Annotated in this window: 48 protein-coding genes, 16 tRNA genes and 4 rRNA genes (2 of these 68 running past the window's edge); 60 read left to right on the top strand and 8 right to left on the bottom strand. The window is 37.6% G+C overall.

The genetic code is table 11. The features are described 5' to 3' along the window. From AC0L8O_RS19935 to AC0L8O_RS19925, 3 genes are all read left to right on the top strand, one after another. Nucleotides 1-754, top strand: partial view of an NAD(P)-dependent alcohol dehydrogenase gene (locus AC0L8O_RS19935; RefSeq protein ID WP_473449046.1) — the 3' portion only. It extends 215 nt beyond the left edge of the window; 754 of the gene's 969 nt are visible here — the last part of the coding sequence; its start codon lies beyond the left edge, outside the window; the stop codon is at nucleotides 752-754. Nucleotides 755-1,027: 273 nt separating this feature from the next. Next, on the top strand, nucleotides 1,028-1,558 hold the full coding sequence (ntdP, locus tag AC0L8O_RS19930; RefSeq protein ID WP_026562275.1) for a nucleoside tri-diphosphate phosphatase: 531 nt from the start codon (nucleotides 1,028-1,030) through the stop codon (nucleotides 1,556-1,558). A gap of 289 nt (nucleotides 1,559-1,847) precedes the next feature. Next, nucleotides 1,848-3,590 (top strand): ABC transporter ATP-binding protein, encoded by a 1,743-nt coding sequence (locus AC0L8O_RS19925; protein WP_473444801.1) that lies wholly within the window; start codon nucleotides 1,848-1,850, stop codon nucleotides 3,588-3,590. A gap of 43 nt (nucleotides 3,591-3,633) precedes the next feature. On the opposite strand, the gene AC0L8O_RS19920 is transcribed toward AC0L8O_RS19925, so the two are convergent. Together AC0L8O_RS19920 and AC0L8O_RS19915 are read right to left on the bottom strand one after the other, a co-directional pair. Continuing rightward, nucleotides 3,634-4,701 carry an FUSC family protein gene (locus AC0L8O_RS19920; RefSeq protein ID WP_026562277.1) on the bottom strand — a complete coding sequence of 356 codons (1,068 nt, stop codon included), beginning with the start codon at nucleotides 4,699-4,701 and terminating at the stop codon, nucleotides 3,634-3,636. A 322-nt stretch (nucleotides 4,702-5,023) separates the two neighbouring features. Then, entirely contained in the window at nucleotides 5,024-6,313 is a 1,290-nt protein-coding gene (locus AC0L8O_RS19915; protein WP_473444798.1) for a glutamate-1-semialdehyde 2,1-aminomutase, read from the bottom strand. A gap of 151 nt (nucleotides 6,314-6,464) precedes the next feature. Here AC0L8O_RS19915 and AC0L8O_RS19910 point away from each other — a divergent pair, with 151 nt between their 5' ends. The 8 genes from AC0L8O_RS19910 to perR all read left to right on the top strand — a co-directional run bounded on the left by AC0L8O_RS19910 (nucleotide 6,465) and on the right by perR (nucleotide 13,077). Continuing rightward, a complete protein-coding gene (locus AC0L8O_RS19910) occupies nucleotides 6,465-7,481 on the top strand; it encodes an ABC transporter ATP-binding protein (protein WP_473444796.1) in 1,017 nt (338 codons plus the stop codon). A 9-nt stretch (nucleotides 7,482-7,490) separates the two neighbouring features. Beyond that, nucleotides 7,491-8,282 (top strand): ABC transporter permease, encoded by a 792-nt coding sequence (locus tag AC0L8O_RS19905; protein ID WP_026562280.1) that lies wholly within the window; start codon nucleotides 7,491-7,493, stop codon nucleotides 8,280-8,282. Nucleotides 8,283-8,286: 4 nt separating this feature from the next. After that, a complete protein-coding gene (locus tag AC0L8O_RS19900) occupies nucleotides 8,287-9,072 on the top strand; it encodes an ABC transporter permease (protein WP_026562281.1) in 786 nt (261 codons plus the stop codon). A gap of 121 nt (nucleotides 9,073-9,193) precedes the next feature. Then, nucleotides 9,194-9,592 (top strand): ion channel, encoded by a 399-nt coding sequence (locus AC0L8O_RS19895; protein WP_078433398.1) that lies wholly within the window; start codon nucleotides 9,194-9,196, stop codon nucleotides 9,590-9,592. A gap of 68 nt (nucleotides 9,593-9,660) precedes the next feature. Beyond that, a complete protein-coding gene (gene bcp, locus AC0L8O_RS19890; RefSeq protein WP_473444794.1) occupies nucleotides 9,661-10,131 on the top strand; it encodes a thioredoxin-dependent thiol peroxidase in 471 nt (156 codons plus the stop codon). Between the two features lie 18 nt (nucleotides 10,132-10,149). Next, the gene (locus AC0L8O_RS19885) at nucleotides 10,150-11,259 is read left to right on the top strand and encodes an aminopeptidase (protein ID WP_473449044.1); all 1,110 of its coding nucleotides are present in this window, start codon (nucleotides 10,150-10,152) and stop codon (nucleotides 11,257-11,259) included. A gap of 289 nt (nucleotides 11,260-11,548) precedes the next feature. Beyond that, entirely contained in the window at nucleotides 11,549-12,505 is a 957-nt protein-coding gene (locus AC0L8O_RS19880) for a D-2-hydroxyacid dehydrogenase (RefSeq protein ID WP_473444793.1), read from the top strand. A gap of 134 nt (nucleotides 12,506-12,639) precedes the next feature. Next, nucleotides 12,640-13,077 (top strand): peroxide-responsive transcriptional repressor PerR, encoded by a 438-nt coding sequence (gene perR, locus AC0L8O_RS19875; protein ID WP_026562286.1) that lies wholly within the window; start codon nucleotides 12,640-12,642, stop codon nucleotides 13,075-13,077. A gap of 77 nt (nucleotides 13,078-13,154) precedes the next feature. Here perR and AC0L8O_RS19870 read toward each other — a convergent pair whose 3' ends face one another. Then, a complete protein-coding gene (locus tag AC0L8O_RS19870) occupies nucleotides 13,155-13,508 on the bottom strand; it encodes a YgzB family protein (protein WP_026562287.1) in 354 nt (117 codons plus the stop codon). Between the two features lie 334 nt (nucleotides 13,509-13,842). On the opposite strand from AC0L8O_RS19870, the gene AC0L8O_RS19865 reads away from it, so the two are divergent. The 21 genes from AC0L8O_RS19865 to AC0L8O_RS19765 all read left to right on the top strand — a co-directional run bounded on the left by AC0L8O_RS19865 (nucleotide 13,843) and on the right by AC0L8O_RS19765 (nucleotide 22,078). After that, nucleotides 13,843-14,715 carry a nucleotidyltransferase-like protein gene (locus AC0L8O_RS19865; protein WP_473444792.1) on the top strand — a complete coding sequence of 291 codons (873 nt, stop codon included), beginning with the start codon at nucleotides 13,843-13,845 and terminating at the stop codon, nucleotides 14,713-14,715. 268 nt (nucleotides 14,716-14,983) lie between these two features. Further along, nucleotides 14,984-16,534: ribosomal RNA gene (locus AC0L8O_RS19860) — 16S ribosomal RNA — on the top strand. A gap of 226 nt (nucleotides 16,535-16,760) precedes the next feature. Beyond that, nucleotides 16,761-19,689 (top strand): 23S ribosomal RNA (locus AC0L8O_RS19855). Nucleotides 19,690-19,811: 122 nt separating this feature from the next. Further along, nucleotides 19,812-19,927, top strand: a 5S ribosomal RNA gene (rrf, locus tag AC0L8O_RS19850). Together the 16S, 23S and 5S rRNA genes with 16 tRNA genes alongside form the textbook arrangement of a ribosomal RNA operon. 9 nt (nucleotides 19,928-19,936) lie before the next feature. After that, nucleotides 19,937-20,011, top strand: a tRNA-Asn gene (locus AC0L8O_RS19845). Nucleotides 20,012-20,015: 4 nt separating this feature from the next. Continuing rightward, a tRNA-Ser gene (locus AC0L8O_RS19840) sits at nucleotides 20,016-20,106 on the top strand. 19 nt (nucleotides 20,107-20,125) lie between these two features. Then, nucleotides 20,126-20,200 (top strand) — tRNA-Glu (locus tag AC0L8O_RS19835). 8 nt (nucleotides 20,201-20,208) lie between these two features. Beyond that, a tRNA-Val gene (locus AC0L8O_RS19830) sits at nucleotides 20,209-20,284 on the top strand. A gap of 10 nt (nucleotides 20,285-20,294) precedes the next feature. Then, nucleotides 20,295-20,371, top strand: a tRNA-Met gene (locus AC0L8O_RS19825). A 78-nt stretch (nucleotides 20,372-20,449) separates the two neighbouring features. Then, nucleotides 20,450-20,526, top strand: a tRNA-Asp gene (locus AC0L8O_RS19820). Nucleotides 20,527-20,698: 172 nt separating this feature from the next. Continuing rightward, a tRNA-Phe gene (locus AC0L8O_RS19815) sits at nucleotides 20,699-20,771 on the top strand. 20 nt (nucleotides 20,772-20,791) lie between these two features. Then, nucleotides 20,792-20,864, top strand: a tRNA-Thr gene (locus tag AC0L8O_RS19810). Between the two features lie 11 nt (nucleotides 20,865-20,875). Next, nucleotides 20,876-20,959 (top strand) — tRNA-Tyr (locus AC0L8O_RS19805). A gap of 27 nt (nucleotides 20,960-20,986) precedes the next feature. Next, nucleotides 20,987-21,060: transfer RNA gene (locus AC0L8O_RS19800), tRNA-Trp, on the top strand. Between the two features lie 15 nt (nucleotides 21,061-21,075). After that, nucleotides 21,076-21,151, top strand: a tRNA-His gene (locus tag AC0L8O_RS19795). A gap of 114 nt (nucleotides 21,152-21,265) precedes the next feature. Next, nucleotides 21,266-21,340: transfer RNA gene (locus AC0L8O_RS19790), tRNA-Gln, on the top strand. Nucleotides 21,341-21,399: 59 nt separating this feature from the next. Further along, nucleotides 21,400-21,474 (top strand) — tRNA-Gly (locus AC0L8O_RS19785). Nucleotides 21,475-21,482: 8 nt separating this feature from the next. Beyond that, a tRNA-Cys gene (locus AC0L8O_RS19780) sits at nucleotides 21,483-21,556 on the top strand. 13 nt (nucleotides 21,557-21,569) lie between these two features. Next, nucleotides 21,570-21,658, top strand: a tRNA-Leu gene (locus AC0L8O_RS19775). A gap of 17 nt (nucleotides 21,659-21,675) precedes the next feature. After that, nucleotides 21,676-21,757: transfer RNA gene (locus AC0L8O_RS19770), tRNA-Leu, on the top strand. A gap of 117 nt (nucleotides 21,758-21,874) precedes the next feature. Beyond that, nucleotides 21,875-22,078 (top strand): hypothetical protein, encoded by a 204-nt coding sequence (locus AC0L8O_RS19765; protein ID WP_473444790.1) that lies wholly within the window; start codon nucleotides 21,875-21,877, stop codon nucleotides 22,076-22,078. Between the two features lie 557 nt (nucleotides 22,079-22,635). Here AC0L8O_RS19765 and AC0L8O_RS19760 read toward each other — a convergent pair. Continuing rightward, complete coding sequence (locus AC0L8O_RS19760) at nucleotides 22,636-22,929, bottom strand: hypothetical protein (protein WP_473444788.1); 294 nt, start codon at nucleotides 22,927-22,929, stop codon at nucleotides 22,636-22,638. A gap of 632 nt (nucleotides 22,930-23,561) precedes the next feature. Between AC0L8O_RS19760 and AC0L8O_RS19755 the strand changes: the two genes are divergently transcribed. The 8 genes from AC0L8O_RS19755 to AC0L8O_RS19720 all read left to right on the top strand — a co-directional run bounded on the left by AC0L8O_RS19755 (nucleotide 23,562) and on the right by AC0L8O_RS19720 (nucleotide 31,852). Continuing rightward, nucleotides 23,562-23,948 (top strand): hypothetical protein, encoded by a 387-nt coding sequence (locus AC0L8O_RS19755; protein WP_473444786.1) that lies wholly within the window; start codon nucleotides 23,562-23,564, stop codon nucleotides 23,946-23,948. A gap of 15 nt (nucleotides 23,949-23,963) precedes the next feature. Continuing rightward, a complete protein-coding gene (locus AC0L8O_RS19750) occupies nucleotides 23,964-25,160 on the top strand; it encodes an acyl-CoA dehydrogenase family protein (RefSeq protein ID WP_473444784.1) in 1,197 nt (398 codons plus the stop codon). A 1-nt stretch (nucleotide 25,161) separates the two neighbouring features. Continuing rightward, entirely contained in the window at nucleotides 25,162-26,067 is a 906-nt protein-coding gene (locus tag AC0L8O_RS19745; protein ID WP_473444782.1) for a hypothetical protein, read from the top strand. Between the two features lie 22 nt (nucleotides 26,068-26,089). Continuing rightward, entirely contained in the window at nucleotides 26,090-26,971 is an 882-nt protein-coding gene (locus AC0L8O_RS19740) for a HesA/MoeB/ThiF family protein (protein ID WP_473444779.1), read from the top strand. A 24-nt stretch (nucleotides 26,972-26,995) separates the two neighbouring features. Continuing rightward, a complete protein-coding gene (locus tag AC0L8O_RS19735) occupies nucleotides 26,996-29,269 on the top strand; it encodes an MMPL family transporter (protein ID WP_473444776.1) in 2,274 nt (757 codons plus the stop codon). Nucleotides 29,270-29,433: 164 nt separating this feature from the next. Continuing rightward, nucleotides 29,434-29,766 (top strand): hypothetical protein, encoded by a 333-nt coding sequence (locus tag AC0L8O_RS19730; RefSeq protein ID WP_473444774.1) that lies wholly within the window; start codon nucleotides 29,434-29,436, stop codon nucleotides 29,764-29,766. Nucleotides 29,767-30,287: 521 nt separating this feature from the next. After that, nucleotides 30,288-30,809: a metallophosphoesterase gene (locus AC0L8O_RS19725; protein WP_473444772.1), complete on the top strand. Its 522-nt coding sequence runs from the start codon at nucleotides 30,288-30,290 to the stop codon at nucleotides 30,807-30,809. Then, nucleotides 30,806-31,852, top strand: coding sequence for a bifunctional metallophosphatase/5'-nucleotidase (locus AC0L8O_RS19720; protein ID WP_473444770.1), 1,047 nt, complete (start codon nucleotides 30,806-30,808; stop codon nucleotides 31,850-31,852). The genes AC0L8O_RS19725 and AC0L8O_RS19720 overlap by 4 nt, the downstream gene beginning before the upstream one ends. An 88-nt stretch (nucleotides 31,853-31,940) precedes the next feature. Here the strand turns inward: AC0L8O_RS19720 and AC0L8O_RS19715 are convergent, their stop codons facing one another. From AC0L8O_RS19715 to AC0L8O_RS19705, 3 genes are all read right to left on the bottom strand, one after another. Next, nucleotides 31,941-32,219 carry a YrhK family protein gene (locus AC0L8O_RS19715; protein WP_473444768.1) on the bottom strand — a complete coding sequence of 93 codons (279 nt, stop codon included), beginning with the start codon at nucleotides 32,217-32,219 and terminating at the stop codon, nucleotides 31,941-31,943. A gap of 313 nt (nucleotides 32,220-32,532) precedes the next feature. Then, nucleotides 32,533-33,108 (bottom strand): hypothetical protein, encoded by a 576-nt coding sequence (locus tag AC0L8O_RS19710; RefSeq protein ID WP_473444766.1) that lies wholly within the window; start codon nucleotides 33,106-33,108, stop codon nucleotides 32,533-32,535. 15 nt (nucleotides 33,109-33,123) lie between these two features. Further along, complete coding sequence (locus AC0L8O_RS19705) at nucleotides 33,124-33,783, bottom strand: hypothetical protein (protein ID WP_473444764.1); 660 nt, start codon at nucleotides 33,781-33,783, stop codon at nucleotides 33,124-33,126. 290 nt (nucleotides 33,784-34,073) lie between these two features. Between AC0L8O_RS19705 and AC0L8O_RS19700 the strand changes: the two genes are divergently transcribed. The 17 genes from AC0L8O_RS19700 (at nucleotide 34,074) to AC0L8O_RS19620 (ending at nucleotide 53,991) form a co-directional block, all read left to right on the top strand. Further along, nucleotides 34,074-34,646 (top strand): hypothetical protein, encoded by a 573-nt coding sequence (locus tag AC0L8O_RS19700; RefSeq protein ID WP_473444762.1) that lies wholly within the window; start codon nucleotides 34,074-34,076, stop codon nucleotides 34,644-34,646. Nucleotides 34,647-34,656: 10 nt separating this feature from the next. After that, the gene (locus AC0L8O_RS19695; RefSeq protein ID WP_473444760.1) at nucleotides 34,657-34,881 is read left to right on the top strand and encodes a DUF6792 domain-containing protein; all 225 of its coding nucleotides are present in this window, start codon (nucleotides 34,657-34,659) and stop codon (nucleotides 34,879-34,881) included. A 290-nt stretch (nucleotides 34,882-35,171) separates the two neighbouring features. After that, nucleotides 35,172-35,744 (top strand): hypothetical protein, encoded by a 573-nt coding sequence (locus AC0L8O_RS19690; RefSeq protein WP_473444758.1) that lies wholly within the window; start codon nucleotides 35,172-35,174, stop codon nucleotides 35,742-35,744. 10 nt (nucleotides 35,745-35,754) lie between these two features. Further along, nucleotides 35,755-35,964, top strand: coding sequence for a DUF6792 domain-containing protein (locus AC0L8O_RS19685; RefSeq protein WP_473444756.1), 210 nt, complete (start codon nucleotides 35,755-35,757; stop codon nucleotides 35,962-35,964). A gap of 275 nt (nucleotides 35,965-36,239) precedes the next feature. Further along, nucleotides 36,240-36,809 carry a hypothetical protein gene (locus AC0L8O_RS19680; RefSeq protein ID WP_473444754.1) on the top strand — a complete coding sequence of 190 codons (570 nt, stop codon included), beginning with the start codon at nucleotides 36,240-36,242 and terminating at the stop codon, nucleotides 36,807-36,809. Nucleotides 36,810-36,819: 10 nt separating this feature from the next. Then, nucleotides 36,820-36,945, top strand: a complete 126-nt coding sequence (locus tag AC0L8O_RS19675) for a hypothetical protein (protein WP_473444752.1) — start codon at nucleotides 36,820-36,822, stop codon at nucleotides 36,943-36,945. Nucleotides 36,946-37,334: 389 nt separating this feature from the next. Continuing rightward, complete coding sequence (locus AC0L8O_RS19670) at nucleotides 37,335-37,907, top strand: hypothetical protein (RefSeq protein ID WP_226530778.1); 573 nt, start codon at nucleotides 37,335-37,337, stop codon at nucleotides 37,905-37,907. 11 nt (nucleotides 37,908-37,918) lie between these two features. Further along, nucleotides 37,919-40,051 (top strand): DUF6792 domain-containing protein, encoded by a 2,133-nt coding sequence (locus AC0L8O_RS19665; RefSeq protein ID WP_473444750.1) that lies wholly within the window; start codon nucleotides 37,919-37,921, stop codon nucleotides 40,049-40,051. 7 nt (nucleotides 40,052-40,058) lie between these two features. Continuing rightward, complete coding sequence (locus AC0L8O_RS19660) at nucleotides 40,059-40,388, top strand: hypothetical protein (protein ID WP_473444747.1); 330 nt, start codon at nucleotides 40,059-40,061, stop codon at nucleotides 40,386-40,388. Nucleotides 40,389-40,519: 131 nt separating this feature from the next. After that, nucleotides 40,520-40,843: a hypothetical protein gene (locus AC0L8O_RS19655; protein ID WP_026562862.1), complete on the top strand. Its 324-nt coding sequence runs from the start codon at nucleotides 40,520-40,522 to the stop codon at nucleotides 40,841-40,843. Nucleotides 40,844-40,933: 90 nt separating this feature from the next. Further along, a complete protein-coding gene (locus AC0L8O_RS19650) occupies nucleotides 40,934-41,509 on the top strand; it encodes a LysE family translocator (RefSeq protein WP_473444744.1) in 576 nt (191 codons plus the stop codon). A 25-nt stretch (nucleotides 41,510-41,534) separates the two neighbouring features. Continuing rightward, nucleotides 41,535-42,314 (top strand): helix-turn-helix domain-containing protein, encoded by a 780-nt coding sequence (locus AC0L8O_RS19645; protein WP_473444741.1) that lies wholly within the window; start codon nucleotides 41,535-41,537, stop codon nucleotides 42,312-42,314. A gap of 99 nt (nucleotides 42,315-42,413) precedes the next feature. Further along, entirely contained in the window at nucleotides 42,414-42,887 is a 474-nt protein-coding gene (locus AC0L8O_RS19640; protein WP_473444738.1) for a hypothetical protein, read from the top strand. Next, nucleotides 42,888-43,391 (top strand): hypothetical protein, encoded by a 504-nt coding sequence (locus AC0L8O_RS19635; protein ID WP_473444735.1) that lies wholly within the window; start codon nucleotides 42,888-42,890, stop codon nucleotides 43,389-43,391. Nucleotides 43,392-44,552: 1,161 nt separating this feature from the next. Next, on the top strand, nucleotides 44,553-45,191 hold the full coding sequence (locus AC0L8O_RS19630) for an NAD(P)-dependent oxidoreductase (protein ID WP_473444733.1): 639 nt from the start codon (nucleotides 44,553-44,555) through the stop codon (nucleotides 45,189-45,191). Nucleotides 45,192-45,270: 79 nt separating this feature from the next. Then, on the top strand, nucleotides 45,271-46,272 hold the full coding sequence (locus AC0L8O_RS19625; protein ID WP_473444730.1) for a DUF3231 family protein: 1,002 nt from the start codon (nucleotides 45,271-45,273) through the stop codon (nucleotides 46,270-46,272). Between the two features lie 576 nt (nucleotides 46,273-46,848). Then, nucleotides 46,849-53,991, top strand: a complete 7,143-nt coding sequence (locus tag AC0L8O_RS19620; protein WP_473444728.1) for a 5'-nucleotidase C-terminal domain-containing protein — start codon at nucleotides 46,849-46,851, stop codon at nucleotides 53,989-53,991. Between the two features lie 107 nt (nucleotides 53,992-54,098). Here AC0L8O_RS19620 and AC0L8O_RS19615 read toward each other — a convergent pair whose 3' ends face one another. Next, nucleotides 54,099-54,692 carry a TetR/AcrR family transcriptional regulator gene (locus tag AC0L8O_RS19615; protein WP_473444726.1) on the bottom strand — a complete coding sequence of 198 codons (594 nt, stop codon included), beginning with the start codon at nucleotides 54,690-54,692 and terminating at the stop codon, nucleotides 54,099-54,101. 149 nt (nucleotides 54,693-54,841) lie between these two features. Between AC0L8O_RS19615 and AC0L8O_RS19610 the strand changes: the two genes are divergently transcribed. The 3 genes from AC0L8O_RS19610 to AC0L8O_RS19600 form a co-directional block, all read left to right on the top strand. Further along, the gene (locus tag AC0L8O_RS19610) at nucleotides 54,842-55,579 is read left to right on the top strand and encodes an SDR family NAD(P)-dependent oxidoreductase (RefSeq protein ID WP_473444724.1); all 738 of its coding nucleotides are present in this window, start codon (nucleotides 54,842-54,844) and stop codon (nucleotides 55,577-55,579) included. Between the two features lie 101 nt (nucleotides 55,580-55,680). Continuing rightward, nucleotides 55,681-56,466: an SDR family oxidoreductase gene (locus tag AC0L8O_RS19605; RefSeq protein WP_473444722.1), complete on the top strand. Its 786-nt coding sequence runs from the start codon at nucleotides 55,681-55,683 to the stop codon at nucleotides 56,464-56,466. 328 nt (nucleotides 56,467-56,794) lie between these two features. Beyond that, nucleotides 56,795-57,671, top strand: a 16S ribosomal RNA gene (locus AC0L8O_RS19600); it runs 673 nt beyond the window's last position.

The following is a 57,671-nucleotide window of genomic DNA, read 5'->3' as shown; positions in this document are numbered from 1 at the left end:
AGCTGGTACAGTTGAAGCTGTTGGTAAGAATGTTTTGCAATTTCAGATAGGTGATGAAGTATTTGGCGACCTCTCTGGTTGTGGCTGGGGTGGTTTTGCTGAATATGTAACTGTCCCCGAATATGCTTTAGCCTTAAAGCCAGCCAATATCTCCTTCGAGGAAGCAGCTGCGACTCCTATGGCAGGTGTGACTGCCCTACAGGGACTTCGTGATAAAGGTAAGATTAAACCGGGACATAAAGTATTAATTTATGGGGCATCTGGCGGAGTCGGTACGTTCGCGGTACAAATTGCCAAATCATTTGGAGCTGAAGTAACAGGTGTATGTAGCACGAGAAATCTAGAGATATTACGTTCAATTGGAGCCGACCATATCATTGATTATACAAAAGAGGATTTCACCCAACATGAGAAGTGTTACGATTTAATTCTTGGTGTAAACGGTTCTAATTCCATTTCAGCTTATAAACGTGTATTAAAACCAAATGGGATTTTCGTTCATGTAGGAGGCTCCGAATCCCAGTTTTTTCAATCATTATTTCTTGGACCATTTATTTCAATGACTGGAAACAAGAAAATAAGAAACCTGTTACAGAGAGCCAACCAAAAAGACTTAAATGATGTAAAAGAAATACTTGAGACTGGCAAAGCAAAACCAATAATTGATAAACAGTATAAATTAAGTGAAGTAATTGAAGCTTTCAACTATTTTCAGGAAGGTCACGCTCAAGGTAAAGTAGTAATTACTGTATAACAGGATGCTTTAATTAAGATCTTTCCGCATTAAAGTAAAAAGCTTGAGGTTGAAAATTTTTCTCAAGCTTTTTTGTGTGCTAATTATACTGTTATGAATGTTGCTGATTCATTTTGGATTTTCTCTACGTTATCGGAACTACTTATTCTTCGGGAAATGACTCTTTTATTTTCCTTTTCTATTCACAAACGTTATAATAAGAACAACTATATTAGGTGAATACGTTTGTGAAAGAGGTTTCACGAAGCAACCGACTGAAAGAAGGGGAGAAAAGTGGGCTTTCCCAGGGAAGGAGACAAAATACAAATTCATAGTTATAAGCATAATGGCTACATCCATAGAGTCTGGGAAGAATCAACTGTTTTAAAAGGGTCTCAGCATTGTATTATTGGTGGGAATGACCGAACAATTGTAACTGAATCGGACGGAAGAACATGGGTGACAAGAGAGCCGGCAATATGCTATTTTCATGCCAGACACTGGTTTAATATAATTGGTATGCTAAGAGAAGATGGAGTTTATTACTACTGCAATATCAGTTCACCATTTGTTTGGGATGACGAAGCTTTAAAATATATTGACTATGACCTTGATGTAAAAGTATACCCTGATATGACGTTTACCATATTAGATGAAGATGAATATGAACTTCATAGCAAGATGATGAACTATCCTGAAGTCATTGATCTTATTTTAAGGAAAAATTTGGACACGCTACTCCGATGGATTCGACAAAAGAAAGGACCGTTTGCACCTGAATTTATCGATGAGTGGTATGAACGCTATTTAACATACGTAAAATAAATATACAGTGGCAAGGGTGACTCTCGTGCTTACTCAAGGTTTGAGTAAATGATGAGTCAGCCTTTTTCACATTATTAAAGGGAGAAACCGACCAAGGCGCTTGCGCTTATAGCGGATAAAACACAGTAAAGAGGTTTTGTCTTAGTGTTGGTGTCTAGCTTCAGCGCCTAGGCCCTCGAGGTCATAAGTCAATTTGGAATTGAAGGCAAAGAACGCCTTCTATTCCAAATCGCCTTATGCTTGTCGGGCCTGACCAAGGCGCTTACGCATTTCGAAAAGGGGGATCTATTTGGGGGCTGTAAGACGATATATGGCTTTTGTAAAGCCTTATCGCCTACAAATTGTAGGAACAATTATTATTGGTGTCATCAAGTTTTCGATTCCATTGCTAATGCCTTTGTTAATTAGGCATGTGGTGGATAACATTATTGGCGGCACTGGGACAGATGCTGAAAAGACAAAAGAATTATTGACCATTATGGGGATCATGTTTGTATTATTTGTCGTGATTCGTCCACCTGTGGAATATTACCGGCAATATTTTGCACAATGGACTGCAAGTAAAATCTTATATGATATTCGAGATCAATTATTTACTCATTTACAGAAATTAAGCTTGCGTTATTATGCAAATACGCGGGCTGGAGAAATTATATCTCGTGTGATAAATGATGTTGAGCAAACAAAGAATTTTGTTATTACAGGTTTAATGAATGTTTGGTTAGATATTGTTACGATCATCATTGCTGTAGGAATTATGATGTCTATGAACGTGAAATTAACGCTCGTATCCATTATTCTTTTTCCGTTTTATGGATTGTCGGTGAAGTATTTCTACGGGAAATTAAGACATTTAACAAGAGTGCGGTCACAGGCTCTTGCTGAAGTACAAGGTCATTTACATGAAAGAGTGCAGGGAATGCCTGTTATTCGAAGTTTTGCGACTGAAGAGTTTGAACAAGGACAATTTGCGAAGGAAAATTCTAATTTTCTTGGAAAAGCACTCGACCATACAAGCTGGAATGCAAAAACATTTGCGATTGTTAATACGTTAACAGATATTGCTCCGTTGATTGTCATTAGCTTTGCTGGTTATCAAGTCATTCATGGAGATTTGACGATCGGGACGATGGTTGCGTTTATTGCCTATATCGAACAGCTGTACAATCCGCTTCGAAGACTCATCAATTCATCGACAACCTTAACACAGGCGTTTGCATCTATGGACCGTGTGTTTGAATTTATCGATGTTCCTTATGAAGTTGTTGATAAGCCAAATGCGATAAAAGCTGATCAAGTAAAAGGTGAAGTTGAATTTAAACACATTTCTTTTCGCTATCATGAAAAAGAGCCACTTATTATTGAAAATCTTTCTTTGCGTGTCAATAAGGGAGAAACAGTGGCACTTGTAGGGATGAGCGGTGGAGGAAAATCAACACTGGTAAGTTTATTACCCCGCTTTTATGATGTAACAGAAGGGCAAATTCTTTTAGATAATAGAGATATTCGTGATTATGAAGCACAGAGTTTACGTGAGCAAATTGGTATGGTTCTTCAGGATACATTTTTGTTCAGCAATACGGTAAGGGAAAATATTCTCATTGGAAAACCTGATGCAACAGAGGAAGAAGTGGTACAGGCAGCTAAGGCAGCAAATGCACATGAGTTTATTTTGAAATTACCAAACGGCTATGAAACAAAAGTGGGTGAAAGAGGTGTGAAGCTTTCCGGTGGACAAAAGCAAAGGGTATCAATTGCAAGGGTGTTTTTAAAAAATCCGCCGATCCTCATCCTTGATGAAGCAACATCAGCACTTGATTTAGAAAGTGAACATCTTATTCAAGAGGCACTTGAAAAGCTTGCGAAAGAACGCACAACCTTTATTGTGGCTCATCGTCTTTCAACCATTACACACGCAGACAAAATTGTCCTCATTGAAGATGGGAAAATAGTTGAGCAAGGTACACATCAGGACTTAATGCAAAAAGAAGGCCACTACTATAATTTATTTCAAATTCAACAGCTTGATTAACCAAAAAGGCACATGTCTCAAAAATAGAGATATGTGCCTTTTCTTATTCCTCAGAAAGCTTAATCTCATTATCATCTTTGTGATAATGATGAAAACTGTAAATTAACGTATCTAAATGTTCTAATTGCTCACTATAATCGATGATCGAAGAAATGAGCGGCAATAGTGAATAGAAACAATCGGTATCGTGTTGTTCATGATACCTCATGAACATAGAAGTAAGTTGTTCCTTAGTAAACTTGCCTTCCTCAGTTATTTCCGTAGAAGGTTGAGCCTTTGTTTTTCCGATAAATCTAAGCAAAGATTCTTCATGAAAATATAGAAGGTAATCTAATTCTGTTACAAGAATTTTTTGAAAATCCTCAGGCATTTGATTTAAGTCATTTTCTAAGCGATGCAATTTTTTTAATGTTTCCAACGCTTTGTTTGTTGTGACAATCATTTGCCGGAAAAGAACGAGCTTTCTTGATTTTGCATAGCTTTCACGCTTAAAGTAATTTCGTTCTTCTTTATAATGTAAATAAAGCTGATCCAACTTGATCATTTTTTCTTTTAATTTTTCAATATCGTCTTTTAAAACATTATGTTCTGAAGCATGGCGGATGTTGACTCTCATCCATTTGATAATATCTTCTGTGTTTTCGGCAATTCGGTTGTAAAGCTTTGTTTCGTATTTCGGTGGAAGAAATACTAAGTTGACAATAAAGGCTGCGAATACTCCGAGTAATATTGTGGAAAAGCGAATCAAGGCGATTTGAACAAAATCGTCACCAGGGCTTTCTAATATGGCGATAACCGTCACGAGAGCAACAGGAATTGTGCTTTCGGCCTTCAATTTTATATTGATGGCAATAACAATAATGGCTGTGAGACCAATGATGATCGGATTTGAGCCAAAGATTATTCCAAAGGTGATGGCTAATGCGGCACCAATGACATTTGCTTGAACCTGTTCGATAATAGAAATATAAGAGCGATAAATAGTTGGTTGAATGGCAAAAATCGCTGAAATACCAGCAAAAGCAACAGAAGGCAATTCCAATGCTAGTGCTAAAAATAAAGCTAGTGTAATGGCTATCCCTGTCTTAAGGATGCGTGCACCTAGTTTCATGTATGCTTAAAACATTCCTTTCGTTTTTTAAATGACAACTCTAAAAAAGTAGTTTGAATAGTGGATTTTATAAGTTGTATATAGTTTTCACTGTCTAGCTCAGGCACCTAGTCCGAAGCAAAGGCTAACCAAGACGCTTGCGCTTTTCTTATAAATCAATATCGTACTATACAGCCTTTTATTCCCTATTACAAGAAGTATTTACCCTATTTTACGAAAATGTAAATCGTCCATATTTTCTGAAAATAGTCTTTAATAGAAAAAGGAAGAGGTTGACTCTTGGGCTATGCCCTTGGAAGGAGTCTTCCTCTTCTTTTATATACTATCTCAGTTCACTAAATGCTCGTTCAACAGCTTTTAATGTTACTTGGATATCTTCTTCAGTATGTGCGGTTGTTAAGAACCAGGCTTCGTATTTTGAAGGAGCAAGGTTAATTCCTTGGTGCAGCATGAGCTTAAAGAATTTCGCAAACATCTCACCGTCTGTGTTTTCAGCTTGTTCGTAGTTGGAGATTTTTTCGTTTGTGAAATAAATGGTTAATGCACCTTTTAGTCGGTTGATCGTTATCGGAATATTATATGTACGAGCATGCTGTAATATTCCTTCTTCAAGGATTTTTCCTAATTTATCAAGGTTTTCATAGACATCTTCTTGTTTCAATACTTCCAGACAAGCTATTCCGGAAAGAATGGAAGCAGGATTACCGGCCATTGTTCCGGCTTGATATGCAGGTCCTAATGGTGCAACTTGTTCCATAATTTCTTTTTTACCGCCGTAAGCCCCGATCGGAAGACCGCCTCCGATAATTTTCCCTAGTGCTGTTAGGTCAGGATACACACCGAGCAGATCTTGAGCTCCGCCATACATAAAACGGAACGCAGTGATGACTTCATCATAAATAACTAAAGCTCCAGCTTGGTGGATAAGATCATTTACTTCCTCTAAGAAACCAGGTTTCGGTTCAACGATTCCAAAGTTTCCTACGATTGGTTCAACAAGAATGGCAGCCACTTCATCTCCCCACTTATCTAAAGCTTCTTTTAATGGTTCGATTTCGTTAAATGGAACAGTAATAACTTCTTGGGCAATGCTTTTTGGAACACCCGCAGAATCTGGAGTTCCTAATGTTGAAGGGCCGGATCCTGCTGCGACTAAAACGAGATCTGAATGACCGTGGTAGCAGCCCGCAAATTTAATGATTTTCGTGCGGCCTGTATAAGCGCGTGCTACCCGGATTGTTGTCATGACAGCCTCTGTACCAGAGTTCACAAAACGAACTTTGTCCATTGCAGGCATTGCTTCCTTCAGCATTTTCGCAAATGTAATTTCATGTGGAGTTGGAGTCCCGTAAAGAACACCGGTTTCAGCCGCTCTAGTAATCGCCTCTGTAATATGCGGATGAGCATGTCCAGTAATAATTGGTCCGTATGCTGCCAAATAATCAATATATTGATTGCCGTCAACATCCCAGAAATAAGCACCTTTTGCTCTTTCCATGACAACAGGTGATCCTCCGCCAACAGCTTTATAAGAACGGGAAGGGGAGTTAACTCCGCCTACAATATGTTGTAAAGCTTCTTCGTGTAATTGTTGTGATTTTGAAAAATTCATCAGTATCCTCCTACTAAGTAAAACATGAAAAGACTATGGTTATTCTAACACGAATCTTTGAATCTAAAAAATTTGAAATTAGGTGCTTACCATTTGTTGAATGAACACATTTTAGATAAACTAAGTTGTGGTCAGATTTGGAGGGAGTAAAATGACAAATATCATTGAAGTAAACCAATTACGCAAAGAATTTAAATCATACTCGAGCAGACAAGGCTTAAAGGGTGCGTTTCGCGATTTATTAAATAGACAATACAAAACAATTCCTGCAGTGAATGACGTAACCTTTACTGTGAAGCAGGGGGAAATGGTTGGGTATATTGGTGAAAATGGAGCGGGGAAATCCACTTCCATTAAAATGCTGACAGGGATTTTAACACCGACGTCAGGGAAAGTTTTAGTCAATGGGATGAATCCTCATAAAGAACGTGAACAGTTTGTACGATCGATTGGAGTCGTATTCGGCCAGCGTTCACAGCTATGGTGGGATATAGCGGTGCAGGAGTCATTTCGTTTGTTGAAAAAAGTATATAAAGTGTCTGACAAAGATTATAACGAGCATATGGAGCATGTGATTTCGACGCTTGATATTGGTCCTTTGCTAGATAAGCCTGTTAGGAAGCTGTCACTTGGACAAAGAATGAGGTGTGAGCTTGCCGCAGCACTTATTCACAATCCGCCTCTATTGTTTTTGGATGAGCCGACAATCGGGCTTGATGTTCTTGTAAAGCTGAAAATCCGTCAATTCCTAAAAGAAATGAATGAAAAATACAAAACAACGATTCTGTTAACAACCCATGACCTTTCAGATATTGAAGCACTTTGTGAGCGGGTCATTATGCTTGATGAAGGGAAAGTCATCTATGATGGTGCATTAGCAAAGCTGCGTTCTCATTGGGGAGAAGGAAAGCAAATTGAATTTCAATTTGAGCAGGAAGTACTTGAAGAACAGCTCAGCTTCTTAACTCAGGATCTTGATGTTGTGTGGCAAAAGGGAGATAAATTGCTTTCGTGGAATGCTCTCGTTAGTGATAAGGAATCACAAATGTCTGAGTTAATTGGTCGGATAGTAGGGACACATCAAATTACAGATGTAAGTGTGAAAGAAATTTCCACTGAAGAGGTTATTCGTAATATCTATGAAAAAGGAGAGGCCCTTTCAAGCTGAGGTGAAAACATGGATAAGTATATTGAAATGATAAGAATCCGCTTTTTAATGATGCTCGCGTATCGAACCAATTATTATAGCGGAATTTTGATTTATAGCATAAATATAGGTGCCTATTATTTTTTATGGACCGCGATATATGGTGGGAAAGAATCAATCGAAGGATTATCAGCCGTTCAAATGACAACATATATAGCTGTCTCATGGATGGCGAGGGCGTTTTATTTTAACAATATTGATCGTGAAATTGCCCTAGAGATAAAAGAAGGAAAAGTTGCAGTTGAACTTATAAGACCTTATAACTACCTTGGCATGAAAACGATGCAGGCATTTGGTGAGGGGATTTTCCGGTTGGTATTCTTCTCGGTGCCGGGGATGGTCATTGTTGCCCTCGTTTTTCCGATGGAGTTTTCGACAAATGGATTAACATGGCTTTTATTTGCAAGCTCACTTGTGTTTAGTTTTATTGTGAATACCCAGATCAACTTAATTACGGGGATGTTAACATTTTTCTTGTTTAATAATGACGGATTAATGAGAGCGAAACGGGTGATTATTGATCTGTTCTCAGGTCTGTTATTGCCAATCAGTTTTTACCCGATGTGGGCCCAGGATATAATGGTGTATTTCCCATTTCAGGCGATCAGCTATATTCCCAGCATGATTTTTACTGAAGGAATAAAAGGCAATGAAGTTCTTCAAGCTATTTTGTTGCAAGGATTTTGGGCATTCGTATTGTTCCTCCCAATTCAGGTTCTTTGGGCTATCGCAAAAAAACGAATGATCATTCAGGGAGGATGATGAGATGTTTTATTTTTCAATGTTCACCCAATATGTAGGACAATATATGAAAACAAGAATGCAATACAGAGCTGATATGGTTGTGGAATTGCTGTCAGATATGTTGTTTCAAGTAACGAATTTGGTTTTTATTCTTGTCGTATTTGGTCATACGCAGTTTTTAAGCGGCTGGACTCGTGATGAAATCATCTTTATTTACGGGTTTTTCTTAGTTCCGTTTGCGGTGTTTGGTGCATTTTTTAATATTTGGGATTTTAACGAGCGGTATATCGTCAAAGGGGAAATGGATCGTATTTTAACAAGACCGATTCACAGTCTGTTTCAAGTGATTTTGGAACGGATGGAGCTTGAGTCTTTGTTTGGAGCAATTACCGGTATTATTATTATGGGGTATGCGTCGATTCAACTTGGCTTAAGTTTTCATTGGTATGATATCATCTTTTTTATTATCTTTGTGATAAGCGGGGCCCTTGTATATGCGGGGATTTTCGTTTCCTTAGCAAGTATCGGATTTTGGTCAGATGCCCGTACTTCCCTTATGCCGATGATGTACAATATCGGAAACTATGGCCGTTATCCTGTTGATATTTATAATTCTGTTATTCGCTTTGTATTAACATGGATCCTGCCGTTTGCATTTGTCGGTGTGTATCCGGCAGCTTATTTTCTTGATAAAGAAGAATGGTATGTGTATTCCTTTTTGACCCCTGTGATGGGAATCGTGTTTTTTGTGGTTTCTGTATTTTTATGGAATCAAGGAGTGAAAAGGTATAGAGGTGCGGGAAATTAAATTAGGCTACACAAAAGGACTTAGCTCTTTCATGCTAAGTCCTTTTTATTATTTTTTCATAACCGGGCATAGGCCTGTATATATTGTATAAAGGACAACCTTAAATAGGGTGGGGGAAAATGTGGGCCTTCTATTTGGTATATGTATTGCCGTCTGTATCTTTATGAGTTTTAGATATGTAGTGATTGTTTGCTTTCAAAAGAATTTTTTATCAGTTGAAACAATTATTATGATTATGTATCTATATATATCCCTTTTATTAGGGTTCGGGGTCATCTATTTAATTTGTATTCAAAGCAGTATTCCGGTCTTGCAAGAAGCTGGGAACGTCACAACGGGAGGCTATTTTGATAACCTATTTACCTCTCTATACTTTAGTGCAGTGACATTGTTTTCATTAGGTTATGGTGACGTTGTTCCGGTTGGCATAGGTCGGTTTTTAGCAGTTATAGAATCTTTAATTGGCTATGTCCTTCCAGCTGTTTTCTTAGCGCGTACCGTTATTGGCATCGAAAAGTAGTTCAGAGTTGTAGGATGACAAAAAGTTGGTTACGCTTATGAGAGAACGAAAAAGTTGGAGGGATATTTATGTCAATTGAAGTTGGTAGTCATGTACCTAATATAGAATTAGTAGCAGACAGTGGAGAAAAGGTAAGTTTACCTGATTATAAGGGGAAATATGTTGTATTATATTTTTACCCGAAGGATATGACGCCGGGTTGTACAACTGAGGCATGTGACTTCCGGGACCAGCATCAAAGCTTTTCAGACGTTAATGCAGTCATCGTCGGGGTAAGTCCTGATCCACAGGAAAAACATCAAAAGTTTAAAGAAAAACATGACTTGCCTTTTCAACTATTAGTTGATGATGAACACCAATTAGCAGAAGCTTTTGACGTGTGGAAGCTGAAGAAAAACTTTGGCAAGGAATATATGGGGATTGAGCGCTCTACTTTTATTATTGATCCTGATGGGAAAATCATCAAAGAATGGAGAAAGGTAAAAGTAAAAGATCATGTTGAGGAAGCTTTGAATTACATAAAAGAAATTCAATCTTAATAAATAGAAGGTGTCATGATGAGAGATGAGAGAATAAAAAAACTGGCCGCGGTTCTTTTAAATCACTCGGTGAAAGTGAAAAAAGGGGAAAGAGTGTTGATTAGGGGTCACTTAAATACAAAACCTCTTATAACGGAAATCATTGATCAAGCATATTCATTAGGAGCATATCCTTATGTGGAAATACTTGATGATGAGATTACACTGCATCTAGCCAAGAACTATCAAAAAGCTCAATTGGAAACGCAAGCAAAATGGCAAATGCAAACATATCAAGATGTAGATGCTGTGATTGTCATTATTGGGGAAGAAAATGATGCGGAAATGGCTGAGGTTCCTGCAGAAATGCATAAACTCCGTGGAGAAATTATGAAGCCGGTATCTGAATTCTATGTAAATCATCGTAAGTGGGTGCTGTTGAATTATCCGACAAAGGGATTAGCTCAGAAAGCAGGAATGAGCACTAGTTCCTTTGAAGATTATCTATTCGATGTGTGTACAGTTGATTATGACAAAATGGCTAGTGCTGCAGGGCCGTTAAAAGAATTAATGGAAAAAACGGATACTGTAAGAATTACAGGACCTGGTACCGATTTGCAGTTTTCTATCAAAGATATTCCGGTGATCCCATGTACGGGTGAAGCAAATGTACCTGATGGCGAAATCTTTACGGCCCCGATCAAAGATTCGGTTAATGGAACAATTTCCTTTAACACACCTTGTCCTTATCACGGAATTACATTCCGCGATGTAAAACTTACGTTTGAAAATGGAAAAATTGTTGATGCGGTTTCAGATCAAACCGAAAAATTGAATGAAATTCTGGATACTGATGAGGGTGCAAGATATATTGGTGAATTTGCATTAGGGTTCCATCCTTATATAGAAGAGCCGATTGGTGATATCTTGTTTGATGAAAAGATTTGCGGAAGCTTTCATTTTACACCTGGTGAAGCATATGAAGAAGCGAATAATGGAAACAAATCGGCAATCCATTGGGATATGGTGTTAATTCAAAGACCTGAGTATGGCGGGGGAGAAATTTATTTTGATGATGTGCTTGTTCGAAAAGACGGCCAATTTGTTCTTCCAGAGCTAAAGGGCTTAAACCAGGAAAATCTTAAGTAAAATATTGAGCCTATTTTTAAAACGTAAGGCAAACGTCCAGCCAAATTTATAGATTGTGCGTAGATTATTAGGGAAGGCATTACCTCCTCAAATGTTAGCGCCGGATTGGAAGTGCGGACTAAGGTCCGCACTCTTTTTTATTTTAATACTTTGTATCTAGGCTTTCCTACCACAGGAGTCTCACATATCTGCTCCAAGCAACCAAAGCAGTTTTGTGTACAGAACATAAGGGAAACGTTTAACGAGCCAATTTTTTTGAAACTTAGAATATACAAAAAAGGGGAAAATAATGGTGAAGGTATTATCTACAGTTAAGCTACCAGAATATATGAAAGAGGATTTACGTCGCGCTTATCCTGATGTTGTGTTTTATCATGATAAAAAAATAAATGAGGCACTTGATTTATTACCAGAGGCAGATATTATTTTGACGTATGGAGAGGATATGACAGAGGAACATATTAACCTGGCGAAGAATCTGAAGTGGATGATGGTTGCGTCTGCAGGGATTGATCAACTTCCTTTTAGTGTGCTTGAAGAGCGTGATATTTTAGTGACGAATTCAAAAGGTGTGCATGCTATTCCGATGGCCGAGTATTGTATCTCTATGATGCTTCAAGTTTCAAGACAAGCGGAAGTGTTAGCTGAAAATCAGCGATTACATAAATGGGATCGACGTGTAAGAATGGAAGAACTATACGGGAAGACAGTGCTTATTATAGGAACAGGAGCAATCGGAACGGCGACTGCAAAGCTAACTCAAGCATTCGGGATGAATGTATGGGGTGTAAATAGTGATGGAAGAGCTGTTGACCATTTTGATAAAACATATAAAATGAGTGAAGTGGAAGACCCGTTGTCTCATGCTGATTTTGTCATTTCCGTTCTCCCAAGCACAGATCGAACAAAAGGACTACTTAATAAAGAATTCTTTCAAAATATGAAAAATCATGCTGTGTTTATCAACATTGGAAGAGGTGACGTGGTCGTCGAAAAGGAGTTAATTGATGTGCTTAAATCAAACAATTCCATGCATGCTGTTTTAGATGTATTTGAGACAGAGCCACTACCAGCGGAGCACGAGCTTTGGGATATGGACAATGTTACGATTACACCTCATCTATCGGGAATCACGAAAAGGTACCTACCCAGAGCGATGGAAATTTTCAAAAGCAATCTTGCTGATTATATAAGCAATGAACATAAGCAGATGAAAAATAAGATTTCATTAGGTAAAAGATATTAAATAAGCGCATGAGTGAAAGATTGTGGTAAATAATACATTGTATAAGTAACGTTTGACAAAAGTCGTAGTAACAATGTACACTAATTATAAACATTATAATGTAAGAATTTTTATAGAAGTGAGGTGCATGGCGGATGTCTGAACATCAATTAAAGGATGCATTAGATACCCTGAAACAAACTGGAGTGCGTATTACACCTCAACGTCATGCTATACTTGAATTCTTGGTCGATTCCATGATTCACCCTACAGCCGATGATATATATAAAGCATTAGAAGGAAAATTCCCTAATATGAGTGTTGCTACTGTTTATAACAACTTAAGGGTATTTCGTGAAGTTGGACTTGTTAAGGAATTAACGTATGGCGATGCATCTAGTCGTTTTGATTTTGTAACGTCGGATCACTATCACGTCATTTGTGAAGGTTGCGGAAAGATTGTTGATTTTTCTTATCCGGGACTTGATGAAGTTGAGGCTTTAGCTGCACATGTAACGGGATTTAAAGTTAGTCACCATCGTATGGAAATTTACGGATTGTGCAATAGTTGTGAAAAGAAAGAAACACATTAAAACAAGCTAGGCTTTATAGCTTGTTTTTGCATTGACTAAAAAAAGAACGGCAGAATTTAGCCGTTCTTTTCTGTGTGCTATTTAAGCTTCTTACGATTATAGCTTTCATCAAATTCTTTACCTTCAAGATCCTTGTCCAATGTGAGAGGTTCCTTACAGTACATACACATATCAACACGTCCTAAAATCTTTGTGTGTTTCCCGCAATTGGGACATGTTACTTGAACAGCTTTTGTTGAAAGCATACCGATCCAGAAATAAACAACCGTACTTGCGATAATCGACAGCATACCCAACATCATGAAAATCGTCATCACCCACATGTTCGTGCGGAAGAAAACACCGATATACATAATGATAAATCCAACAAAGATTAAGCTTAAAGCGAAAGTTCTTATTTTATTGATTTTACTTGTATATTTACGAGCCATACTTTGCCCTCCTAATGACGATAAATCGAGTTTAGCGCTTTCTATCCTTATGCTTTTTAATCTTATCAGAAATGATATTTTTTTGGTACTAGTTTTAGAATAGTAGGAATAGAAACTCGCTTTATCCCATTCTTAACAGGCAGTAAGACTCCGACTCCAAGATTCGAGAGAAACAAAGATGATAACTGCTTATAAAGATCCGATAAGTCTCGCTAATCATCAGTGGAGGATGAAGAAAACTCCGATCTGATGGAAGTCTCTCTTTAATAGAAGAGGATTTTGTAAGACTGATGTAGAAAGATTATGAAAGCCAATATAATGGAGGATGATGTTGATGGAAGATATTCTCCGTCCAATTTATCAAGAACGTGCAAGCCACCCAAATACTTTAGCAATTGTGATGATTGAAAAACGAAACCAAACTTCACCATTAACAGATAATCTTGATGTAGCTTTATTAGTCATTGTGTCAGAACTGAATCACCCTTTGTATGTAAAACATTATGAATATGATGATAAAAAAGCTTCTTTGACTGTTATGTCAAAAGATGATGTGAACAAATCCATTCTACTTGGAACAAATCGCAGAATGGTTGATTGGATTTTGAATGGAAAGGTCCTATTTGACCGAAATGAATACATAGCTGAACTAGTTGAGCGTCTGAGAACATTTCCGTTTTCGGAGAGAAAGTTAAAAATAGGGATTGAATTCGCCAAGCTGATTCGACGTTATTTAGAAGGAAAGGTATTCTTTGAATCAAATCAATTATTAGATACATACAACCATATTGTTCATGCGCTTCATCATTTAGCGAGATTAGAAGTCATTGATAGGGGCTTTTACCCTGAAGTAACGGTTTGGAATCAGGTTAAACAAATCGAGCCGCAAATTTATAAGCTATACAAAGAGCTTATTGAAGGAGAAGAATCTCTTGAAAAAAGACTGGAGCTTTTATTCTTGGCAAGTGATTTTCTAATCCATTCAAAAACAGAAGTCGGTGCAGGCCATATTCTATCCGTTATGGCTGAAAGAGACTCGTGGTACTTCCATGAGTTATATCAACATCCTGAATTACAACATTACTCCGTGGATTTAAGTGTTTTATTGGAGTTTTTAGTAGAAAAGAAATATGTATCTATAGAAAGACAACAAACAAAAGGTAAGGGAGTTTTTCATAGAGTATATTTTGTTAATAAAAAGTGTTGACTTAGGTTTTTGTAGATGTTATATTATTATTCGTCGCTGTTACTTATAACGCAGCGGCGATCATTTTGTCTCTGACTTGATTGAAAAAAGTTTTTTGAAAAAGTTGTTGACGATACGAGTTGGAAATGGTATATTAAGAAAGTCGCTTCTGATGAAACGACAACAAATGATCTTTGAAAACTAAACAAAACCAAGCGTGCCAACGTTAATTTCGATTAACAAAAACGTACTATATAGTACAAATTTTTTATGAGCTATATCAAACACTTTATTGGAGAGTTTGATCCTGGCTCAGGACGAACGCTGGCGGCGTGCCTAATACATGCAAGTCGAGCGAATCTGAGGGAGCTTGCTCCCAAAGATTAGCGGCGGACGGGTGAGTAACACGTGGGTAACCTGCCTGTAAGATTGGGATAACTCCGGGAAACCGGAGCTAATACCGGATAATATTTTGAACCGCATGGTTCAAAATTGAAAGACGGCTTCGGCTGTCACTTACAGATGGACCCGCGGCGCATTAGCTAGTTGGTGAGGTAACGGCTCACCAAGGCAACGATGCGTAGCCGACCTGAGAGGGTGATCGGCCACACTGGGACTGAGACACGGCCCAGACTCCTACGGGAGGCAGCAGTAGGGAATCTTCCGCAATGGACGAAAGTCTGACGGAGCAACGCCGCGTGAACGATGAAGGCCTTCGGGTCGTAAAGTTCTGTTGTTAGGGAAGAACAAGTACCAGAGTAACTGCTGGTACCTTGACGGTACCTAACCAGAAAGCCACGGCTAACTACGTGCCAGCAGCCGCGGTAATACGTAGGTGGCAAGCGTTGTCCGGAATTATTGGGCGTAAAGCGCGCGCAAGGCGGTTTCTTAAGTCTGATGTGAAAGCCCACGGCTCAACCGTGGAGGGTCATTGGAAACTGGGGAACTTGAGTGCAGAAGAGGAGAGTGGAATTCCACGTGTAGCGGTGAAATGCGTAGAGATGTGGAGGAACACCAGTGGCGAAGGCGACTCTCTGGTCTGTAACTGACGCTGAGGCGCGAAAGCGTGGGGAGCGAACAGGATTAGATACCCTGGTAGTCCACGCCGTAAACGATGAGTGCTAAGTGTTAGAGGGTTTCCGCCCTTTAGTGCTGCAGCAAACGCATTAAGCACTCCGCCTGGGGAGTACGGTCGCAAGACTGAAACTCAAAGGAATTGACGGGGGCCCGCACAAGCGGTGGAGCATGTGGTTTAATTCGAAGCAACGCGAAGAACCTTACCAGGTCTTGACATCCTTCGCTACTTCTAGAGATAGAAGGTTCCCCTTCGGGGGACGAAGTGACAGGTGGTGCATGGTTGTCGTCAGCTCGTGTCGTGAGATGTTGGGTTAAGTCCCGCAACGAGCGCAACCCTTGATCTTAGTTGCCAGCATTCAGTTGGGCACTCTAAGGTGACTGCCGGTGACAAACCGGAGGAAGGTGGGGATGACGTCAAATCATCATGCCCCTTATGACCTGGGCTACACACGTGCTACAATGGATGGTACAAAGGGCTGCAAGACTGCGAAGTCAAGCGAATCCCATAAAACCATTCTCAGTTCGGATTGCAGGCTGCAACTCGCCTGCATGAAGCCGGAATCGCTAGTAATCGCGGATCAGCATGCCGCGGTGAATACGTTCCCGGGCCTTGTACACACCGCCCGTCACACCACGAGAGTTTGTAACACCCGAAGTCGGTGGGGTAACCGTAAGGAGCCAGCCGCCTAAGGTGGGACAGATGATTGGGGTGAAGTCGTAACAAGGTAGCCGTATCGGAAGGTGCGGCTGGATCACCTCCTTTCTAAGGATATGAGGTACGCTTGGTATTTTGTTTAGTTTTGAGAGATCATACGATCTTTCAATAAGTAAGAAAATACATAGGAGTGAAAATGCATTCAGCATTTGAGTATCCTGTGATTTATGTTCCTTGAAAACTAGATAACGAAAACAATTCAAGTAATTCACTGAGTTTAAACGCTTAGTTTAGTGATTCTCTTAATAATGTAAGTGACATCTTTGATGTCAAAGGTTAAGTTGTTAAGGGCGCACGGTGGATGCCTTGGCACTAGGAGCCGATGAAGGACGGTACTAACACCGATATGCTTCGGGGAGCTGTAAGTAAGCTTTGATCCGGAGATTTCCGAATGGGGAAACCCACTGCTCGTAATGGAGTAGTATTTTCACCTGAATACATAGGGTGATAAAGGCAGACCCGGGGAACTGAAACATCTAAGTACCCGGAGGAAGAGAAAGCAAACGCGATTTCCTGAGTAGCGGCGAGCGAAACGGAATTAGCCCAAACCAAGAGGCTTGCCTCTTGGGGTTGTAGGACACTCTATACGGAGTTACAAAGGAACGGAGTAAATGAAGAGGTCTGGAAAGGCCCGTCAAAGAAGGTAACAACCCTGTAGTTGAAACTTCGTTCCCTCCAGAGTGGATCCTGAGTACGGCGGGACACGAGAAATCCCGTCGGAAGCAGGGAGGACCATCTCCCAAGGCTAAATACTCCCTAGTGACCGATAGTGAACCAGTACCGTGAGGGAAAGGTGAAAAGCACCCCGGAAGGGGAGTGAAAGAGATCCTGAAACCGTGTGCCTACAAGTAGTCAAAGCCCGTTAATGGGTAATGGCGTGCCTTTTGTAGAATGAACCGGCGAGTTACGATCCCGTGCAAGGTTAAGTTGATAAGACGGAGCCGCAGCGAAAGCGAGTCTGAATAGGGCGAATGAGTACGTGGTCGTAGACCCGAAACCAGGTGATCTACCCATGTCCAGGGTGAAGTTCAGGTAACACTGAATGGAGGCCCGAACCCACGCACGTTGAAAAGTGCGGGGATGAGGTGTGGGTAGCGGAGAAATTCCAATCGAACCTGGAGATAGCTGGTTCTCTCCGAAATAGCTTTAGGGCTAGCCTTGAAATGAGAGTCTTGGAGGTAGAGCACTGATTGGACTAGGGGCCCCCATCGGGTTACCGAATTCAGTCAAACTCCGAATGCCAAAGACTTATGTTCAGGAGTCAGACTGCGAGTGATAAGATCCGTAGTCAAGAGGGAAACAGCCCAGACCACCAGCTAAGGTCCCAAAGTATACGTTAAGTGGAAAAGGATGTGGAGTTGCTTAGACAACCAGGATGTTGGCTTAGAAGCAGCCACCATTTAAAGAGTGCGTAATAGCTCACTGGTCGAGTGACTCTGCGCCGAAAATGTACCGGGGCTAAACGTATCACCGAAGCTGTGGACTGTTCTTACGAACAGTGGTAGGAGAGCGTTCTAAGGGCTGAGAAGCCAGACCGTAAGGACTGGTGGAGCGCTTAGAAGTGAGAATGCCGGTATGAGTAGCGAAAGAGGGGTGAGAATCCCCTCCACCGAATGCCTAAGGTTTCCTGAGGAAGGCTCGTCCGCTCAGGGTTAGTCGGGACCTAAGCCGAGGCCGAAAGGCGTAGGCGATGGCCAACAGGTAGAAATTCCTGTACCACCTCCTCACCATTTGAGCAATGGGGGGACGCAGAAGGATAGGGTAAGCGCGCTGTTGGATATGCGCGTCCAAGCAGTTAGGCTGACAATGAGGCAAATCCCATTGTCACATAAGCTGAGCTGTGATGGCGAGGGAACTATAGTACCGAAGTTCCTGATTCCACACTGCCAAGAAAAGCCTCTAGCGAGGTGAGAGGTGCCCGTACCGCAAACCGACACAGGTAGGCGAGGAGAGAATCCTAAGGTGAGCGAGAGAACTCTCGTTAAGGAACTCGGCAAAATGACCCCGTAACTTCGGGAGAAGGGGTGCTTTTTAGGGTGAATAGCCCGGAAAAGCCGCAGTGAATAGGCCCAGGCGACTGTTTAGCAAAAACACAGGTCTCTGCGAAGCCGCAAGGCGAAGTATAGGGGCTGACGCCTGCCCGGTGCTGGAAGGTTAAGGGGAGAGGTTAGCGCAAGCGAAGCTTTGAACCGAAGCCCCAGTAAACGGCGGCCGTAACTATAACGGTCCTAAGGTAGCGAAATTCCTTGTCGGGTAAGTTCCGACCCGCACGAAAGGCGTAACGATCTGGGCACTGTCTCAACGAGAGACTCGGTGAAATTATAGTACCTGTGAAGATGCAGGTTACCCGCGACAGGACGGAAAGACCCCGTGGAGCTTTACTGTAGCCTGATATTGAATTTTGGTACAGCTTGTACAGGATAGGTAGGAGCCTGAGAAGCCGGAGCGCCAGCTTCGGTGGAGGCGTCGGTGGGATACTACCCTGGCTGTATTGAAATTCTAACCCGCGAGCCTTATCGGCTTGGGAGACAGTGTCAGGTGGGCAGTTTGACTGGGGCGGTCGCCTCCTAAAATGTAACGGAGGCGCCCAAAGGTTCCCTCAGAATGGTTGGAAATCATTCGTAGAGTGTAAAGGCACAAGGGAGCTTGACTGCGAGACCTACAAGTCGAGCAGGGACGAAAGTCGGGCTTAGTGATCCGGTGGTTCCGCATGGAAGGGCCATCGCTCAACGGATAAAAGCTACCCCGGGGATAACAGGCTTATCTCCCCCAAGAGTCCACATCGACGGGGAGGTTTGGCACCTCGATGTCGGCTCATCGCATCCTGGGGCTGTAGTCGGTCCCAAGGGTTGGGCTGTTCGCCCATTAAAGCGGTACGCGAGCTGGGTTCAGAACGTCGTGAGACAGTTCGGTCCCTATCCGTCGTGGGCGTAGGAAATTTGAGAGGAGCTGTCCTTAGTACGAGAGGACCGGGATGGACGCACCGCTGGTGTACCAGTTGTCTTGCCAAAGGCATAGCTGGGTAGCTATGTGCGGAAGGGATAAGTGCTGAAAGCATCTAAGCATGAAGCCCCCCTCAAGATGAGATTTCCCATCACATTAGTGAGTAAGATCCCTGAAAGATGATCAGGTTGATAGGTCAGAGGTGGAAGCGCGGTGACGTGTGGAGCTGACTGATACTAATCGATCGAGGACTTAACCTAACAATAAAGCGAATGCTTAGTGAATTGAATTGTGTATCGTTATCTAGTTTTGAAGGAATATAAAAGTGAAAAAACACTTGAAATATTCCCAACATATAGTATAATAATTTTTGTCACAAATGTCTGGTGATGAAGGCGAAGAGGTCACACCCGTTCCCATGCCGAACACGGAAGTTAAGCTCTTCAGCGCCGATGGTAGTTGGGGGTTTCCCCCTGTGAGAGTAGGACGTTGCCAAGCTGTGATTATTCCGCAGTAGCTCAGTGGTAGAGCTATCGGCTGTTAACCGATCGGTCGCAGGTTCGAGTCCTGCCTGCGGAGCCATTTTGGAGAGCTGTCCGAGTGGCCGAAGGAGCACGATTGGAAATCGTGTATACGCTAACCGCGTATCAAGGGTTCAAATCCCTTGCTCTCCGCCACAATTTCTATTATACATAAGGCCCATTGGTCAAGCGGTTAAGACACCGCCCTTTCACGGCGGTAACACGGGTTCGAATCCCGTATGGGTCACCATTAAAATCGGAGGATTAGCTCAGCTGGGAGAGCACCTGCCTTACAAGCAGGGGGTCGGCGGTTCGATCCCGTCATCCTCCACCATATATATTATCGCGGGGTGGAGCAGTCTGGTAGCTCGTCGGGCTCATAACCCGAAGGTCGCAGGTTCAAATCCTGTCCCCGCAACCAATTTAAGTTGACGACGCTACGTCGATTATTCTTCATAGCGAGGCAACATAGTAGTGCTGTAAAGTGCAACCAAATAATGGTCCGGTAGTTCAGTTGGTTAGAATGCCTGCCTGTCACGCAGGAGGTCGCGGGTTCGAGTCCCGTCCGGACCGCCATTATTTTTAAAAAGTTTTACTCATATATTATGTATAGAGTAAAAGGGTTTCAATAAGCAAGAAGGTCGAAGAAGTGACTGAGCGAACACCGCAGCGTATGACCATACGTGAGGATGTGAGCGATGGAGCTGATGAAGAGATTCGAAGCTTAGTGGAAGCCGAAAACTGTATTGGCTCGGTAGCTCAGTTGGTAGAGCAATGGACTGAAAATCCATGTGTCGGCGGTTCGATTCCGTCCCGAGCCACCTTTTATTTTTAATTTAATGCCGGTGTAGCTCAATTGGTAGAGCAACTGACTTGTAATCAGTAGGTTGGGGGTTCAAGTCCTCTCGCCGGCACTCTCTAAAGTGGAGGGGTAGCGAAGTGGCTAAACGCGGCGGACTGTAAATCCGCTCCTTAGGGTTCGGCAGTTCGAATCTGCCCCCCTCCACCATTTTCATTTGTAAATAAACCTTCATTTAGGGGCATAGTTTAACGGTAGAATAGAGGTCTCCAAAACCTTTGGTGTGGGTTCGATTCCTACTGCCCCTGCCAATTTCAATTATAGTGGCGATTGTGGCGAAGTGGTTAACGCATCGGATTGTGGTTCCGACATTCGTGGGTTCGATTCCCATCAGTCGCCCCATTTATATAGCTAAGTAAATAGGATACATTCGATCAGTTGATCTTCAAATTTAAATCCAAAAAACACTTGGTTATCGATAGATTTCATGAAGAAGATTCGAAGAAGCTTATTCAATGGGCTATAGCCAAGCGGTAAGGCATCGCACTTTGACTGCGACATGCGTTGGTTCGAATCCAGCTAGCCCAGCCATTTTTTTAACACATTTTTAGTCTAATTGCATAGGCTAAACCATATAGATAAGTAAGATCGCGGAAGTAGTTCAGTGGTAGAACACCACCTTGCCAAGGTGGGGGTCGCGGGTTCGAATCCCGTCTTCCGCTCCAATTAAAATGGCGGCATAGCCAAGTGGTAAGGCAGAGGTCTGCAAAACCTTTATCACCGGTTCAAATCCGGTTGCCGCCTCCATTTTAACACCCTTGCCGGGGTGGCGGAACTGGCAGACGCACAGGACTTAAAATCCTGCGGTAGGTGACTACCGTACCGGTTCGATTCCGGTCCTCGGCACCATTTGTACTTAATCCTTTGCCAGTGTGGCGGAATTGGCAGACGCGCACGACTCAAAATCGTGTTCCTTCGGGAGTGTCGGTTCGACCCCGACCACTGGTATCTAAATGCTATATAATCAAGGCTCCAACATATGTTGGGGTCTTTTTTGTATTTTTTCTACACGACTAAAATAATCGAAAATCGTATGCGGTGAGTCGTGTGCGTAGGAGGTTGTTTATGAGAAGACGTGTAGAATTAACAGAAGAAGAATTAAAGATTATTAAAAAGAAAATTAGTGAAGAGGAAGCTTTCGAAAAGTTCTTTAAGGAATGCTACCTACGAAATTTAAGACCAGCGACAATCGAATATTACAAAAATGAATTTCATGGTGCAAAGAAAATCATTAATAAACAATTAGTTGAATGGAAACAGAAAGAATAGAAGATCTAATCCTTCAAAGCAAACAAATAATGAAAGTTACTACAATTAATACCCGATTACGTGCATTCAGAGCATTTTACACTTTCTTATATAAGAATAAGCTCATCGAAAATTAACTTCGTTCCATTTAATACTAGAGCGACAAATAATTACTCTGAAAGAACCTCAACAGCATACCTATTAAACAGATTTATGAACCCAAATGAAAGTCAGTTCTTTTCGTACAGAGGAAAAGAAGTGAACGAAGATTTTTTAGCTATTTCTGATTTGATACAACTCTTGTTTAGAGGATGTATTAGAAATGATAAACCAATGTATTGCTACTTTTCGTCATCAAGAATGAGAAAGCTTTTAAATCAATGGATAAACTTCGAAATTTAAGACACTTTTAATAGGTGAAAAACCAAGAGGGACATTAGAGTCTCTCTTGGCTAAGTGAATATTACTTTTTCTTAAAGAATTTTACTAGTTTAAAAACTAAAAATCCTATTAAAGAAACAATAATTAAGAATAATAGGAGTCCTACTGGACTGAAAGTGATCATATTTTCTCATCCCTTATAATGCATATAAACTAAATGAACCGCTTGTGGTTGTAATTCTAGTATAAGCATTTGTGTAAGTATATCCAACAGCAAGAGCACTATATTTTACAGTCTCATCCATAGACCAGGAAGTTTTCGTTTCTTTGCTGCTACATTTAGAACCACCATAGACTATAGCTACATAAGTACCACTATATACTATAGCTACATAAGTACCACTATTACCTAAAGTTCCATAAGCAACATTTGTTAGACAAGTCTCTATTTTTTTCACCCTTGAAGATCCTGCTTTAATCCTACTAGTCATCTTTCCTCGATAACTATGATTTAAATAATTAATATTTCCATAAACTGTTCCGGAAAAACTAACTTTAACATTATAAGATGTGATTGGTACCTGAACCTAATTTGATTGCATAGGTCTGAATTGGACTAGTTTGTGCATCGTTATTGTTAGATTCAGTGTTAAATGTAGAATATGCCCTTACAAATTCAGCGTCTTCTTCCGAAAAAGGTTCATTTAATTCATAGGTTGAATTAATTTGCTCAAATCTTTTAGAAATTTTGAAAACAAAACAAATTTTGATATACAAAGTACTCAGAAAACTTCTATCACACCATCATGAGAAAGCGTATACATTAAAGAGGATATATTACAATTACATTACAAAAATGTATGGAGTTGAAATATTTATTATAGGCCATTAGGAGGTTAAAGATATGGTATGAAATGACTAAAAGTCATCAATGTCAGTACATATAATTGATGCTCTTAACTAATTGTAAAAAATTTGTAAAAATTTTATTTCAAATCTTCAAATATGTTAAAAATTTCATGTGCTTACATTAGTTGACATTTCCTGTGACGGATTGTTTAATGAAATAGGAATTTTGTGCTAGGCCTACACAAGTTCAAATATACCAAAGGAGGAATAACAATTGATTTATACTTCAAGAGAGTCTGCAGTAGCTGTTTTCGAAGAATTATTTACTATTTTAATTCATGATGAATACGTTAATTCAAAATTGAGAGAAGCAAATTTGGATGTAAGGATTGTGCATAAAAACCCTGATTTTGAAGTGTATTTTTCTCCTGATAAAGTTCTTGTTGATTCAGATATTAATAATGCCGCGATTTCTATTAAAATGTCATGTGATACTGCCCATTCACTTTGGCGGGGGGAACTGTTAATGCCTTTAGCGTTAGCAATGGGAAAAGTAAGAATTAAAGGGAGCATTCCTAAGGTATTAGAATTTGTACCAATGTTAGAGCCAGCATTTAATAGATACGATGAAATTTATAACAAGCATACAAGTTTAGTATAAATGGAGGAGAGTTCTTTGTTTACTTTACCGAAGGAGATAGAGGAGTTAAGAGTATTAGTAAGAGACTTTGCACAAAACAAAGTAAAACCAATTGTAAGAGAATTAGATCAAGCACCAGCTGACGATTTTAATTGGGAAATTGTTCGAGAAGGCGCAAAGTTGGGATTGCATCGTTTACCGATTCCAAAAGAATATGGTGGATTAGGATATGGCATATTAGGGACATCTGTTGCAATGGAAGAACTTGCCGCTGTTGATGCAGGTACTGCATTAATATTTGGGGCTACAATGTTAGGGCAGGCTCCGATTCTTTTATCAGCTGATCGGGAATTACAAAATCGATTTTTACCACTATTTTCAAGTGATAAGCCTGTATTAGCATCAAACGCAATAACGGAACCTGATGCTGGATGCGATCTATTAATACCAGAAAATGCAAAATATGCAATGAATGTACTTTCCGCTAGAAAAGAAGGTAATGAATATGTAATTAATGGGGTTAAAAAGTATATTACAAATGCAAGAGTTGGTAAGTTTGCTTGTGTTTATGCAAATCTAGAACATTATGTAGGTGCAGAGGGCCTAACGTGCTTTGTTATTCCATTAGATAGCGATGGTGTAACGTTTAATGGTATTGCAGATAAAATGGGCTACAGGTCATGCTTAGGAACAGAAATAGTCTTTAATGATGTGCGAGTTCCCGCTGAAAACATCATTGGTGGAGAAGGAAATGGGATGCTTATTTCTGTTCAACAAATGAATATGGCCAGAGGAACAGTTGCTGCCATTTCAACGGGGATTGCAAGAGGTGCTTTCGAATTAGCAACTGAATGGGCAGGTGAACGTATTCAGGGTGGTAAAAAGTTATACGAACACCAATTCACTGCTCGAAAACTAGCAGAAATGGCTACAAAAATTGAAGCAGCGCGATTATTATACTTAAAAGCCTCCTTTGAAGCAGATAATTCATTACCGGCTCCAGTGTTTGAACCAGCTGTTGCTAAATTATATGCTGATCGGATCGCTATTGAAGTAGCAGAGGAAGCAATGTCGGTAATGGGAGCTAGAGGGTATATTAGAGACCATCATCTTGAGAAGTTTATGAGAGAAGCGTTGGGGGCTCGAATTTATGAAGGAACACCAGAAGTACTTGCATTAGCGATTACTGATTTCTTATATCAAGAAGATAAAATTGAAGAGGCAGTCTGGTAAGATGCAAAATGCTCATGTTACGTCTAATACTGAGCGTTATATTAGGGAAATAGTCGATAATCAAGATCATTTAACATATCACTCATTACTTGATGAGTGTACGTTAGAAAAGACTTTATATCAAAAGATAGATCGATTTGGATTATCAACAATCGCTATTAAAAATGAAGATTTATTACAGCATCAATTACTAGGTATCATGTCCTTCCGATTAAGTGAATATTTAAAATTAGATTGGATAGATCCTAACCTGGTTTACCAGCAAAAAATATTCCATGAGCCGCTTCAGCAGGCACATGGTGAAGATATTCATCTTGTCACAATGAATCACCAAACAGGCGAAATTATTTGTTACCTTTGTATTTATTCGATGGAGAGGTATAAAGGATTAACATATTTATGCATGGAAACAGAAGATAGACCTCTGTTTCCATGCGAAATTGCCCATGGGAAACATATTTTTAATGAGCTTGAATGGCTTCAAAGTGTACCCATTAATACCGTAAGAGAGCTTAAGCGATTTGTAAAGAGTAAACAAAAGGATACTTTTGGACATCGTGTTTCTCTGGAGCTTTTAGCAGGATTAGCATATGTTACAAGATTGTTACAAGAAACACCAACAGGATTAACCGCTTATGTAGGAGATTTAGAATTAACAGGAGCTTTTCGTCATATTAAGTTACTAGGTTTGGATGTTACTGTAATTGAAAATACGAGACCTGATTTATCTAAGCAAGACTTATTTTACCGTATGTATGAAAAGCGAAAAAAAGTGCTACCCTTTGTCATCCAACTACCTGAAAGTACGGAAGAGGTATGCTCGAAAGAAGGAATGCTTACTAAGTTATTAGAAGGGAAACAAACGATTTCTTCTTCATTAAGGAAACTAGTCCGTTCAAGAAGCTAATCGAAAAAAGGAGGGTGGATGTATGAAAGCAATAGCTGAAAAGCAATGCCAACTAAATGAAACGGATTTTTATATCCAATTAATTGAACGAAATGGTACATTTGTTAGACAAGATGTACAGGAAAAATTAAAAAGTTCATGCATACTAGTTGCCGGATGTGGCTCAACAGGCGGGGCAAGTGTTGAACCTTTAGTACGTTTGGGAGCAACTAAGTTTATCCTTGCTGATAATGGAGCATATGAATTAAATAATTTAAATCGGCAATCTGCGTTTTTAGCGGATCTTGATCGGAATAAAGCAGAGGTTATGAAAGACAGAATTCTTTCTATAAACCCTTATTGTGAAGTAAGGGTTTATAAAGAGGGAATTACAGAGGAGAATGTTAGTCTTTGTGTTCAAGATGCTGACATTGTTATCGACGGTGTAGATGTAACAGAACGCGCAGGTTGGCAAGCGAAATGGTTGTTACACGAATATGCTGCAACCTATAAAAGGTCAGTTATTACTGGCTGGGATATTGGGCCAACTCAATATGTACAGTACTTTAATTATCAAAATCGAACTGATCCATTTTATTCAAAAATTAATAAAATGGATATTAGTGAGCTTGATATTTTTAAAATCTTATATAAAGTTTTACCGATCCAAGCTATTTCTCTTGAAATGCTTGAAGATCTAGAACGTAATTGGAAGAAAGAAGAGTACCACGTTCCCCAGATAGTTTATACATCAATGCTTTTTGGAGCCATATCTTCCAGATTAGTTATTGATATTTTAGCTGGAAAGAAACTAACAGAGCATGCAGCAATTGATTTGCAATATTTGTTTTTAAGCAAAGGTAATAAATTTAAATTATCATTAAAAAAGTATAAAAAAGTACTATCTTTAGTAAAAGAACTATAGCCTGTAAAAAAGAAAGGAGCTTTTATGCATAACTTTTTCAATTTTCTGAGTACTATCATATCAAAACTAAGGTGGGGAATCGTTACCATATGGGTGGTTATCCTCATTGCAGCTGGGATATTTGCTGGTCAATTGACCCCACTTCTTAGTGGAGGAGGTTGGACTGTTGATGGCTCTGATTCTTTAAAAACAAATGAGTTGCTTTCTAAGGATTTTACAGGTCGTTCAGGAACATCCATTACCTTAGTAGTTAGAGATAATGAGAATGAAGTTGAAACCGAAGAGTATCAGCAGAATCTACAGGAAACGATTGACTATATTGAGGACAATGAAAAATTAGAACTAGCAAGTATGTATACATACCTAAATGCACCTGAAGATGCAAAGGGTAGTCTAGTTGGTGACGAAAACACCACTGTAGCATTTATTGGGTTTAATGAGGACGACGGTTTTGCTAGAAACGAATTACCTTCTCTTCAAGAGGATATTAAAAGTCATTTTAAAGATAGTGATCTTGAAATCTATCTTGTAGGTGCTGCCTCGTTTTGGGGAGAAATTAATGTATTGAGCCAAGAGGGACTAGCAAAGGCTGAATTAATTACCTTACCCCTGGTGCTTATCATATTATTATTAGTATTCGGATCATTGGTTGCTGCACTAACTCCTTTAATTGTTGCTGTTGCATCGGTAGTGACAACTTTAGGAATCATGACATTTATTGCACAGCAAACAGAGCTTTCCATATTCGTAACAAATGCTGCTACAATGCTTGGTCTTGGAGTAGGAATTGATTATTCATTATTTATGGTAAACCGTTTTAGGGAAGAAATAGCAAAGCACGGCGATAAGAAGAAGGCTCTAACGACTACATTGAAAACTGCAGGCGATGCTGTTTTCTTTTCAGCACTAACTATTATTGCGTGTATGTCAGTATTATTCATGGTTGATTTAGGAGTTATTCAATCGATTGCATTAGGAGCAATTGCAATTGTTGCAATAACATTGCTTGTAAGCTTAACGTTACTACCTGCAGTTTTGTATATTTTAGGTGCTAATATTAATAAAGGGAAAATTTCTTTTTTATCAAGAAAAAAAGATGGAAAACCGAGGCTCTGGTACAACTGGTCACATAAAATAATGAAGAGACCTGTGTTATTTTTAGTTCTTTCCTTGGTAGTTTTAGGTGTGATGGCGATACCTTCCAAAGATTTAAACACATTTACACCTGATGCAAGAATTTTACCGGAAGAATCTGATTCACGAATGGGTTATGAAATAATTCAAGAAGATTTTGGCGAAGGCTACACATCACCTGTTTATGTTACAGTGGAAACTAGTGGTGATAACTTTGAACAGATAGAATACGTTGAATATCTTAGTAACCTATCTGAACGGTTAAGTGAACTAGATCATGTAGATATTATTAATTCTCTGCCAGTTATTTTCAATAATACTGATTCAGACACAATTGTTCAGACACTAAAAGGGTTAGATCAAGTTCCTGAGGAATTACAAGGGTTAGTCAACCGCTATTTAGATGTTGAGAAAAAGGTTGCGATTATTGAGGTTATTCCTGAACATGCTGCTGCTTCGGAGGAAACGAGAAGTTTAGTAGCTGAGATTAAAAAGGAAATAAAAGATGTTAATACGCCTGAAAACATAAACACATATGTTGGTGGAGAAACAGCGGAAGGAATAGATAGTAATCAGGTAATTGAAGGCAGCTTTACAAAGGTGCTTGTTGTTATGCTCATCATCGGATACTTTATTCTTTTACTAACATTTAAAAGTGTATGGTTACCGTTAAAAGCAATTCTAATGAATTTAGTATCCCTTGGTGCAACTTATGGAATTCTCATTTTTGTGTTTCAATATGGTAACGGTTCGGGATTATTAAATTTCACCCCTGCTGATTATGTGCAAAATTTTGTTCCAATCTTACTACTTACATTATTATTTAGTCTAAGTACTGACTATGAAGTATTTTTAATTAGCAGAATAAAAGAGGATTATGAAAAAGGGTTTGATAATGAAGAAAGTGTTGCTACAGGCTTACAGGCAACTGCACCAATGATATCCGGTGCTGCTATCCTTATGATCGCTGTATTTGGTGCATTTACAATTACTAGTGTCTTACCAATCCAGCAATTAGGTTTAGGGATGGCCGTTGCAATCGCAATTGATGCAACGATAATTCGATTAATCTTAGTTCCTGTATCGATGCGGTTACTAGGGGATTTAAACTGGTGGTTCCCAGGCAAAAAGATAAAGAAACAATCCAGTGAAGTTGCAAAGTAGACAATTATTATTGAAAAATGATTTCATCTCCGATAAAAACGGGACAGAGGTAGAACCTCGTCTCGTTTTTTAATCTTTTAGAAAATAATTTTAGTTATTGTAGAATTGAAATATAATTTGGAGACCAAGGTGAAAGCAATTATAGACCATTACAAGATTATCTTTTGCTTAACTCTATCTCGAAGAAAGAGTACTTTGAAAGTATAAGAGAAATTCTTTCTTTTGCAAAAATTGAGCTAGAAAGTTTAACTCAGCTTTCTAATAAAGAAATTAAAAGTCAATTTTATAATCATATTAGTTCCAACAGCAGTGAGTACTCAAAAAATTTCATAGCAATGAGTGATATACTTCCTCCGTATGAATGCAGTGGACTTAATAATTTATTATATGAAGCATTAACTGATTTAGATAATATAGTTATTGTGGTAGAACAAAAAAAGGGAATGAATGAAAATTATTTAAATCCCTATATGCAAAGAAATTCCCAAAACAACTAGCCATTTTAGAATACGAATTAGAAAAGGTAATTTGAAAAAAGTATTTGCTGGCTCAGAGAATGTCGATGAGTAGCTCTTTGTTGAATTTATCTATTTCGTGCCGGGACATACTTCAAGAGTATAGGCTCACAAATTTAATACTGACAAGGTTTTTGCCACCTATGAAGAAAATTATGACTCAAAATCGTTTTCCTTCGGGGGTGCCTGTTCGGCCCCGACCACTGTTATCTAATAATGGAATAAACTTTTGTTAAGGTTAATGCTTTGAGCAATCAAAGCATTGACCTTTTATGTGCTTTATATAGGAGAAGTAAAGTGCTAATCGTATAGATAATGATTTCCAATTATTGACAACTCAATGCCACTATGTCTTCATTTTTATCATCTTCACAGTAAAATAATTTCAAAAACATTGCTAAATTAAAATGATTTTCAAAACCTTAATAAAAGTTTACCCTCCTTTAAGATTGGATTAACGGACGAATGCTACGATAAAAGTATTCGAAAGGGGGAACTGATTCATGTATTTATTGCACGTGAAGAAAGTGTTACTTCTTTTATTATTTGCCTTATTTATTGTAGGGGGTTCTGTTTATGCTGCTACGTCGATCAATTATGATTCTAATGATTCGCTTCAAGTGCAGTTAATAGGTGTGAATGATTTACATGGGCACCTTGATACGTATAGTCATTTCAATGGAAAAAAAGTCGGTGGAGCTGGTTATTTATCTGCTTACATTAACAAGTATCGTCAAGAACATGAGCATACTCTTCTTATTCATGCTGGTGATATGGTTGGGGGCAGTCCACCTATATCCTCTCTTCTTCAAGATGAACCAACAATGGAGTATTTAGATCTCTTACAGTTTGATGTAGGAACAATAGGGAACCATGAGCTAGATGAGGGGGTCGATGAAATGAAACGACTTCTAATTGGAGGCTTTCATCCAATTACTGGCTACTTCCCAGGATCAAAAACCCCTATATATCTGCTAATATCATCGATAAAAAAACAAATAGGCATGTGTTTCCACCATATTTGATTAAAGAAATTGACGGGATTAACATTGGTTTTATTGGTGTTGTCACAACCGATACAAATTTATATATTCCCCCTGAACATCGTGATTCGATAAAAATCACTGACGAAGTAACAGCAATTAATAAAGCAGCTGATGAGTTGAAAAAACAAGGAGTTAAGTCGATTGTTGTTCTTGGTCATATATCCTCCAAATCAAATCTTGATGGTACCCAACCGGATGAGGACTTTGCTAAAATGGCTCCTGATATCAATGATGAAGTAGATATTCTTTTTGGTGCACATAACCATCAGTACACAAATACAGTTGTAGACAATAAGCTTATTGTTCAAGCCTACTCATATGGAAAAGCATTCTCCCAGGTCAACATAGGTATCGATAAAAAATCAAAAGACATCATTCATAAAAAAGCAGAAATCATTCTTACTGACCACGAACGAGTCAAACCAGACGCGGATGCAATTGAACTTATTCATAAATACAAACAAAAAACAGATACCTATGTAAATCAAGTTGTTGGCACATTACCTGATGAGGTCTCAAAAAAGAAAAACAAAGATGGATTTTTTCCTTTAGGAAGCATGATCGCAGATTCATACAAAGCAAATATGAACACAGACTTTGCGTTTGTGCATCAAGGAGGTGTGAGGGGGAGCCTTAACAAAGGGGCTGTAAAAAGGAAAGATCTCCTAACCATATTACCTTTTGGACACAAACTCGTATCCACTTCCTTAACTGGAGATCAAATAAAAAAAGTTCTTGAACAGCAATGGAGAGTAAATGAAAAAGAAAATATATTACAAGTCTCGGGTTTTTCTTATACGTATGACAATCAGGCTCCTATTGGCAACAGAATAAAGTCTTTGAAAGAAACAAACGGAAAAATCATTGAACGTGATAAAACATACACCGTCGCTATAACGGATTACTTATCCTTTGGTGGAGATGGATTTATGTCGTTTGAAGAGGGAACAGTAATAGAAGAAGGGCCATTAGATGTGGAGGCATTTGCTGAGTTTATAAAGGTGCAAAGAACTAAAAAATAGAAACTTATAAAAATATAAAAGAAGAAACCTTGGCATAGCACAGGGTTTCTTCGTCTTCTAAAAAAAGGGTTATATAAAGATCTAATAACTATGATTCAGAATTACGAACTTTTTTCAGATGGAATCTCTTGATGAATTGGATCATAGGTCTAATAAAAAATAGTGCACTTCCCACGATAAACATCCAAATAGCATATGTTTCTAATGGTTTCCAAAGAAAGAGCACACTACCAATTAGAAAACAGAGGGCTATAAAAATATCATTAAGGTTATAAAAGAATTCATAACGTTCATTAATAGTAATTTCGTGCTGACCAATTTGTACATCAATGTAATTAGGCTCATTATCCACTTTAAATTGTTTCACACTTTCATCTCCCTTGTAAGGATTATTCCCAGTGTGAATAGCAAAAAAACATCGGTGTTTACTTAATTTCCTTAAACAAAGGGTGTACAAGTTTCAAATAAGTTATGCGTATAATATTTGTTTCAATCCTCTGGTATCTACATTATGAACAACAAAATATTTTGATCTCCATTTATTGAAAATATATTTCTAAAAAATATACAGTAGAAGCCTGGATAATGCACCTTACCCTATATCAAAACTACATTTTCTAAATCGTTTTTCTTTGCATGTAGGATTATTGGCTGTCTTATACGAATGCCAAAATCTCGGTTCAATACTCAATCCAAAACCCCGCAATATTCAACCCCTTCATTTCCTCAACACTTCCATCATCATTTGCAAGTTTCATAGAACCTTTTGCAAACAAGAAATAAGTATCAAACGAGTAATCTTCAACTGATAAAATTTCCACCTTAGTTGTCAATAAGTCATCTGGTGTTGTCACGGAAGTCATTTTTACACATTCAAATCTTTGTACACACTGATACATATCCTTGCTGTTTATGTATTCCTGGAATGAATTTGGGTGGGTTGGAATTCTAAGTATATTAAAAGAAAAGATTAAAAGGACAAAGATTATGAAAGTTTTCCAATTTTTGCTTTCTTCTTCTTTAGGTTTTAAACATAGAACCAAACCCATCATGGAATAGAGAGCAATCCACATCACCCAATATAGATCAAAGATAATGACGATAAAGACGGATATCATTGTCCCGAAGTGCAAGTAGCGGGCTAAGGTTGAGAGTGATTCTGAACGAAACCTGCTCCAGTCATCTTTTTCAGCTTTAATAAATATTTGAAAGAAGTATATAATCACAACGATGACCATAAATGCAATATCCCACAAAAAAATCACCTCTTTTTATAACTTTCTAATCTTATCTTCAGCCTGTATGATGATATTCACATAGGATGCTGTGCCATTTTCAATATGATTTTTTATATTTGAAACATCAATCACCGTCTCGATTTTCACCTGTTTGTTTTCTTTTGCCTCCATGTTTACCTTGTATGGTGCGTTCATTCCTAAGAGTGAGATCATTTTTACATCTTCTTCGAATGGATATGTTTCATAAAAGTCGATGTTGAATGAAACCTTATGATTACTGTAGTTCTTAAATGAGAATTCACAAATAGCTTTCATGTTGTTGTCAGAAATCATATCAAAACTGCATTCACTTGTTTCTACTTCATAGGAAATAGCATAAATACCTGTTGCGAATGTTTTTTGATAAGTATCTGCAAGGAAGTGAGGTAAAAACAGAGCGAAAACAATGCCAAGCAGTACAAAGCGTCCTTTATGTTTTTTTAGAGATTTTGATAATACGATAAGACTGGTGATTAGAAAAAGTAATGAAGTGATTCCAACAATATGTAAGCCGTTTATCGTTTGAATTGGAATATTTAATATGGAAACAACTGATTCACCGTAAGGATATTTATGTGGAAAAGGAAAGTTTAAAGCAATTGAAATTGCAAAGAGAATTAGAGAAAGAAATAGCAGTTTTTTATTTTTTAACATAATAGCCTCTCAGATACTTAGAATTTGTAATAAGAAACTTATAACGCGGATTTGTTTGTATTTTTATGGAATTATATAATATTTTACCACAAATATCCAAAAATAACCTGGACCTATATTCCGAATAGTAAATAACTCCTCAATTTTAAAAAATCTAATTTCATCATTTAATCTACTGGAAATATATGATAATAATGTAGTGTTAAAGGAAATCGAAAGGGGTCACACGAATGCGATCAAGGCTAATCTACGCCCTAATATGTACATTGGTTTTTATAGGAGGATGTAGTATGGAAAAAGAATTGCCAAATACAGCTGCGTTTCAGGATGAGTTTACTAGTAGCTTGTTAGATTCCACTGAAGAAGTCGAAGAGGGGCACTATTTATTGGAATCAGAAACAGATGGATATTCCATGCTTTGGCCTAAAAATGCCGTAACAGATGGTCCTCCATTTTATCAAAGAACAAAAGATAGTTTTGAAAAAATTCAATTTTATGAAAGAAACGAAAAAGAAAATTATGATTTCTCATTTAGCACAACCTATTCAACATATGGTGAAAGTGTAATTGATTCCAGTCTAAGCATTTTGAGTGATTCAGTTCGTTACAATGGAGAATATGAAAAAATTGAAACGGACAAAACTCGAATTTATTTTGCGAAATCTGAAAAGACTTTTGAAGAAGAGAAAGCTTACTTCTACTTTGGTTACATTACATCAAAAGAAGGTCTGAAAGGATTAGAATATATATATTCAGCTGAATGTATGGATAGCTCTAAGTCTAATTGTAATATTGATATTAAAAAAGAAGAAGAGAAGGCATTACATTATATGAAAACAGTAAAATTTAATAAAGATGAATAGAGGTAGTAAAATGAGTAATGAAGAATTACTAAATACTGATATTCTTAGAGCAAGGGTAATGGATTTGGAATATGAAAATCTAACAAACAAAGAAGTCGAAAGTGAAATAAGACGTATTTATTATGAAGAGACTGGAAAGCAGTTATCAACTGATGTGACTGTATATCGTTCCGATGATGTTCTAAAAGAACATAAAAAGACTATTATTGAGACTGGCCTTTTATTAGCAAGGTAAAGTGAGCTTGCCGATAGAATAATTAAGGACTAGAAAACTATAAACTTCCCCCACATATTAGAATCCCCTTATTACCCTACTAGTAATAAATATCCACATCTCATACATGGTGCCTATATTCCGAATAGTAAATAATTCCTCAATTTTTAAAAATCTAATTTCCTCATTTAATCTACTGGAAAAATATGATAATAATGAAGAGTTAAAGGAAATCGAAAGGGGTCACACGAATGCGATCAAGGCTAATCTACGCCCTAATATGTACATTGGTTTTTATAGGAGGATGTAGTATGGAAAAAGAATTGCCAAATACAGCTGCATTTCAAGATGAGTTTACAAGTAGCTTGTTAGATTCCACTGAAGAAGTCGAAGAAGGGCACTATTTATTAGAATCAGATACAGGTGGATATTCGATGCTTTGGCCTAAGAATGCAATAAACGAAGGACCACCATTTTACCAGAGAACAAAAGATAGCTTTGAAAAAATTATTTTTAACGAGAGAAATGAAAAAGAAAATTATAGATACTCTTTTAGTACAACATATTCAACATATGGTGAAAGTGCAATAGAATCCAGTCTTAACTTATTAAGTAGTTCAGTAGGCTATTATGGTGAATATGAAAAAATCGAAACAGAAAAAACTCGTATTTACTATGCAAAATATGAAGACCCCATGAAACATTCAACAGCTTATGTTTATTTTGGTTATATCTTATCTAAAGAAAGTCAAAAAGGCTTAGAATATATTTATACTGCCCATTGCATAGATAAGTCTAAGCCTAGTTGTGATATAGATGTTGAAAAGGAAGAAGCGAAGGCCTTACATTACATGAAATCAGTAAAATTCAATAAGGATGAATAGAGGTACCAAAATGAGTAATAAAGAGCTTCTTAATACTGATATTCTTAGAGCGAGAATTATGGATCTGGAGTATGAAAATCTTACGGAAAAGGAAGTTGAAAGTGAAATAAAGCGTATTTATTATGAAGAAACTGGAAAGGACTTATCTGCTGATGTGACTATATATCGTTCCGATGATGTTCTCAAAGAACATAGAAAAACTACTATTGCTGTTCGATAGAATAGTTAAGGACTAGAAAACTGTAAGATTATTCCTTGTTCATTAGAATCCCCTTACCCTCTCGCTGGTAAAAATATCCATAACTAATCCAAGATACCTATATTCCAAATAGTAAATAACTCCTCAATTAAAAAAAAAACAAATTTCATCATATAATCTACTGGAAATATATGATAATAGAGTAATGTTAAAGGAAATCGAAAGGGGTCACACGAATGCGATCAAGGCTAATCTACGCCCTAATATGTACATTGGTTTTTATAGGAGGATGTAGTATGGAAAAATTGCCAAATACAGCTGCGTTTCAAGATGAGTTTACAAGTAGCTTGTTAGATTCTACTGAAGAAGTCGAAGAAGGGCACTATTTATTAGAATCAGAAACAGGTGGATATTCCATGCTTTGGCCTAAAAATGCCGTAACAGATGGTCCGCCATTTTATCAAAGAACAAAAGATAGTTTTGAAAAAATTCAATTTTACGATAGAAACGAAAAAGAAAATTATGATCACTCATTTAGCACAACTTATTCAACATACGGAGAGAGTGGGCTCGAATCCAGTCTAAACATATTAAGTAGTGGAGTAAGTTACTTTGGTGAATATGAAGAAATTGAAACAGAAAAGACGCGTATTTATTATGCAAAAAAAGAATTACCTTTAAAACGTTCAACTGCTTACTTCTATTTTGGTTACATTCTTTCGAAAGGAAATGAAAAAGGATTTGAATATATCTATATTGCCCAATGCATAGATGAATCTAAGTCTAGTTGTGCTATAGATGTTGAAAAGGAAGAAGAAAAAGCATTACATTATATGAAATCAGTAAAATTCAATAAGGATGAATAGAGGTAGCAAAATGAGTAATGAAGAACTGCTTAATTCTGATATTCTAAGAGCAAGAATTATGGATCTTGAATATGAAAATCTAACTAACAAAGAATTTGAAAGTAGGCGTATTTATTACAAAGAGACTGGTAAGTAGTTATCTACTAATGCGACTGCATATCGTTCCGATGATGTTCTCAAAGAACATAGAACTACTATTGAGATTGGCTTTTTATGAAACAAAAGCTAGGCAAAGTGAGCTTGTCGATAGAGTAATTAAGTACTAGAAAACTATAAACGTTCCCCACATATATTAGTATCACCTAATCTTCCCACTAGTAATAAATATCCACATCTGAATCATGATGCCTATATTCTGGATAGTAAATAACTCCTCAATTTTCAAAAATCCAATTTCATCATTTAATCTACTGGAAATATATGATAATAATGAAGTGTTATAGGAAATCGAAAGGGGTCACACTAATGCGATCATGGTTAATCTACGCCCTAATTTTCACAATGGTATTTATAGGAGGATGTAGTATGGAAAAGGAATTACCAAACACAGCTGCGTTTCAGGATGAGTTTACTCGTAGCTTGTTAGATTCGACTGAAGAAGTCGAAGAAGGACACTATTTATTAGAATCAGATACAGGTGGATATTCCATGCTATGGCCGAAAAACGCGGTTACGGATGGACCACCATTTTATCAAAGAACAGGAGATAGTTTTGAAAAGATTATTTTTTATGATGTAAATAAAAAAGAAAATTATAACTATCAGTTTAGTACGACTTATTCAACATATGGTGAGAGTTCAATTGAATCAAGTCTAAACATATTAAGTGGCGGAGTGAGTTACTTTGGTGAATACGAAAAAATAGAAACAGACAAAACAAGTATTTACTTTGCGAAATCTGAAGATACTTTTGCAGACATAACGACTTACTTCTTTTTTGGTTATGTAGTTTCAAAAGGAAATGAAAAAGGATTAGAATATATATACTCTGCCGAATGTATAGATGAATCCAAGTCTACATGCAATATCGATGTTAAAAAGGAAGAAGAGAAAGCTTTACATTATATGAAATCAGTAACATTTAATAAAGATGAATAGAGGTAGTAAAAATGAGTAATGAAGAATTACTGAATACTGATATTCTGAGGGCAAGAGTCATGGATCTTGAATATGAAAATCTAACTAACAAAGAAGTTGAAAGTGAAATAAGACGCATTTATTATGAGGAAACTGGGACTAAGTTAACGACTAATGTAACTATATATCGATCTGATGATGTTCTCAAAGATCATAGGAAAGAAAATATAGATAGTGGTTTTGATGGGACAGTTATTCACTTCCAAAGTGAAGAAGAGGAAATCAATCAGTCAATTACAATAACTCGGGGAAGCGAACTAGGAGAAAAGGACACTTGGAAACCTATTGATTGGACGTATAACTTAATGGGCATATTCGTTGGAGGAACTGATAATCAATTCCAAGATGCCAAAAGGTTTGATGATAAAGTAAGTAGTATAATAAAAGACAAAAATAATAAAGTAACTAATTTAGATAGATATGGATATGGCCATTCATTAGGAGGAAACAATATAACACTTTTACAATTGATTCCAGATGATGATGGCGATGTGAGATTTAAACAAGTTTATGCTATAAATGATGCTGCACCTACAGCATATCAACTTGCAGCAATAGATACTAACTTCAGGTCTAAAGTAAAAAGACAATTCAAAATATTACATGATGAAGAAATTTACAACATCCCAGAAAACGAACTAAAAGCCTTCACCGAAGAATACTACAAAAACAAAATCGATGAAACCACCATCAATCACCTTACAGCAGAAGAAGATATGCTATACGGAGTAAGCGGTGTCCGTGGCTTTCTTGAAATCGGCGATCGCAATGGCTTTCTCGATACAGACCCACGTTATGCGGGCATTCGTGAGTTAATCGATAAAATCCCTGATAAAGATTTACGAACGATTCAAATGTTTCTCTCAAATTATTCAACAACATATGACACGGAAGGGATCGATGGTTTTTTGAGAGCTCTTACCGGATTTAATCCGGCTGTTGTTGATTCAATTCTTACTTCTTCAGATGAATTTTCCGAAACAGTTGAAAAGATTCAGAAGTCGGTAGATGGGTTAGAGAAGCCATTTACTGATGTAACGAATGCGGATTCTTTTTTGTCGTTTGCAAAAGAGTCATTGACACTTCCATTTGATTTATTTGGTGCAAACCTAAACCTTCAAAAAGAAGTAGTAACTGGCTTTTTTCAGACAGTCGGAAACTTAACTGGACTAGTTGTTGAGGCTGTTCCGATGATCATCGATATGGCTGAGAAAATGCCTAAGCTTATAAGTAATGTGAAAGTTTTATATCAGAATCTTGATCCGATCCTCCAAGCCTTTGTTGATGTTGGTTTTATTAGTCAGGTTGAAAAAGACCAGATCATTTCTTATGTAAAAGAAATTGAAACAAGTTTAGTAGTAATTCAAACAACGATAGATGAATCGTTAGATCCTTCACTTCTTTTAGCGTTAAACTCAAAAGATCCTATGAATCAAATGAAGGAGATTGCGAAAATTGTTGATGCCTTGCAAACGATAAAAGCTGAGGTAAATGATATTAAAGAAGCACTTGAGGGATTAAAAAATGTAGATACTAGCTTTATGGAGCACTTTAGTGGAAGTGCCCATGCACATGGGCTTGATGCTGTTGTCAATGGACTTTCACAGGATAAAAATATCAGCTATGTTAACAATGATATGTACATGTCACCTGCTGGAAGAGGTGAGATTAAAGTCAATATTTCCTCATCGGTTCGTATTTACCAAAAAGGTCTAGCAATCTCGCAGGAAAAAGAAAGCAATGTTAATAGATTAAAAACTCTATTTAACAGTGAATATATGGATGATTATGATGAAAGAATGCAGCACATCATGACCAAAATACATATGATGGAATCGAATCCAAAGCAGTATTCGTACCTATTAACACAGACCTTTTCATATCCGGTAGGCGGGTATTACGAATTAACGAAAATGAATGTCAATGAACAGCTTCCACCATTGCCGGCAACATTTAATCAATCATTTTCGCAAATGATCGAAACAATTGAGGCTGAAATTGAGAAAGAAAAATTGCTTGTGAAAAAAATTAGAGATTCCATTGAAGATTTATTTTCAGAAGAAGAACGAATATCAAACATGTTTGATTATCATTATGGAGGTTAACAATTTTATGGGTTCATTTACAATAAGCCATAACTTTGCAGAGTCAAAAGAACTGAGCTATAAAGTCACCCCTTTTAAGAGTTCAATTGAAGAAATACGTCATTTAGGGACTGACTTTGCTACATTTATGAAAAAAGAAATGGAACAAGAGAACGGAGAGTTAGTCGTCGCTATTATTCAAGAAATAATCAACCAACATCGCAATCATAACCTTATACTGGACCACTGTGAAGATACATTAACAGCTATGGCCAACAATTATACAAACTATGTAAATGACAGGCGAACACAGGATGTCACCATTTATTATACATTTAATGCTTTTGATGAAAGCTAATTTTGTGAGGACTTACTTAAGGTAGTCCTTTTTATTTGTGCATAAGAATCAGTTTCTTATTTTGAAACATCTCACATATTTATACGTATAATAGGAAGAACTAATGATACAACCATGAAAAGGTGGTCTTCATGAATAGACAAACAGTGAAAACGTTAAAGTGGATATCAGGTGGGCTTGAAGCTCTTCTGGGTATACCAATTATAGGAGGAAGTATTGTATTAGGGTTTGCTTGGACGCCATTATTAATCATGCTGGTTTTTCATATTGCCGTATTAATATTGGCCAAAAATGTTGGAGTGAAAGCGAACGGTAATATCCTTGGAATCATCACATCAGCTATTGGGTGGATTCCGATTCTCGGTATGATTATGCATATTTTATCGGCGATATTTATTCTTTTAGATGCGGCAAGTAAGGATAAAAATCCTGATATTATTGATATGCCTGAATAAAAAATGAACCTGTTCCTGCAATAATATACTATAAGCAAACAATCCAAAGATGTAAAATTCATTGAGACGAACCGAAAAGGAGTTGTTCTCATGGATATTACATCTTTTTTATTATATTGTTTTATTGTTACCTTCACTCCAGGGCCCACAAATATCGTAATATTGTCTACTGTCCATAATAGGGGGACAAAGAAGGCATTGGAGTATACGTATGGAGCAACGATGGCATTTGGTTTGCTGCTTGTAGTTTCAGCTATGTTGAATTCGTTGCTAATTGAGTTCATACCGAAAATTTTAATTGTCATGCAGGCCATCGGAACGTTGTATATGTTCTATCTTGCCTATCAAATTTACAAAGCGGATAAACTAAAGCCTACTATACATCAAGCAGGTTCCTTTGTGTCAGGATTTCTTATGCAGTTTTTAAATCCTAAGTTGATTCTATTTACAATGACGGTCATACCTAGCTTTATTATGCCTTATTATACGGCTATGCCTGCGATGACAATAGGTGTTTTTGCTATAACTGTTATTGGATTTTTAGCATTAATGACATGGGTGCTTTTCGGAGCAATCTTCAAGGAGTTTTTGCAGAGGCATAGTAAGATTGTGAATGTATTCATGGCATTGTTTTTAGCGTACTCCGGGGTTATGATCTGGATGTAGGTTAGTTGTTTAAGAGGTGAATGTAGTGGACAAATTTATCTATAAAAAATCAGCCGGTATTACTGCGCTGTCAGCAAGTATGACGGATTTTACGTATAAAAAGCATGCACATCAGGAGTATGGAGTAGGTGTGACATTGCGTGGTATTCAGCAATATAACCTTGATGGCAGTTTGCAGTTGTCATATCCAAATGGTGTGATGCTTTTCAATCCGGAGCAGACACATGACGGAATGGCACATGATAAAACAGGACTTGATTATGTGATGCTGTATATCGAGCCTCAAATGCTTTTAGAGGTTGCTGAGAAAAAGGATATCGTAACGTTTTCGACCCCGATTGTTTATGACAGTGAACTGGAACAAAGGATATTAAATCTGTTTCATGCTATATTCAATGAAAAAGATGTGGATTTGTGCAGTGAATTGTTTTTGTCCTTCACAGAAAGTCTTTTTCAAACCAATCTTCCTACAAGTTTTAAAAAGGATAATCACTTCATTAGAAAAGCAAAGGGTATGCTGCTTGCGAACGTAGATCATGTACCCAAATTGGATGAGATTAGTAAAGAACTGAGTATGTCAAAATATAAGTTTATTCGATTATTCAAGGCTCAAACAGGAATTTCCCCCTATCAATATTTTCTTAACTGCAAGGTCGAACGGGCAAAGCAATTAATTGAAAAAGAGCGGGATATCTATTCAGCTGTAGCTGAGTGCGGTTTTGTGGACTTAGCCCATTTAAATAAGCACTTCAAAAGCGTATATGGAACGACAGCTTTTGATTATATGTCACATTTATATAGATGATCACTCGAGACCAGTATTTTCTGGTCTTTTTTTGCGCCCTTTCAACGCAAAATGCATAGAAACCTTAATAAATTAAATAATAAATGAAAGAGGTGATCGATGATGGTGTTTGCAATAATTGTTTATATTGCATGGTTAGGAATATCAGTATTCTACGCTATGAAAAAAACATATTCTAAATTTGAAAATTCTGCACTGCTCTTTTGTGTATTTATATTTGATATTAATCGAAGTTGGATCATAAGTGATGAATTAAAGATTATTGAATATTCTACTTCTCCACTTGAATATACAGTATATATTATTCACCGTACTTTTATTACTCCACTTCTTATATTGATAGGCTTAAATAGTGTACAAAGAAATTCAAATTTCTTAACTAAAGGTATAGCCATTCTTATTTCCTCCTTTGTTTTAATATTAATTAAAATGGTTTTATTATCATTTGATGTTCTCACTTTTCATCAATGGAATTTGTTTTATGATTATCTATACTATGTCTTTTTACACGTATTAGGGTACTTCATTTTGTTTGGATACAAGTCTTTTGTTTCAAAAGGAGTGAAGGGTTAGATGGTTGGGATTGAAAACTTTAGCTTAAATGAGATATCACTAATAATCTTTAATATAATCGGTTACTCTTTCTTGTTTTTTCTACCAAAAAGACTAAGCAGGGAAGTGAAATGTTTAAGTGTGCTTGCAGGTTTAGCAACAGGTATGCTGTTTGATTTTACAATTGGTGGAGGTATCTTGGATTTTTACAAGCAAAATGATACAAATCGGTATGAACTATTTGACGTTTTTTATTACGCTTTATTTGGAGTTTTTGGATATTTCTTTATGTATTTTTATGATAAATTCCGTGTGAATAAGGTAACGTTTATTTACTATATTACAGCTTGGTCAATCGTTGGTATTCTCGTTCAATGGCTTTTTACAAAACTTCATATCCTTACTTATCAAAATAATTATGAACTAGCATATTCATTTCCGATCTTTTTACTAATTCAAACTTTAACTGGTTTCTTTTATATGTTTATTACAAATAGTAGTAGTGAATTAACAAAAGAAAGTTGAATTACTTCTAAAGACCATTGTTTAATGGTCTTTTTTCTTTTTAGAAAGACAGTTTTGCAATGGAACAACCTAATTTCAGCATTAACGCATTGAAAACAACAAAGTATGCCAAAATGCCTTTAGATAATAAATACAACAATTTGTCACAATATGTTCACAACTTTACAGGAAATATACAGTCCTCTTCCTGCATGTAACTCTATATAGTCTGTGAGAAGACCATTACCTTAAAAAGAAAGGGTTGTAATGAAAAAATGACAAAATACAGAATGGTGTGTACTTATTTTTGGGAAGATCTGTTTGTAGTAGGAGAGATGGGCTTTGCGGATATTTTATTTTACCTCTATATACTCATGAATCCCTTGAGGAAAAAGTTTGTGCATTTGAAATTATTGATTGATTATATGAAGTCGAAATTGGAACGATTTATCGGGGAGGATAAATTGTTTTATTATGATGCTGAAAATAGAGAACTCGCTCATAAAATATGGAGAAGGATAACCGTGAAGGTGGTGAAACCCTGTCCAAAGGACACCTTTTATTTCGTATGCTTCGGAAGTCATTCCAAAAAGGAAGTTAGTGATCTTTATGTGAATATGAAGATTGGAAGATACGTCCGCGTGTCGTGTAACAATACGTAGGCAATAAAAAGAAGAAGAAAAAGAAAAAGAAAAACAACAACAAAAAAAGATCTTAACCCAAATATAGAGAATAATCCATACATAAAGGCTCAATCACAAATTAGAGTCAAAATGATGTGAAAGAAATTGTTGAGTTATTGGAACAAGGGATCTGGTCTTTCAAACCAAAATTTTAGATGATTCTAGCTTTTTAAAAGCAATAGATGTGATCTTAAAAGTCTTGAAGATTTCTTGTGCTACTAATTAGCCGAAGCTCAACTATGTCGTTGTCGTTGAATCCTTAAAAACAGGGAAAATGATTTATTGCTGACCGTTGAATGAGAACCAAAAGAGTGTAACTTGGAGGCGAGAAACTCAACAGTTACCTGGAGAGCGGGATATTCCTTGAGAATTTTAATTTGATTTAACGGCTGGTGAAGAGTAGGAAATTGAACATCAACTTTTGAGGAAATGTTAATTTTAGGAAACCTCTGGCGGAATGGATCGTATATCAAGTAACATATCCAGCTGGAGGTATATTATGGACCATTCTTATAAGATCGCTATTATTGGAGGAACAGGAACTGTAGGACGTCATATTGCGAAAAGGGCGATACAGCAAGGCTATCAAGTACGTATGCTCGTAAGGAATCCGGAGAGAGTATCGTATAAACATGACAAAATAGAATTCGTTCAAGGACAAATACAAGAGATAGATAATATTCGAGAACTGCTTAGTGATTGTAAAGTCGTTATTAATACATTTGGTCAACCAACTAAGGAAAAACCTATATATAGTCAGGTAACGAAAAATATCCTTGATGTAATGACAGAATTAACTATTACTCGTTATATAGGTGTTTCTGGTGGTTCTCTTACGATCAGCGGTGACAATAAAAGGATGTTAAATCGTTTTGGTGCAAAGCTGTTTGAACTTATATTTCCGGTAATGATGGAAGATAAAAAGGCAGAATGGGAACTTTTATCCAAAGATAAACATATCCAGTGGACCCTGATTCGATTGCCATTTGTGAAGGATACTTTAAAGACAAAGAAAATAAAGGAAAGCCTTACAGACATGCCTGGTACGAAAATTACCAATCGAGACATAGCGACTTTTATTATGGAGCATGTAGAAAACACCAAGTATATTCATAAAGCTCCTTTTATTTCACATTAAGCAGAGGCCATTCATTCATAATTTTAACCATATAAAGAAATACTATTCCTTGATAAAGTGACAAGGGGGTAGTTGTTGCATGGAGAAAAGCGATATAAAATTAACCACCGCCGAAATTGCAACTCTTTGGAAAACATATATTCAAAACACAGCAGTAAGATGCTTTTATAAACATTTTCTTACCTATCTTCAGGATGCTGAGATAAAGTCAATTATTGAGGAAGTTGTGGTTTTGGTTGAAGATATTATCGGAAAAATTGAATCAACTTTTGAGCAGGAACAGTTTCCGATTCCAAAGGGGTTTTCAGATAAAGATGTTGATTTATCAGTCCCGGCACTATACACTGACTTATTTGCATTAAGCTTTGTTTATCGTGGAGGGCAGGTGATCATTCCTCATTATGCGAGTACACTTACTAGAGTGACTAGAATGGATATTTATCAATTTTTCTCAGATTGTCTTTATCGTGAGACAGAAATACATAGGAAATCATTAAACCTTATGCTCACGAAGGGAATACTCGATAGGCCGCCAACTATTGAATATCCAAAAAATATCGAGTTCATTGAACATGAACCGTCATTACTAAATGCCTGGTTTGGTGAAAAAAGACCACTAAATACATTAGAAATAACAGAGCTTTTTATTGAAATCGAAAGAAATACCATCGGGTTCATTCTATTGATGGGATTCATTCAGGTGACTAAAGATAAGGAAATAAAAGACTACTTAATAAAGGGAAAAAAATTGGCCGAAAAACAAATGGACACATTTAACAAGTTTTTAAAAACAAATGACCATTTTATCGGAAGCCTACTACCTCTGGAGGTCACGAATTCAACTGTTTCCCCTTTTTCTGAAAAATTAATACTGTTTATCATTAGTACTTCAAATCAAGTTGCTATCTCCGCACTTGGAGATGCATTGTCTTTCTCGATGAGAAAAGATGTAGCGGCACATTATTCTCTTTTTATTGCAGAGGTAATAAAGTATGGTGACGAAGGACAAAAGCTTATGATTGAGCGGGGATGGATGGAGCAACCGCCACAACCTGTAGATCGCAGGAAATTTTATAAATGAAATATGAGTCGAACCCTTCTATTGCGAGGGTTTTTTTATTTCTCGAAAATCCCTTTGTAAAATAATGAGGTTATAAAAACTATGTAATGTTAGGTTACAACTAGCGTGAAATTTTAGACTCTTAGAACTAACATGAATAGGTAAAATCTATCAAAAATATTTCTGGTAGTAGAAATGATCTAGATAGCTTTTTTATATAAGACTGCAACTCTATTAATGCTTAATACTTTAGAATACACAATTCTATCGTTAAAAAAGCTAAAAATTCGTCAAAATTTTACAATGACTTAATACTAGGTTAATAGTCGGACGATAAAATTTTGACAGGGAAGAGTTTGTTGAGTCGTTATATAATGATTTTGAAACGATTTAATTGATACCCTTTGTAAAGGAATCTTAAACTCAATCATTTTAAAAAAATGAGGTGGATGCGGTATTTCAAGACTTAGAGCAATTAAATGATTGCATGCGTTTTCTTGTGAGAGTTAGCGTTTTGAATTCTTCGTACTCATAGTTAACATCATAAACCGTTTCGACAGCATATTTCCCTAAAAAGTTGCAAAAAGGAGGAGAAACATGAAAAGAAGGTATAAAAAGAGTGCCAGTATTGTCATGGTGTTTGTTTTACTTGTAGGCTTATTTTCACCTGCGGCTAATACGATTGTACAGGCTGAAAGTGGAACAGCTACTGATTTAATTATCTCGGAATATATTGAGGGCTCTAGTTTTAACAAGGCTATTGAGCTATACAATGGTACAGGTACCGAAATTGATTTAAGTAAATATTCTCTTGAACACTATAATAATAGTGGAACTGCAACAACAGGAACAACGACGACGGATAAGGTTTTACCGTTAGAGGGTAAGCTTGCCCCAGGCGATACATACGTCATTTCCCGTGCAGATGCAAATGCTGCGATTGTTGCTGTAACCGACTATATGGATGAAAGCAAAAATGTCATTAATTTCAATGGCAACGATCAAATCGTGCTAAAGAAAGATGGGGCTGTTGTTGATTCTATTGGACAAGTCGGTTCAGTGGATAATATCCTTGCAGATGTATCACTAGTTAGAAATGGCAATATTTTAGCAGGGGATACAATTATTAACGATGCATTTGATCCTGCGAAGGAATGGACTAACTTAGGGAAAGATACGTTTTCTAATCTAGGGAAATATCAATCAGAAGAGGAACCAGCTGAACCAGAAGAGCCGACCGAACCGGAAGAGCCAACTGAACCTGAGGCACCAGTAGAAGCAATAACTGTTGCTGCAGCTCGTGAAGCTGGTGCTGGTAATACAGTAACGATTGAAGGAATTGCTACAACAAAGAATGGACTTTGGGGTTATGACACGTTCTATATGCAAGACGATACAGCTGGAATGCTTGTATACAGTAGCCCGAAAGATGTTCAACCTGGGGATAAAGTAAAAATTACAGGTAAGCTATTAACATATAAAAACGAATTAGAGATTCAACCGACTAGTATGGAGATTATTTCCTCGGGTAATAGTCTGCCGGAAGCTCAAGTTATCGCTCCAACTGCTGTAAATGAGGATACTCAAGGTGAATTGATTAAATTCGAAAATATAATGATTACTGATCTTGAAAGTGATAGCTATGGAACAGCTATTTTCCAAGCTAAGACGGAATCAGGAGATCAGGTAAGAGTTATTCATGATAATCGCACAGGTTCTGATTACAATGAACTGATTAAACATTATAAAGAAGGCGACAAAATTCATTTAACAGGAATTGGTTCGATTGATAATGATGGATATCATGTAAAGACTTTCGGTCTTGAAAGCTATGATTTAGTAAACAAACCGGCAGTGTATGTCGAACAAGCTCAAGGTACAGTACCAGCAGGGACGAAAGTAGAACTGAAAACGGGTATTGAAGGTGCCGTGATCTATTACACGACAGATGGCTCAGAACCAACTGTAGAAAGTACAAAATATGTTGATCCTATCGCTTTAAATACTGGAAAAACAACAATTAAAGCTATTGCGGTTAACGGTGAAGAAGTAAGCGAAGTATTCAGCTTTTCTTACACAATTTTAAATACTGAAGGCGTGAAAATACGAGATATTCAAGGGAAAGGACATGTATCTGAATATACAGGCGCTTCAGTTGAGGGGATTACCGGTGTTGTAACATATGTTGTTAGCGGATCGAATTTTATTATTCAAGATGAAGATGCCGATAATGATCATACAACATCTGAAGCCATCCAAGTATACAAATCTTCACATGGGCTATCTGTTGGAGATAAAGTATCAGTTGACGGAACGGTACAAGAATATGGCGGTGGTGCAAATCTGTCCAAAACAGAAATTAACGCACGTGTAGTTGAGAAATTAGGAACAGCTGAATTACCAGAACCATTAGTAGTTGGAGAAGACATCATTCCTCCAAACAAAGTAATTGATAATGATGAAATGAAATCATTTGATCCAGAAGAAGATGGAATTGATTTCTGGGAATCTGTAGAATTTATGCGTGTTTCATTCCCGGATGCAAAAGTAGTGGGCCCGCCTTACTCAGGTGATGTTCCAATCATCGTTGAAAGCACAACAAACAATGAGTTGAATAATCAAGGCGGTCTTAATATTGCTGCTGATGATTATAATCCGGAGAAAATATTTTTAGATAATGTAGGTAATAACTTCAAATCAGGTGACATGTTTGATGGTGATGTTGTAGGGATTATTTCTTACTCAAGTACTGGCTTTCAACTTTTAACAAACAAAGATACATTACCTCAAGTAATCAAGTCTAACATCGAGCCAGAAGTAACACATATTGAACCTGCAGAAGATAAAGTAACTGTTGCAACATACAATATCGAAAACTTCTCAAATAATAAATCAAATACACCAGATGAGAAAGTTGCGAGAATTGCAAAATCATTTGTAGAAAATATGAAATCTCCTGACATCATTACATTAGTAGAAGTTCAAGACAATGATGGAGAAACTAATTCAGGTAACACAGATGCGTCAGAAAGTTATCAACGCTTAATTGAAGCAATCAAAACAGCTGGTGGCCCAGCTTACAAATGGACAGATGTGGCCCCTGTTAATAATGAAAATGGCGGCGCACCTGGTGGGAATATTCGTGTAGGTTACCTTTATAATCCCGAGCGCGTTACATTAGTTGAGGGAACAAAAGGTACTGGAACCCAAGCAAATGGATGGAGTGAAGATGGTCATTTAACCCTTAATCCAGGTGTCATTGATCCAGCTAAATTCCCTAATACACGTAAACCAATTGCTGCAGAATTTGAGTTCAAAGGTGAGCGAGTGGTTGTCATTGGTACACACCTGAATTCTAAAGGTGGAGATCAATCATTATGGGGATCAAACCAGCCTCCACAATTAAGTTCTGAAGCAGAACGACATGGATTGGCACAGGCAATTAATGATTTCATTGATGAAGGACTAGCGGAAAATCCAGATTTAAACGTAGTACTTGCTGGGGATATGAATGATTTTGAGTTTACAAAAACATTCGATATTCTTAAGGGTAATGTATTAACAAATATGGTAGATAAAGTTCCGGCAAATGACCGTTTCTCTTATTTCTTCCAAGGTAACAACCAAGTACTTGATCATATTCTTGTTTCTAATAGTCTCGTAGATAGCACAGTAGCAGATATGATCCATATTAATGCGAACTATACAGAGGCTCAGGGACAAGCGTCTGATCATGACCCTGTTATGATTCAAGTTGATTTAAAGAACAAAGAAAAGGGCAATTTTGATTTAACTGTTCTTCACACAAATGATACACACGCATCTTTAGAAAATATGCCTAAGACTGTTACAGCAGTTAAAGAGGAAAGAGCTAAAGATCCAAATGCACTACTTTTACATGCAGGTGATGCATTCACTGGTACATTGTATTTTAATGAATTCCAAGGTGAAGCAGACTTAGCCTTAATGAACTTAATGGGCTTTGATGCGATGACATTTGGTAACCATGAATTTGACCTTGGCTCATCAGCTGAAGGGCATCAGAAATTAGTGGAATTCATCCAAGGTGCACAATTCCCGTTTGTCAGTGCAAACGTTGATTTCTCACAAGATGATCAATTCAATGGTGTATTTAATAACTCTGTTACGGCTGATGTAGAAAACGGACAAATTTATAATGGCATTATCAAAGAAGTAAACGGGGAAAAAGTTGGGATCTTCGGTTTAACAACTGAAGAGACAGAAGCTATTTCTAGTCCAGGCTCAATCGCTTTTGAAAACTACCTAGAAGAAGCTGAAAAAGCTGTTAAAGACTTTGAGGCACAAGGTGTTAATAAGATTATTGCATTAACTCATATCGGGTATGATGATAATGCACAAATCGATAATGATTTAACTCTAGCAAAAGAAGTAGAGGGCATTGATGTAATTGTTGGTGGACATAGTCACACTGCATTAACTGAGCCTACAGTAGTAGAAGAAGGCAATACACCAACTGTTATTGTTCAAACAGGAAATGCCAATAGTAACTTAGGTTCACTTAATGTGGAATTTGATCAAGATGGTGTAGTTGTAGCACAAACAGGTCAATTAATTCCAATTAAAAACCAAGAAGCTGACCAGGAAGCTGCGGACATTCTAGCTCCTTTTAAAGAAAAAGTAGATCAAGTAGCACAGGAAGAGATTGGTGTCACAACTGATGTTGAATTGGAAAACCCTCGTACAAATGGAGATAATACAAAACCAAGTGTACGTAAAAATGAGACCATCTTAGGAAACTTAATTACAGATGGAATGCTTGAAAAAGCAAAATCATTCACAGGAGAAAATGTCATTATGGCATTACAAAACGGTGGAGGTATCCGTGCGGCGATTAACGCTGGACCTATCACTGTTGGCGAAGTAATTACAGTTCTTCCATTCGCTAATACATTAGCGACAATGGAACTTACCGGTGCTGAGTTGAAGGAAGCCTTTGAAATCAGCTTCAGTCAATATCCGGAGGAAAATGGAGGTTTCTTACACGTAGCCGGTGGTAAAGTGGAATTTGATTCAACGAAACCAGCAGGAGAACGTGTCGTATCTGTAAAATACTTAAATGAAAATGGTGAGTATGTAGACGTTCAAGACGAGGAAACTTACACAATCGCCACAAATGCTTTTACTGCTAAAGGCGGCGATGGTTATGATGTCTTTGCGAAAGCATATGAAGAAGGCCGTGTAACAGACTTAGGTCTATCAGATTGGGAAAACTTCAGAGATCATCTAGTAAGTTTAGATTCAATTCCTACAGAAGTTGAAGGTCGAATTGTAGAGGACAACTATGATTTAACTGTCCTTCATACAAATGATATACACTCATCTTTAGACAACATGCCGAAAACAGTTACGGCTGTAAAAGAAGAAAGAGCTAAAGATCCAAATGCATTGCTTTTACATGGAGGAGATGCATTTACTGGAACGTTGTATTTTAATGAATTCCAAGGCGAAGCAGATTTAGCTTTAATGAACTTAATGGGCTTTGATGCGATGACGTTTGGTAACCATGAATTTGATTTAGGTTCATCAGCGGCAGGTCATGAGAAATTAGTGGAATTTATCCAAGGTGCAAAATTCCCGTTTGTCAGTGCTAACGTCGATTTCTCACAGGATGAAAAATTCAATGGTCTGTTCAATGACTTTGTGACAACTGATGTTCAAAACGGACAAATTTATAATGGAATCATTAAAGAAATAAATGGTGAGAAAGTCGGTATTTTCGGTTTAACAACAGAAGAAACAAAAGATATTTCGAGTCCAGGTTCAATTGCATTCCAAAATTACCTTGAAGAAGCTAAAAAATCTGTTAAAGACTTTGAGGCACAAGGTGTTAATAAGATTATTGCATTAACTCATATCGGGTATGATGATAATGCGGCCATCGATAACGATTTAACCCTTGCAGAAGAAGTAGAGGGTATTGATATTATTGTTGGTGGACACAGCCATACAGCGTTGACGGAACCAACAGTAGTAGATCAAGATGAAACACCAACAGTTATTGTTCAAACAGGAAATGCCAATAGTAATCTGGGTTCACTTAAAGTGGAATTTGACCAAAATGGTGTAGTTGTAGCACAATCAGGAAAACTCATTCCAATTAAAGATCAAGAAGAAGACCAGGAAGCTGCAGAAATTCTAGCTCCATTCAAAGAACAAGTAGATCAAGTAGCACAACAAGAAATTGGTGTATCTACTGATGCAGCATTGGAAAACCCGCGTACAAACGGAGATAATACTAAACCAAGTGTACGTAAAAATGAAACTATCTTAGGAAACTTAATTACAGATGGAATGCTTGAAAAAGCAAAATCATTCACTGGAAAGAATGTCATTATGGCATTACAAAACGGTGGGGGTATCCGTGCCGCAATAGATGCCGGCCCAATCACTGTCGGTGAAGTTATTACAGTTCTTCCATTTGCGAACACATTAGCAACAATGGATTTAACTGGTGCTGAATTGAAGGAAGCATTTGAAATCAGCTTCAGTCAATATCCAGAAGAAAATGGCGGTTTCTTACACGTAGCCGGTGGAAAAGTGGAATTTGATTCAACGAAACCAGCAGGAGAACGTGTCGTATCCGTGAAGTTTTTAAATGAAAATGGTGAGTATGTAGACGTTCAAGATGAAGAAACATATACAATCGCAACAAATGCTTTTACAGCTAAAGGCGGCGATGGTTATGATGTCTTTGCGAAAGCATATGAAGAAGGCCGTGTAACAGACTTAGGTCTATCAGATTGGGAAAACTTCAGAGATCATCTAGTAAGCTTAAAATCAATTCCAACAGAAGTTGAAGGTAGAATTGTTGATATTAATGACAACCCAGGAGAAAACCCAGGTGAGAATCCAGGAGAAAATCCAGGTGAGAACCCAGGCGAAAATCCAGGTGAGAACCCAGGAGAAAACCCAGGTGAGAACCCAGGTGAGAATCCAGGCGAGAACCCAGGAGAAAACCCAGGTGAGAACCCAGGTGAGAACCCGGGCGAGAACCCAGGTGAGAATCCAGGCAACTCAAATGGTGGAAAAGTTATAAAACTGCCAGTAACTAAAGTAGGAAACAAGTACACAGTAAATCAAGATGCACTTGAAGATCTTAAAGAAGGCATAGTCGTTGTTATTGAGGTTGATAAAATAAATGCGACTTTAACACTAACGAAAGAACAAATTCAAGCTTTACAAGCTGCTGGAGCAACAATTTTAGTAAGTAATGGAAACGTTGATGTACAAATACCTGCTTCTATCCTTCCATTAGCAGAAAGTGTAGATATTAAAGTGAAGAAAATGAAAGCAAGTGGTTCACTAGTTGCTTATGACTTTACAATTGAAGCAGATGGCAAAGTGTATCATACGTTCAGTGAAAAAGTTAAACTTACATTTAAGGTTGATCCAAAACAAATTGAAAATCCTAAAAATGTAAAAGTATATTATTGGAACGAAGCAGAGGATAAATGGGAACTAATCGGTGGAGAATACAAAAATGGCGAAGTTTCAGTGTATACTGATCACTTCAGTACGTATGGTGTATTTGAAGGCGAACCAAAATCTAATACGATTCCATCTCAAGCAGATAACGAACTTCCAAATACAGCAACAAACAGCTTTAATCTTATCCTACTAGGATTAATGATCGTTTTAGCTGGCGGAATATTATACTCTGTTAAGAGAAGACATACGAATTACATTAATAAGAATTGAAAAAAGAAAGGCGTGCTATTTGAAGCACGCCTTTCTTCAATAGTTGAAAAACATTGGTGAAGTGTCAAATATGAAAAATGTTCAAACCATCTCATAAGTGGTTTTCGTTATTTTCTCCCAACATACTTATACGAATAAATATGTGTTTTTGTAAGATCAATAACCTCCCTAATAAACTCCTCTTCCGTCTCGATAAATCCATTTTCAATCCAATTATGAATAAGTCCGTAAAAACCATAGGCTGTATAACGCTTAAAATAATCCATATTAACAGGGATATTGTCGATGGTTTCAAACACAAACTGTTCTCGATAGATTTTTAAGATCGTTTGGGGAAACCGCGTATGTAGTCCTGGAATTGTGTCATCAAAGTTAATGAGTTCAAAGAAATCCTTATTCTGATAAATATACGAAACAATATGAAAAGATGGTGCTTTTAGGTTTTCTGTATAATTTTTCTGACCAGGTGTATAAGGTTTGCCCACTGATGATTCTAACCCTTGAAGCATAGACACAAGTAAATCTTCTGCTAACTCAATTTTGTCTTGGTAATGAACATAAAAAGTACTGCGATTATAAGCAGCATAATCGACAATATCCTTTACAGTTACCGCATGATAGCCTGCTTCTTTTATAAGAGCAATTAACGCTTGCTTTAAATGTGTTTTTGTTCGATTTTGTCGTTGAGATGGTGTGTTCATAAAAAACCTCGCTCAAAGTAGACAGATTGAATAGAAGTGTCTAAGTAATGGACATTTCCTAAAATCTTAATGATTTTTTAGTCAAAAACAAAGGAGTAGAATTAAATTGTACACATAATAGTAAAAAAATATAAGTAGGAGGATGTAAAATGGGTAGATTACAAGATAAAGTAGCCGTGATTACTGGTGGAGCATCTGGAATCGGAGCTGCGACAGCACGACTATTTGTTTCAGAAGGTGCAAAGGTCGTATTAGTTGACTTAAATGATGAAAAGGGAAAGGCTTTTGAAAATGAATTGAAAACGCTTAATGATGAAGCTCTCTTTATTAAAGCAAATATTACAAGTGAAGAAGAAGTAGTTAATATTTTCAAACAAACAGTTGAAACCTTCGGTAAAGTGGATATTGTGTTCAACAATGCGGGGATAGGGCGTGTCCATCCTTCACATGAGCTGAAGTATTCAGAATGGAGAAACACAGTAAATGTTGATTTGGATGGTGTCTTCTTAGTGGCACGAGAATCAATTCGTGAAATGTTAAAAACAGGCGGGGGTACGATTGTAAATACCGCATCTATGTTTGGATTGGTTGGTTCACCTGGTTCAGCAGCATATAACGCTGCGAAAGGGGGAGTTGTGAACTTAACACGTTCACTGGCCCTTGAATATGCCGAAAAAAACATCCGGGTTAACGCTTTATGCCCAGGTTTCATTGATACCCCAATTATTCCTGAAGAAAGCAAGCAGGTATTGGCTGAAGCAACACCAATGAAACGTTTAGGACAAGCAGAAGAAATGGCAAAAGGGGTCTTATTCTTAGCATCTAACGATTCATCCTTTATGACAGGTAATACGTTAACAGTTGATGGCGGGTATACCGCACAATAATGTACTAAATAAATTAAGAAACTTCTATTTTGAGCAAAATGTTTAAAGGGTAATAGGTTAGTTTCAACAGGTAAATTGAAGTTATTAAGGAGGTAAATCAAATGAACAACCGTTTTGATGGAAAAGTCGTCTTAATTACAGGTGCTGGATCCGGCTTAGGTCAAGCAACTGCTTTACAAATCGCAAAAGAAGGAGCAAAACTCTCATTAGTTGATTTGAACTCAGCTTCATTAGATGAAACAAAATCAAAAGTATTAGATGTTTCACCAAATGCAGAAGTGATACTTATCACTGCTGACGTTTCAGACGAAAAAGCTGTTGAAAACTATGTAAATGAAACAGTAGCAAAGCTTGGGAAAATCGATAGCTTCTTTAATAATGCCGGAATTGAAGGAAAACAAAACCTAACAGTGGATTACGGTATTGATGAATTTCATAAAGTTGTCGCAATCAATTTAAATGGTGTATTTTACGGCATGAAATATGTGCTAAAAGTAATGAAAGAACAAGGCTTTGGTTCAATTGTGAATACTGCTTCTGTCGGTGGAATCCGTGGAGTAGGAAATCAGTCAGGATATGCAGCAAGTAAGCATGGTGTTGTCGGATTAACGAAAAACTCCGGAATTGAATACGGACAATTTGGAATTAGTATAAAAGCAATCGCGCCAGGTGCTATTATGACTCCGATGGTTGAAGGTTCTTTAAAACAAATTGATCCTGACAATTGGGAAGAGGTAGGAAAACAATTCGTTGAGTCAAATCCAATGCAACGATTTGGTAAACCGGAAGAAGTGGGTTACTTAGTAGCGTTCCTACTATCTGATCAAGCGAACTTCATCAATGCAACAGTTATTCCAATTGATGGTGGACAATCATATAAATATTAAAAGCTATAAATTTAGGCACGGGCATTCCGTGCTTTTTTGTTGTTTAGGAATTCTATGAAAATTATTAAGAAATACCTTGACTATGGAATGAATATCAGTTATTCTAGGTATCTGCCACAAAAAAGAATGATTAAATGATATTTTGAAATAATAATTTTAAAAAATGTTGTTGACTTCGTTAACTCTTGATGGTATGATAAATACCTAGTCGCAAATGACTGGTAAATGATCTTTGAAAACTAAACAAAACCAAGCGTGCCAACGTTAATTTCGATTAACAAAAACGTACTATATAGTACAACATTTTTTAAGAGCTATATCAAACACTTTATTGGAGAGTTTGATCCTGGCTCAGGACGAACGCTGGCGGCGTGCCTAATACATGCAAGTCGAGCGAATCTGAGGGAGCTTGCTCCCGAAGATTAGCGGCGGACGGGTGAGTAACACGTGGGTAACCTGCCTGTAAGATTGGGATAACTCCGGGAAACCGGAGCTAATACCGGATAATATTTTGAACCGCATGGTTCAAAATTGAAAGACGGCTTCGGCTGTCACTTACAGATGGACCCGCGGCGCATTAGCTAGTTGGTGAGGTAACGGCTCACCAAGGCAACGATGCGTAGCCGACCTGAGAGGGTGATCGGCCACACTGGGACTGAGACACGGCCCAGACTCCTACGGGAGGCAGCAGTAGGGAATCTTCCGCAATGGACGAAAGTCTGACGGAGCAACGCCGCGTGAACGATGAAGGCCTTCGGGTCGTAAAGTTCTGTTGTTAGGGAAGAACAAGTACCAGAGTAACTGCTGGTACCTTGACGGTACCTAACCAGAAAGCCACGGCTAACTACGTGCCAGCAGCCGCGGTAATACGTAGGTGGCAAGCGTTGTCCGGAATTATTGGGCGTAAAGCGCGCGCAGGCGGTTTCTTAAGTCTGATGTGAAAGCCCACGGCTCAACCGTGGAGGGTCATTGGAAACTGGGGAACTTGAGTGCAGAAGAGGAGAGTGGAATTCCACGTGTAGCGGTGAAATGCGTAGAGATGTGGAGGAACACCAGTGGCGAAGGCGACTCTCTGGTCTGTAACTGACGCTGAGGCGCGAAAGCGTGGGGAGCGAACAGGATTAGATACCCTGGTAGTCCACGCCGTAAACGATGAGTGCTAAGTGTTAGAGGGTTTCCGCCCTTTAGTGCTGCAGCAAACGCAT

It is taken from the genome of Metabacillus sp. KJ11-3 (assembly GCF_055808295.1).
Note: the sequence above shows the minus strand (reverse complement) of the source record. Positions and strands in the feature narration are given on the sequence as shown.

Bases quoted from the DNA above. Each gene is read 5' to 3' on its own strand.
- AC0L8O_RS19920 (WP_026562277.1), bottom strand. From the start codon at position 4,701: ATGAAACTAGGTGCACGCATCCTTAAGACAGGGATAGCCATTACACTA.
- AC0L8O_RS19915 (WP_473444798.1), bottom strand. From the start codon at position 6,313: ATGAATTTTTCAAAATCACAACAATTACACGAAGAAGCTTTACAACAT.
- AC0L8O_RS19910 (WP_473444796.1), top strand. From the start codon at position 6,465: ATGACAAATATCATTGAAGTAAACCAATTACGCAAAGAATTTAAATCA.
- AC0L8O_RS19905 (WP_026562280.1), top strand. From the start codon at position 7,491: ATGGATAAGTATATTGAAATGATAAGAATCCGCTTTTTAATGATGCTC.
- AC0L8O_RS19900 (WP_026562281.1), top strand. From the start codon at position 8,287: ATGTTTTATTTTTCAATGTTCACCCAATATGTAGGACAATATATGAAA.
- bcp (WP_473444794.1), top strand. From the start codon at position 9,661: ATGTCAATTGAAGTTGGTAGTCATGTACCTAATATAGAATTAGTAGCA.
- AC0L8O_RS19885 (WP_473449044.1), top strand. From the start codon at position 10,150: ATGAGAGATGAGAGAATAAAAAAACTGGCCGCGGTTCTTTTAAATCAC.
- AC0L8O_RS19880 (WP_473444793.1), top strand. From the start codon at position 11,549: ATGGTGAAGGTATTATCTACAGTTAAGCTACCAGAATATATGAAAGAG.
- perR (WP_026562286.1), top strand. From the start codon at position 12,640: ATGTCTGAACATCAATTAAAGGATGCATTAGATACCCTGAAACAAACT.
- AC0L8O_RS19870 (WP_026562287.1), bottom strand. From the start codon at position 13,508: ATGGCTCGTAAATATACAAGTAAAATCAATAAAATAAGAACTTTCGCT.
- AC0L8O_RS19865 (WP_473444792.1), top strand. From the start codon at position 13,843: ATGGAAGATATTCTCCGTCCAATTTATCAAGAACGTGCAAGCCACCCA.
- AC0L8O_RS19765 (WP_473444790.1), top strand. From the start codon at position 21,875: ATGAGAAGACGTGTAGAATTAACAGAAGAAGAATTAAAGATTATTAAA.
- AC0L8O_RS19760 (WP_473444788.1), bottom strand. From the start codon at position 22,929: ATGACTAGTAGGATTAAAGCAGGATCTTCAAGGGTGAAAAAAATAGAG.
- AC0L8O_RS19745 (WP_473444782.1), top strand. From the start codon at position 25,162: ATGCAAAATGCTCATGTTACGTCTAATACTGAGCGTTATATTAGGGAA.
- AC0L8O_RS19740 (WP_473444779.1), top strand. From the start codon at position 26,090: ATGAAAGCAATAGCTGAAAAGCAATGCCAACTAAATGAAACGGATTTT.
- AC0L8O_RS19735 (WP_473444776.1), top strand. From the start codon at position 26,996: ATGCATAACTTTTTCAATTTTCTGAGTACTATCATATCAAAACTAAGG.
- AC0L8O_RS19725 (WP_473444772.1), top strand. From the start codon at position 30,288: ATGTATTTATTGCACGTGAAGAAAGTGTTACTTCTTTTATTATTTGCC.
- AC0L8O_RS19705 (WP_473444764.1), bottom strand. From the start codon at position 33,783: ATGTTAAAAAATAAAAAACTGCTATTTCTTTCTCTAATTCTCTTTGCA.
- AC0L8O_RS19700 (WP_473444762.1), top strand. From the start codon at position 34,074: ATGGAAAAAGAATTGCCAAATACAGCTGCGTTTCAGGATGAGTTTACT.
- AC0L8O_RS19695 (WP_473444760.1), top strand. From the start codon at position 34,657: ATGAGTAATGAAGAATTACTAAATACTGATATTCTTAGAGCAAGGGTA.
- AC0L8O_RS19690 (WP_473444758.1), top strand. From the start codon at position 35,172: ATGGAAAAAGAATTGCCAAATACAGCTGCATTTCAAGATGAGTTTACA.
- AC0L8O_RS19685 (WP_473444756.1), top strand. From the start codon at position 35,755: ATGAGTAATAAAGAGCTTCTTAATACTGATATTCTTAGAGCGAGAATT.
- AC0L8O_RS19680 (WP_473444754.1), top strand. From the start codon at position 36,240: ATGGAAAAATTGCCAAATACAGCTGCGTTTCAAGATGAGTTTACAAGT.
- AC0L8O_RS19675 (WP_473444752.1), top strand. From the start codon at position 36,820: ATGAGTAATGAAGAACTGCTTAATTCTGATATTCTAAGAGCAAGAATT.
- AC0L8O_RS19670 (WP_226530778.1), top strand. From the start codon at position 37,335: ATGGAAAAGGAATTACCAAACACAGCTGCGTTTCAGGATGAGTTTACT.
- AC0L8O_RS19665 (WP_473444750.1), top strand. From the start codon at position 37,919: ATGAGTAATGAAGAATTACTGAATACTGATATTCTGAGGGCAAGAGTC.
- AC0L8O_RS19660 (WP_473444747.1), top strand. From the start codon at position 40,059: ATGGGTTCATTTACAATAAGCCATAACTTTGCAGAGTCAAAAGAACTG.
- AC0L8O_RS19655 (WP_026562862.1), top strand. From the start codon at position 40,520: ATGAATAGACAAACAGTGAAAACGTTAAAGTGGATATCAGGTGGGCTT.
- AC0L8O_RS19650 (WP_473444744.1), top strand. From the start codon at position 40,934: ATGGATATTACATCTTTTTTATTATATTGTTTTATTGTTACCTTCACT.
- AC0L8O_RS19640 (WP_473444738.1), top strand. From the start codon at position 42,414: ATGATGGTGTTTGCAATAATTGTTTATATTGCATGGTTAGGAATATCA.
- AC0L8O_RS19635 (WP_473444735.1), top strand. From the start codon at position 42,888: ATGGTTGGGATTGAAAACTTTAGCTTAAATGAGATATCACTAATAATC.
- AC0L8O_RS19630 (WP_473444733.1), top strand. From the start codon at position 44,553: ATGGACCATTCTTATAAGATCGCTATTATTGGAGGAACAGGAACTGTA.
- AC0L8O_RS19625 (WP_473444730.1), top strand. From the start codon at position 45,271: ATGGAGAAAAGCGATATAAAATTAACCACCGCCGAAATTGCAACTCTT.
- AC0L8O_RS19620 (WP_473444728.1), top strand. From the start codon at position 46,849: ATGAAAAGAAGGTATAAAAAGAGTGCCAGTATTGTCATGGTGTTTGTT.
- AC0L8O_RS19615 (WP_473444726.1), bottom strand. From the start codon at position 54,692: ATGAACACACCATCTCAACGACAAAATCGAACAAAAACACATTTAAAG.
- AC0L8O_RS19610 (WP_473444724.1), top strand. From the start codon at position 54,842: ATGGGTAGATTACAAGATAAAGTAGCCGTGATTACTGGTGGAGCATCT.
- AC0L8O_RS19605 (WP_473444722.1), top strand. From the start codon at position 55,681: ATGAACAACCGTTTTGATGGAAAAGTCGTCTTAATTACAGGTGCTGGA.